53 protein-coding genes and 3 tRNA genes (2 of these 56 cut by a window edge) are annotated in these 55,164 nt (G+C 65.1%); 44 read left to right on the top strand and 12 right to left on the bottom strand.

Annotated elements, in window-relative coordinates; all coding sequences use genetic code 11:
• From folC to ACPT9U_RS07145, 6 genes are all read left to right on the top strand, one after another.
• Nucleotides 1–964, top strand: the 3' portion of a protein-coding gene (gene folC, locus ACPT9U_RS07170; RefSeq protein ID WP_435750363.1) for a bifunctional tetrahydrofolate synthase/dihydrofolate synthase. 359 nt of this gene lie to the left of the window's left edge; the window shows 964 of its 1,323 coding nt (coding positions 360–1,323); its start codon lies off the left edge, out of view; the stop codon is at nucleotides 962–964.
• A gap of 8 nt (nucleotides 965–972) precedes the next feature.
• A complete protein-coding gene (locus ACPT9U_RS07165; RefSeq protein WP_435750362.1) occupies nucleotides 973–1,650 on the top strand; it encodes an SPOR domain-containing protein in 678 nt (225 codons plus the stop codon).
• Between the two features lie 10 nt (nucleotides 1,651–1,660).
• Nucleotides 1,661–2,152, top strand: a complete 492-nt coding sequence (locus tag ACPT9U_RS07160) for a CvpA family protein (RefSeq protein ID WP_418363039.1) — start codon at nucleotides 1,661–1,663, stop codon at nucleotides 2,150–2,152.
• An 11-nt stretch (nucleotides 2,153–2,163) separates the two neighbouring features.
• Nucleotides 2,164–3,702 (top strand): amidophosphoribosyltransferase, encoded by a 1,539-nt coding sequence (purF, locus tag ACPT9U_RS07155; RefSeq protein ID WP_435750361.1) that lies wholly within the window; start codon nucleotides 2,164–2,166, stop codon nucleotides 3,700–3,702.
• 29 nt (nucleotides 3,703–3,731) lie between these two features.
• Nucleotides 3,732–4,916: an O-succinylhomoserine sulfhydrylase gene (locus tag ACPT9U_RS07150; protein WP_435750360.1), complete on the top strand. Its 1,185-nt coding sequence runs from the start codon at nucleotides 3,732–3,734 to the stop codon at nucleotides 4,914–4,916.
• 185 nt (nucleotides 4,917–5,101) lie between these two features.
• Entirely contained in the window at nucleotides 5,102–6,640 is a 1,539-nt protein-coding gene (locus ACPT9U_RS07145; protein WP_435750359.1) for a sulfatase-like hydrolase/transferase, read from the top strand.
• On the opposite strand, the gene ACPT9U_RS07140 is transcribed toward ACPT9U_RS07145, so the two are convergent.
• The 3 genes from ACPT9U_RS07140 to ACPT9U_RS07130 all read right to left on the bottom strand — a co-directional run bounded on the left by ACPT9U_RS07140 (nucleotide 6,595) and on the right by ACPT9U_RS07130 (nucleotide 8,576).
• Nucleotides 6,595–7,359, bottom strand: coding sequence for a UDP-2,3-diacylglucosamine diphosphatase (locus ACPT9U_RS07140; protein ID WP_435750358.1), 765 nt, complete (start codon nucleotides 7,357–7,359; stop codon nucleotides 6,595–6,597). The two genes, ACPT9U_RS07145 and ACPT9U_RS07140, sit on opposite strands and share 46 nt — an antisense overlap.
• Before the next feature lie 62 nt (nucleotides 7,360–7,421).
• Nucleotides 7,422–7,916: a peptidylprolyl isomerase gene (locus ACPT9U_RS07135; protein WP_418363034.1), complete on the bottom strand. Its 495-nt coding sequence runs from the start codon at nucleotides 7,914–7,916 to the stop codon at nucleotides 7,422–7,424.
• 72 nt (nucleotides 7,917–7,988) lie between these two features.
• Entirely contained in the window at nucleotides 7,989–8,576 is a 588-nt protein-coding gene (locus ACPT9U_RS07130) for a peptidylprolyl isomerase (protein WP_418363033.1), read from the bottom strand.
• Nucleotides 8,577–8,811: 235 nt separating this feature from the next.
• On the opposite strand from ACPT9U_RS07130, the gene cysS reads away from it, so the two are divergent.
• Both cysS and ACPT9U_RS07120 read left to right on the top strand, forming a co-directional pair.
• On the top strand, nucleotides 8,812–10,197 hold the full coding sequence (cysS, locus tag ACPT9U_RS07125; protein WP_418363032.1) for a cysteine--tRNA ligase: 1,386 nt from the start codon (nucleotides 8,812–8,814) through the stop codon (nucleotides 10,195–10,197).
• A 70-nt stretch (nucleotides 10,198–10,267) separates the two neighbouring features.
• Complete coding sequence (locus ACPT9U_RS07120; RefSeq protein ID WP_418363031.1) at nucleotides 10,268–10,693, top strand: ribonucleotide reductase subunit alpha; 426 nt, start codon at nucleotides 10,268–10,270, stop codon at nucleotides 10,691–10,693.
• 123 nt (nucleotides 10,694–10,816) lie between these two features.
• Here the strand turns inward: ACPT9U_RS07120 and dnaJ are convergent, their stop codons facing one another.
• From dnaJ to grpE, 3 genes are all read right to left on the bottom strand, one after another.
• Nucleotides 10,817–11,944 carry a molecular chaperone DnaJ gene (dnaJ, locus tag ACPT9U_RS07115; RefSeq protein ID WP_418363030.1) on the bottom strand — a complete coding sequence of 376 codons (1,128 nt, stop codon included), beginning with the start codon at nucleotides 11,942–11,944 and terminating at the stop codon, nucleotides 10,817–10,819.
• Nucleotides 11,945–12,040: 96 nt separating this feature from the next.
• Complete coding sequence (dnaK, locus tag ACPT9U_RS07110; RefSeq protein ID WP_435750357.1) at nucleotides 12,041–13,969, bottom strand: molecular chaperone DnaK; 1,929 nt, start codon at nucleotides 13,967–13,969, stop codon at nucleotides 12,041–12,043.
• Nucleotides 13,970–14,094: 125 nt separating this feature from the next.
• The gene (gene grpE, locus ACPT9U_RS07105) at nucleotides 14,095–14,694 is read right to left on the bottom strand and encodes a nucleotide exchange factor GrpE (protein ID WP_418363028.1); all 600 of its coding nucleotides are present in this window, start codon (nucleotides 14,692–14,694) and stop codon (nucleotides 14,095–14,097) included.
• Nucleotides 14,695–14,908: 214 nt separating this feature from the next.
• On the opposite strand from grpE, the gene gyrA reads away from it, so the two are divergent.
• The 30 genes from gyrA (at nucleotide 14,909) to rpoS (ending at nucleotide 43,559) form a co-directional block, all read left to right on the top strand.
• Nucleotides 14,909–17,569, top strand: a complete 2,661-nt coding sequence (gene gyrA, locus ACPT9U_RS07100) for a DNA gyrase subunit A (RefSeq protein ID WP_418363027.1) — start codon at nucleotides 14,909–14,911, stop codon at nucleotides 17,567–17,569.
• On the top strand, nucleotides 17,569–18,666 hold the full coding sequence (gene serC / locus ACPT9U_RS07095) for a 3-phosphoserine/phosphohydroxythreonine transaminase (RefSeq protein ID WP_418363026.1): 1,098 nt from the start codon (nucleotides 17,569–17,571) through the stop codon (nucleotides 18,664–18,666). The genes gyrA and serC overlap by 1 nt, the downstream gene beginning before the upstream one ends.
• Nucleotides 18,667–18,745: 79 nt before the next feature.
• Nucleotides 18,746–19,813, top strand: coding sequence for a prephenate dehydratase (gene pheA, locus ACPT9U_RS07090; RefSeq protein WP_435750356.1), 1,068 nt, complete (start codon nucleotides 18,746–18,748; stop codon nucleotides 19,811–19,813).
• A gap of 99 nt (nucleotides 19,814–19,912) precedes the next feature.
• A complete protein-coding gene (gene hisC, locus ACPT9U_RS07085; RefSeq protein WP_418363024.1) occupies nucleotides 19,913–21,010 on the top strand; it encodes a histidinol-phosphate transaminase in 1,098 nt (365 codons plus the stop codon).
• Nucleotides 21,011–21,021: 11 nt separating this feature from the next.
• Nucleotides 21,022–21,909 carry a prephenate dehydrogenase gene (locus tag ACPT9U_RS07080; protein WP_418363023.1) on the top strand — a complete coding sequence of 296 codons (888 nt, stop codon included), beginning with the start codon at nucleotides 21,022–21,024 and terminating at the stop codon, nucleotides 21,907–21,909.
• A 52-nt stretch (nucleotides 21,910–21,961) separates the two neighbouring features.
• Nucleotides 21,962–23,911, top strand: a complete 1,950-nt coding sequence (locus ACPT9U_RS07075) for a bifunctional 3-phosphoshikimate 1-carboxyvinyltransferase/cytidylate kinase (RefSeq protein ID WP_435750355.1) — start codon at nucleotides 21,962–21,964, stop codon at nucleotides 23,909–23,911.
• 103 nt (nucleotides 23,912–24,014) lie between these two features.
• On the top strand, nucleotides 24,015–25,718 hold the full coding sequence (rpsA, locus tag ACPT9U_RS07070) for a 30S ribosomal protein S1 (protein ID WP_418363021.1): 1,704 nt from the start codon (nucleotides 24,015–24,017) through the stop codon (nucleotides 25,716–25,718).
• 11 nt (nucleotides 25,719–25,729) lie between these two features.
• Complete coding sequence (locus ACPT9U_RS07065) at nucleotides 25,730–26,017, top strand: integration host factor subunit beta (RefSeq protein ID WP_418363020.1); 288 nt, start codon at nucleotides 25,730–25,732, stop codon at nucleotides 26,015–26,017.
• Between the two features lie 87 nt (nucleotides 26,018–26,104).
• On the top strand, nucleotides 26,105–26,413 hold the full coding sequence (locus tag ACPT9U_RS07060; RefSeq protein WP_418363019.1) for a LapA family protein: 309 nt from the start codon (nucleotides 26,105–26,107) through the stop codon (nucleotides 26,411–26,413).
• Nucleotides 26,414–26,420: 7 nt separating this feature from the next.
• Nucleotides 26,421–27,596, top strand: coding sequence for a lipopolysaccharide assembly protein LapB (gene lapB / locus ACPT9U_RS07055; RefSeq protein ID WP_435750353.1), 1,176 nt, complete (start codon nucleotides 26,421–26,423; stop codon nucleotides 27,594–27,596).
• Between the two features lie 67 nt (nucleotides 27,597–27,663).
• Complete coding sequence (cysM, locus tag ACPT9U_RS07050) at nucleotides 27,664–28,554, top strand: cysteine synthase CysM (protein ID WP_418363017.1); 891 nt, start codon at nucleotides 27,664–27,666, stop codon at nucleotides 28,552–28,554.
• A gap of 19 nt (nucleotides 28,555–28,573) precedes the next feature.
• A complete protein-coding gene (locus tag ACPT9U_RS07045; protein ID WP_435750350.1) occupies nucleotides 28,574–30,595 on the top strand; it encodes a hypothetical protein in 2,022 nt (673 codons plus the stop codon).
• A gap of 23 nt (nucleotides 30,596–30,618) precedes the next feature.
• Nucleotides 30,619–30,822 (top strand): hypothetical protein, encoded by a 204-nt coding sequence (locus ACPT9U_RS07040; protein ID WP_435750349.1) that lies wholly within the window; start codon nucleotides 30,619–30,621, stop codon nucleotides 30,820–30,822.
• Between the two features lie 17 nt (nucleotides 30,823–30,839).
• A complete protein-coding gene (locus ACPT9U_RS07035) occupies nucleotides 30,840–31,247 on the top strand; it encodes a YdbL family protein (protein WP_435750348.1) in 408 nt (135 codons plus the stop codon).
• On the top strand, nucleotides 31,247–32,053 hold the full coding sequence (locus ACPT9U_RS07030; RefSeq protein WP_435750347.1) for a 3'-5' exonuclease: 807 nt from the start codon (nucleotides 31,247–31,249) through the stop codon (nucleotides 32,051–32,053). The genes ACPT9U_RS07035 and ACPT9U_RS07030 overlap by 1 nt, the downstream gene beginning before the upstream one ends.
• A gap of 25 nt (nucleotides 32,054–32,078) precedes the next feature.
• Nucleotides 32,079–32,321: a GlsB/YeaQ/YmgE family stress response membrane protein gene (locus ACPT9U_RS07025; protein ID WP_418363012.1), complete on the top strand. Its 243-nt coding sequence runs from the start codon at nucleotides 32,079–32,081 to the stop codon at nucleotides 32,319–32,321.
• Between the two features lie 67 nt (nucleotides 32,322–32,388).
• A tRNA-Val gene (locus ACPT9U_RS07020) sits at nucleotides 32,389–32,465 on the top strand.
• 183 nt (nucleotides 32,466–32,648) lie between these two features.
• Entirely contained in the window at nucleotides 32,649–34,568 is a 1,920-nt protein-coding gene (thrS, locus tag ACPT9U_RS07015) for a threonine--tRNA ligase (protein WP_418363011.1), read from the top strand.
• Between the two features lie 28 nt (nucleotides 34,569–34,596).
• Nucleotides 34,597–35,118 carry a translation initiation factor IF-3 gene (infC, locus tag ACPT9U_RS07010; protein ID WP_418363350.1) on the top strand — a complete coding sequence of 174 codons (522 nt, stop codon included), beginning with the start codon at nucleotides 34,597–34,599 and terminating at the stop codon, nucleotides 35,116–35,118.
• A 140-nt stretch (nucleotides 35,119–35,258) separates the two neighbouring features.
• On the top strand, nucleotides 35,259–35,456 hold the full coding sequence (gene rpmI / locus ACPT9U_RS07005) for a 50S ribosomal protein L35 (RefSeq protein ID WP_004299086.1): 198 nt from the start codon (nucleotides 35,259–35,261) through the stop codon (nucleotides 35,454–35,456).
• A 12-nt stretch (nucleotides 35,457–35,468) separates the two neighbouring features.
• Complete coding sequence (rplT, locus tag ACPT9U_RS07000; protein WP_320364630.1) at nucleotides 35,469–35,828, top strand: 50S ribosomal protein L20; 360 nt, start codon at nucleotides 35,469–35,471, stop codon at nucleotides 35,826–35,828.
• A 134-nt stretch (nucleotides 35,829–35,962) separates the two neighbouring features.
• Nucleotides 35,963–36,994: a phenylalanine--tRNA ligase subunit alpha gene (gene pheS, locus ACPT9U_RS06995; protein ID WP_435750346.1), complete on the top strand. Its 1,032-nt coding sequence runs from the start codon at nucleotides 35,963–35,965 to the stop codon at nucleotides 36,992–36,994.
• Nucleotides 36,995–37,043: 49 nt separating this feature from the next.
• A complete protein-coding gene (pheT, locus tag ACPT9U_RS06990; RefSeq protein ID WP_435750344.1) occupies nucleotides 37,044–39,440 on the top strand; it encodes a phenylalanine--tRNA ligase subunit beta in 2,397 nt (798 codons plus the stop codon).
• Nucleotides 39,437–39,742 (top strand): integration host factor subunit alpha, encoded by a 306-nt coding sequence (locus ACPT9U_RS06985; protein WP_418363008.1) that lies wholly within the window; start codon nucleotides 39,437–39,439, stop codon nucleotides 39,740–39,742. Before pheT ends, ACPT9U_RS06985 begins: the two co-directional genes overlap by 4 nt.
• Nucleotides 39,723–40,103 carry a MerR family transcriptional regulator gene (locus ACPT9U_RS06980; RefSeq protein ID WP_435750343.1) on the top strand — a complete coding sequence of 127 codons (381 nt, stop codon included), beginning with the start codon at nucleotides 39,723–39,725 and terminating at the stop codon, nucleotides 40,101–40,103. The genes ACPT9U_RS06985 and ACPT9U_RS06980 overlap by 20 nt, the downstream gene beginning before the upstream one ends.
• Before the next feature lie 60 nt (nucleotides 40,104–40,163).
• Nucleotides 40,164–40,240, top strand: a tRNA-Pro gene (locus ACPT9U_RS06975).
• 118 nt (nucleotides 40,241–40,358) lie between these two features.
• The gene (gene surE, locus ACPT9U_RS06970) at nucleotides 40,359–41,102 is read left to right on the top strand and encodes a 5'/3'-nucleotidase SurE (RefSeq protein WP_418363006.1); all 744 of its coding nucleotides are present in this window, start codon (nucleotides 40,359–40,361) and stop codon (nucleotides 41,100–41,102) included.
• Nucleotides 41,102–41,752: a protein-L-isoaspartate(D-aspartate) O-methyltransferase gene (locus ACPT9U_RS06965; protein WP_435750342.1), complete on the top strand. Its 651-nt coding sequence runs from the start codon at nucleotides 41,102–41,104 to the stop codon at nucleotides 41,750–41,752. The genes surE and ACPT9U_RS06965 overlap by 1 nt, the downstream gene beginning before the upstream one ends.
• Before the next feature lie 16 nt (nucleotides 41,753–41,768).
• Entirely contained in the window at nucleotides 41,769–42,611 is an 843-nt protein-coding gene (locus ACPT9U_RS06960) for a peptidoglycan DD-metalloendopeptidase family protein (protein ID WP_435750341.1), read from the top strand.
• Nucleotides 42,612–42,623: 12 nt separating this feature from the next.
• A complete protein-coding gene (rpoS, locus tag ACPT9U_RS06955; protein WP_418363003.1) occupies nucleotides 42,624–43,559 on the top strand; it encodes an RNA polymerase sigma factor RpoS in 936 nt (311 codons plus the stop codon).
• 46 nt (nucleotides 43,560–43,605) lie between these two features.
• On the opposite strand, the gene ACPT9U_RS06950 is transcribed toward rpoS, so the two are convergent.
• From ACPT9U_RS06950 to ACPT9U_RS06930, 5 genes are all read right to left on the bottom strand, one after another.
• Nucleotides 43,606–44,385: a DUF2189 domain-containing protein gene (locus tag ACPT9U_RS06950; RefSeq protein ID WP_435750340.1), complete on the bottom strand. Its 780-nt coding sequence runs from the start codon at nucleotides 44,383–44,385 to the stop codon at nucleotides 43,606–43,608.
• A 15-nt stretch (nucleotides 44,386–44,400) separates the two neighbouring features.
• A complete protein-coding gene (mltB, locus tag ACPT9U_RS06945) occupies nucleotides 44,401–45,411 on the bottom strand; it encodes a lytic murein transglycosylase B (RefSeq protein ID WP_435750339.1) in 1,011 nt (336 codons plus the stop codon).
• An 80-nt stretch (nucleotides 45,412–45,491) separates the two neighbouring features.
• Entirely contained in the window at nucleotides 45,492–47,489 is a 1,998-nt protein-coding gene (locus tag ACPT9U_RS06940) for a transglutaminase TgpA family protein (protein WP_435750338.1), read from the bottom strand.
• A complete protein-coding gene (locus tag ACPT9U_RS06935; RefSeq protein WP_435750337.1) occupies nucleotides 47,486–48,469 on the bottom strand; it encodes a DUF58 domain-containing protein in 984 nt (327 codons plus the stop codon). Before ACPT9U_RS06935 ends, ACPT9U_RS06940 begins: the two co-directional genes overlap by 4 nt.
• Complete coding sequence (locus ACPT9U_RS06930; protein ID WP_435750336.1) at nucleotides 48,469–49,386, bottom strand: AAA family ATPase; 918 nt, start codon at nucleotides 49,384–49,386, stop codon at nucleotides 48,469–48,471. Before ACPT9U_RS06930 ends, ACPT9U_RS06935 begins: the two co-directional genes overlap by 1 nt.
• Nucleotides 49,387–49,541: 155 nt before the next feature.
• Between ACPT9U_RS06930 and ACPT9U_RS06925 the strand changes: the two genes are divergently transcribed.
• The 3 genes from ACPT9U_RS06925 (at nucleotide 49,542) to bamC (ending at nucleotide 52,643) form a co-directional block, all read left to right on the top strand.
• Nucleotides 49,542–50,468: a histone deacetylase family protein gene (locus tag ACPT9U_RS06925; protein ID WP_418362997.1), complete on the top strand. Its 927-nt coding sequence runs from the start codon at nucleotides 49,542–49,544 to the stop codon at nucleotides 50,466–50,468.
• Between the two features lie 127 nt (nucleotides 50,469–50,595).
• Entirely contained in the window at nucleotides 50,596–51,474 is an 879-nt protein-coding gene (gene dapA, locus ACPT9U_RS06920; RefSeq protein WP_435750335.1) for a 4-hydroxy-tetrahydrodipicolinate synthase, read from the top strand.
• A gap of 26 nt (nucleotides 51,475–51,500) precedes the next feature.
• Nucleotides 51,501–52,643, top strand: a complete 1,143-nt coding sequence (gene bamC, locus ACPT9U_RS06915) for an outer membrane protein assembly factor BamC (RefSeq protein ID WP_435750333.1) — start codon at nucleotides 51,501–51,503, stop codon at nucleotides 52,641–52,643.
• Between the two features lie 61 nt (nucleotides 52,644–52,704).
• On the opposite strand, the gene ACPT9U_RS06910 is transcribed toward bamC, so the two are convergent.
• On the bottom strand, nucleotides 52,705–53,145 hold the full coding sequence (locus ACPT9U_RS06910) for a hypothetical protein (RefSeq protein WP_435750332.1): 441 nt from the start codon (nucleotides 53,143–53,145) through the stop codon (nucleotides 52,705–52,707).
• A gap of 273 nt (nucleotides 53,146–53,418) precedes the next feature.
• On the opposite strand from ACPT9U_RS06910, the gene rlmD reads away from it, so the two are divergent.
• The 3 genes from rlmD to ACPT9U_RS06895 all read left to right on the top strand — a co-directional run.
• Nucleotides 53,419–54,720 (top strand): 23S rRNA (uracil(1939)-C(5))-methyltransferase RlmD, encoded by a 1,302-nt coding sequence (rlmD, locus tag ACPT9U_RS06905; RefSeq protein WP_435750331.1) that lies wholly within the window; start codon nucleotides 53,419–53,421, stop codon nucleotides 54,718–54,720.
• A 65-nt stretch (nucleotides 54,721–54,785) separates the two neighbouring features.
• Nucleotides 54,786–54,875 (top strand) — tRNA-Ser (locus tag ACPT9U_RS06900).
• Nucleotides 54,876–54,930: 55 nt separating this feature from the next.
• Nucleotides 54,931–55,164: the 5' portion of a pseudouridine synthase gene (locus tag ACPT9U_RS06895; protein WP_435750330.1), read on the top strand. The gene runs 444 nt beyond the window's last position; 234 of the gene's 678 nt are visible here — the first part of the coding sequence; its start codon is at nucleotides 54,931–54,933; its stop codon lies beyond the right edge, outside the window.

Raw genomic sequence — 55,164 nt, 5'->3', positions numbered from 1 at the left:
GCTGACCTATTTCGAGCACGGTACGCTTGCGGCCTGGCAGGTCTTTGCGGACGCTGCACTGGACGTGGTGATCCTTGAGGTGGGCCTCGGGGGGCGTCTGGACGCGGTCAATGTGTTCGAGCCCGACTGTGCGCTCGTCACCAGCATCGCCATGGACCACATGGACTATCTTGGCGACACGCGCGAGGCGATCGGTTTCGAGAAGGCTGGGATCTTCCGCGCCGGCCGTCCTGCGGTGTGTGGTGATCCCCAGCCCCCGGTCACGCTGGTCGAGCACGCCGCAGCGATCGGTGCGGCGCTGTGGATCAGTGGACGCGATTTCGGTTTCGGTGGCGACCGCCAGCAGTGGGGGTATTGGCGCTATGCCGAACCGCCGGCGCAAGGTGCGCTCGTCAAACGGGGTGGTATGGCCTATCCGGCCTTGCGGGGGGCCAACCAGTTGCTCAACGCCGCGGCGGTGATGACCGTGCTCGAGACCCTGCGCGACCGGCTGCCGGTGTCCATGCAACATGTTCGTCAGGGGCTGATGCTGGTCGACGTTCCGGGGCGCTTCCAGGTACTCGCGGGTCGGCCCGCCATTGTGCTCGATGTCGCACACAACCCGCAGGCGGCGGGCGTGCTCGCCGACAATCTCGGCAACATGGGCTTCTATCCCGAGACCTGGGCGGTGCTCGGGATGCTCAACGACAAGGACATCGAAGGCGTCGTGTCGCTGATGGCCGGGCGTGTGGACCACTGGCGGCTGGCGTCCTTGCCCGGGGGGCGCGGGCTGTCGGCCGAAGCGCTCGCCGCGCGTGTGCGTGCAGCGGGTGGCAAGGGCGATATCGCCTGTTATGGTTCGCCCATCGAAGCGCTCGCGGCGGCACAGGGAGAGGTTGCCGACGATGATAGAATCGTGGTCTTTGGATCCTTCCTGACGGTAGCGGATGCGCTCGCGGCCCTGAAGGCTGCAAGGCGCGCGTGAGGGCTGGCGTGAGCGACGCAGAAAACCTGGAGATCAAGAAGCGGGCGAGGCGCAGGCTGGTGGGTGCAATCGCGCTCGCCTTGCTTGCTGCCGTGGTGCTGCCGGTGATGATGGATCAGGAGCCGCATCCGTCGATGCAGGACATCCAGATCACCATCCCCGACCGGGACAAGGTCGCCGCGTTGCCGTCGCCGGCACCGCAGCCCGCACCGGGAAATGACGGAGGCGTGGCGACGGTCGTGCCGGTGCCCGAGGATGATGGCGTCGCCACCGCCGAATCTGCACCGCCGCCCGTTGCGGCACCGGCGCCCGAGGCGCCCGCGCCTGCGAAGCCTCCTGCCGCAGGGCCGACGCCGCCGAAGGCTGTGGTCGTTCCCGAGGCACCACGACTGGCTGCGCCCGCGCGCTCGGCAGAGGAAGAGGCACGTGTGCGGGCGATCCTGGCGGGCGAGCCGGTACCCCCGCGCAGCGAATCCTTTGTGGTCCAGGTCGGGGCCTTCAGTGATGCGGCCAAGGCTGCGAAGCTCGTAGACGAACTCAAGGCAAAGGGCTTCTCGGCCTACACCGAGCCGGCGGGCCAGGTGACGCGCGTGCGCGTGGGGCCGATCGCAGGCCGTGAAGCCGCGGACAAGGTGGTCGGACGCCTCAAGGCTGCAGGGCACCAGGCCGTGCTGCAGGCGCGCTGAACGGGACCCGATGACGGCATTCGATTACGTCTTCCTGGGCATGCTCGCGTTCTCCGCTGCGATCGGAATGTGGCGCGGGCTGGTCAGCGAGGTCATGGCGGTGCTGGCCTGGGTTGCTGCATTGTTTGCCGCCTGGCGCTATAACGAACAGGCCGCCAGCGTTTTCGAGGGTCTCATCCTCGAGCCGATGTGGCGTCAGGTCGCCGGGGGGGCGCTGGTCGTGGTCGGCGTGCTGATTCTGGTGGCGCTGCTGCGTTACCTGTTGCGCGAGCTATTGCGGGCCGCCGGGCTGGGGCCCACCGACCGCTTCTTCGGCGCATTGTTCGGCATCGCGCGCGGACTCGCGATCGCCCTCGTTGTGGTCCTGATCGGCGGTCTTGCCGGGGTGTCGCGCGAGCCCTGGTGGGCACAGTCGCTTTTTGCGCCGCCGCTGGAGTCAGTGGTGATCGCTACCAAACCCTGGCTACCCGATGTGGTGGCCGAAAAAATTCGATTCAGATAGGCGTTACTTCCATGTGCGGAATTCTCGGTGTCGTTGCCACCTCCCCCGTCAACCAACTGCTCTACGATGGCCTGCAGGTTCTCCAGCACCGCGGTCAGGACGCGGCCGGCATCGCTACCTCGGAGGGCGGGCGCTTCCACATGCACAAGGGGTCCGGACTGGTGCGCGACGTGTTCCGCACGCGCAACATGCGCAACCTGATGGGCAACTGGGGTATCGGCCATGTGCGCTACCCGACCGCCGGCTCGGCCTACAACGCAGCAGAAGCCCAGCCCTTCTACGTGAATTCGCCCTTCGGCCTGTTACTCGCGCACAACGGCAATCTCACCAATTCGGAATCGCTCAAGCGCGAGATGTTCCTGTCGGACCTGCGACACATCAACACCAGCAGCGATTCCGAGGTTCTGCTCAACGTGCTTGCCCATGAGCTTCAGGCAGCCTGCAACGGCCTCAAGCTCGACGAGGACGCAATCTTCCGCGCGGTGGCGGGCGTGCATCGCCGCTGCCGCGGTGCCTATGCGGTGGTCGTGATGATCGCTGGCTACGGGCTGCTCGCCTTCCGCGACCCCTTCGGCATCCGTCCGCTCGTAGTGGGGCGCAACGACACCGGGGCGCGGGCGGAATGGCTGGTGGCATCCGAGTCGGTCGCCCTCGACGTCCTCGGGTTCAAGCTGCTGCGCGACGTGGAGCCGGGGGAGGCGGTGCTGGTGGATGTGGATGGCAATTTCCACAGCCGGCAGTGCGCGAGCAAGACGGTGCACGCCCCGTGCATGTTCGAATACGTTTATCTGGCGCGTCCGGACTCCATCATCGATGGCGTCTCGGTGTATGAATCGCGCATGAAGATGGGCGAGTTTCTTGCCGATCGCATGAAGCGCACGATGCCGAATGTGCACATCGACGTGGTCATCCCGATTCCGGACTCCAGCCGCCCCTCTGCCATGCAGATGGCGCACCGGCTCGGCCTGCCGTTCCGCGAGGGCTTCGTCAAGAACCGCTATATCGGGCGGACCTTCATCATGCCCGGCCAATCCACGCGCAAGAAATCGGTGCGGCAGAAGCTCAACACCATCCATCAGGAATTCCGGGGCAAGAGCGTGCTGCTGGTGGACGACTCGATCGTGCGTGGCACCACGAGCAAGGAAATCGTGAATATGGCGCGCGAAGCCGGTGCGACGAAGGTATACCTCGCCTCCGCCGCGCCCCCGGTGCGGCACGCGAACGTCTATGGCATTGATATGCCGACGCGGGGCGAGTTGATTGCCAGTGATCGCAGCGAGGACGAGATCTGCCGCGAGATCGGTGCGGACGGGCTGATCTACCAGGATCTGGACGATCTGAAGGCTTCAGTGCGTGCGCTGAACCCCTCGCTCAGCTTCTTCGAGACTTCGTGCTTCGATGGCCAGTACGTCACGGGCGACATTACCGCGGAGTACCTGAACGGGGTGGAGAACCAGCGTGGCGAGCTCAAGCCCGCCAAGCAAGACGGCCACGACGAAGCGGACGATGGCCAGCTTGACCTGAACCTCGCTGGCGAGAATGAGGGCTGAGCCTGCCCCCCATGGTACGGAAGACCTTGATGAGCAATTTCGATCCCGCATCCCTTCGCCCCGACACCCTGGCTGTCCGTGCCGGCATCGAACGCACGCAGTTCCGCGAGCATGGCGAGGCGATGTACCTGACCTCCAGCTTCGTGTTCGAGAGCGCGGAGCAGGCGGCAGCCTGCTTCTCCGGCGCGGAGGAGGGCTACGTCTATGCGCGCTTCTCCAACCCGACCGTCACTGCGATGCAGACGCGGCTCGCCGCGCTCGAAGGTGCGGAAGCCTGCGTCGCCACCGCGTCGGGCATGTCGGCGATCATGTCGCTGGTGATGGCGCTGTTGCAGGCGGGTGACCACATCGTGGCGTCGAATGGACTCTTCGGCGCCACGCAGCAGCTGTTCGGCAACATCCTGTCCAGGTTCGGCATCGAAACCACCTTCGTGCCGGCCACGGACCTGCAGGCCTATCGGGATGCGGTGCGCCCGCGGACGAAGCTGTTCTTCGTCGAAACCCCCTCGAATCCGCTTACCGAAGTGGTGGACATCGCTGCGGTGGCGGGCGTGGCGCATGAGGCGGGGGCGCTGCTCGCCGTGGATAACTGCTTCTGCACGCCGGTGCTGCAGCGTCCGCTGGCGCTGGGCGCCGATGTCGTCGTGCACTCGGCCACGAAGTACCTGGACGGGCAGGGCAGGGTGCTGGGCGGGGCGGTCGCGGGACGCAAGACGGTCACTGACGAAGTGTTCAAGTTTCTGCGCACCGCCGGGCCGACGCTGTCCCCGTTCAATGCCTGGGTGATTCTGAAAGGACTGGAGACGCTGCGCATCCGCATGCAGGCGCAGTGCGCGAGCGCGCTGGAGCTTGCAGGCTGGCTCGAGGCGCAGCCCGGCGTGACCCGCGTCTTCTATCCGGGCCTGCCGTCCCATCCGCAGCATGCACTCGCGATGCGACAGCAGAAGGCGGGCGGGGCGGTCGTCAGTTTCGAGGTGGCGGGTGGGCGTGAAGCCGCCTGGCGCGTCATCGACAACACCCGTTTGATCTCCATTACGGCCAACCTCGGCGACACCAAGACCACGATCACCCATCCCGCGACGACCACGCATGGGCGGATCTCGCCCGAGGCACGCGCCGCGTCGGGGATTGGCGACGGGCTGCTGCGGGTGGCGGTCGGTCTCGAGGACGTGGACGACCTGAAGGAAGACCTCGCGCGCGGCCTGAAGCGTTGAGAGCGCCCTGCATGCAACAAACGGAGACGCTTCAGCGAAAGGTTACTGTTTTGTTGCGGTGAAGTTGCATTACCATTGCGTCCCCGTGACGAGCGTACCGTTCCGTGTACGCCGGGATTCGCAATGGCGGTGTCGGCATGCGCGTTGGAAGACTGCTCAGGTTTCTGGCCATTCTGGCTGGATGTATGCTCTATGCGGTGCCGAGATGGCTGACGGACGAGTTCGGTCGCGTCAGCATCGACCAGATCCTGTATCACCTCCGCTTCGGCTCCGAAGGCGTGCTGAGCAGCGATCCCGAGCTCATTCGCCGCTTCCTGTGGCGGGCGTTGGCCTTGCCGGCCGCGCTCGCAGTGCTGCTGTGGGGCGTGGACGGTTGGCTGCGTCATCTGCGCGGGCATCCCGATGCCTGGCCGCGGCCCTGGCTGCGTCGTGCCGGCCGGGCGCTTGCGGTGGCCTTGAGGTGGGCAGCGCACCACACCGTGCCGCGCATCGTCCCGCTGATGGTGCTGGGTGCGGGGGTTGCCTTCTTCGTGGACAGTTTCTCGGTAGCGCGCTATGTGCGCGGCTACTTCGGGGATGATTACTTCGCCGAAGCCTATGTGGATCCTGGCCGTGCAACGCTGCAGCGGGTGGGCAAGCAGCCCAAGAGCCTGGTGCTGATCTATGTCGAAAGCCTGGAGACGAGCTATTCCGATCCGGCCCTGTTCGGCCACGACCTGCTGCACCGACTGAACGCGCTGAAGTCCCGACCGGGCGTGGTCTCCTTCGACAGCTATCGCGAGTTGATGGGAGCGCACTTCACGATCGCCAGCCTCGTCTCGACCCAGTGCGGCGTTCCCCTGAAATCGATCGCGATGTTCGGCGGCAACGTTCAGGGCGAGAAGGTTGAGCGCTACCTGCCGCGTGCGCGCTGCCTGGGCGATCTCCTTGCCGCAGAGGGCTACCGCAACGTGTTCCTGAATGGCTCTAGCCTAGCCTTCGCGGGGGTCGGCAAGTTTTTTCACGACCATCGCTACCACCGCGTGATGGGACGGGAGGAGTGGATCGAGGCGGGCGAGCCGCCGGCCGGGATGAGCGGCTGGGGGCTGCGGGACGATGCGTTGTTCCGCCGCGCCCGCGCGGAGCTCGGGCTGCTGATGAAGTCGAAGCAGCCCTTCAATCTCACCGTGCTGACCATCGATACTCATCACCCCTATGGTCACCTGTCGCCGGAATGCGCGCGCCGCGGCCACGAGGGCTTCGAAGGGGTCGTTGAGTGCACCGCGGATCTGGTGGCCGAGTTCGTGGAGTACATCATTGCCCGTGGCTGGCTTGATCGCGTCGCGATCGTGGTGCAGGGCGACCACCTGGCGATGGGCAATTCCTCTTATCAGAAGCTGGTGCGCAATCCCGAACGCCGTGTGTTCAACCTGCTGATCTCGAACGATGCCAAGCTTGCGGCGAATACCCGGGAAGTCACCCACTTCGACATGCTGCCGACCATCCTGTATCTGGTAGGGTTGCAGGTGAAAGACGGGCGTGCCGGGCTGGGCTACTCGGCGATCGGGCCGGTGCGGGCGCCACGGCCACCCAACCACGTTGCCAGCATGTCCGAGAAAGTGCTCGATTACAGTGCCACCTACCGCTCGCTGTGGGAGCCGCCCGAGCATCTGGCCGAACAGCCTCTCCCGGCGCCGCCTCAGCCGGCAGCGGTCGATGCTGCGGTGAACGAACTGCCGTCGTAGTGCAGCCAGCAGGCCTCGCCGCGCCAGTCGGGGAGCACCCGCCGCTCGCAGGGATGGCCGTCGAGCGTGAAGCGGTGAGTGTCGGGGCGGTGGGTATGGCCGTGCACCAGCACCGGGAACCCGTGTTGGCGCAGCAAGGCCGCGACGGCGTCCGCATTGACGTCCATGATCTCCAAGGACTTGTCAGCCTTCGCCGCCTCGCTCTTCTGCCGCAGACCGGCGATGAAGGTCTTGCGCGCAGCCAGCGGCTGAGCGAGAAAGCCAGCTTGCCACCCAGGGTCGCGCACCTGCCTGCGGAAGGCCTGGTAGGCTAGATCGTCCGTGCACAGCGCGTCGCCGTGGGCGAGCAGCAGCGTCGGGGCTTGCGCTCCGGTCCCGAAGCGCACACGGGCAGGGTCGTTGAGCAGAGTGGCGCCGATCGCGGCGGCGAACCTCGGGCCTGCGAGGAGATCGCGATTGCCGGTCATGAAGAAGACCGCAGTTCCCCGGTCGACGAGTGCCCGGACCGCTGCGGCGATGCGGGCGTTGAAAGGGGTCTCCAGGTCGTCGTCGCCCGCCCAGTATTCGAACAGGTCGCCGAGGATGAAGAGGCTAGCGGCCTCGCGCGCTGGCCCCCGCAGGAAAGAGAGGAAGGCGGAGACGTTGGCCGGTTCGTCCTCGTTCAGGTGCAGGTCGGAAATGAACAATGCCGGAAGTGCCGCGCGGGCGGCTTCCGGCATTGCTGCGGTACCCCCGTCCTTTTGGGCGGGGGTACCGGGTGCGCGTTCGCGGGTGGGCACGATCAGACGACTTCGGCGCGCTCGATGACCACGTCCTCTTTCGGCACGTCCTGGTGGAAGCCGCTCGAGCCGGTCTTGACCTTGCGGATGGCGTCCACCACGTCCAGCCCTTCGGTGACACGGCCGAACACGCAGTAACCCCAGCCTTGCAGGTCGGGCGAGCGGTAGTTGAGGAATTCGTTGTCGGCGACGTTGATGAAGAACTGTGCCGTGGCCGAGTGCGGGGCCTGTGTGCGCGCCATCGCGATCGTGCCGCGCTCGTTCTTGAGGCCGTTGTCGGCTTCATTCTTGATCTGTTCGCCGGTGGGCTTCTGGGTCATGCCCGGCTCGAAGCCGCCGCCCTGGATCATGAAGCCGTCGATGACGCGGTGGAAGATCGTGTTGTCGTAGTGGCCGGATTCGACGTAGGCGAGGAAGTTGGCCACGGTAGCCGGGGCTTTCTCGGCGTCGAGTTCGAGGGTGATGACGCCATGGTTGGTGTGCAGTTTGACTGCCATGTGATGCTCTCCTGGGGTGATTCGCGTGTCGTCCCGGCACCCAGGGTGCCGGGCGTCGGGGCAGGTCGATGCCTACTTGCTGGCCTTGCTGGCCGGGGCGGGGGTTTCGAGCAGGCGGGCGCTCTCCACGACTACCGGCTCGAGTGGCACGTTCTGGTGCATGCCGAGGTTGCCGGTGGCCAGTTTGCCGATCTTCTCCACCACGTCCATGCCGCGGACGACCTTGCCAAACACGGCATATCCCCAGCCGTCTCGGGACGGGTAGTCGAGGAAGGTGTTGGGCTTGAGGTTGATGAAGAACTGCGCGGTGGCCGAGTGCGGGTCGGAGGTGCGCGCCATCGCCAGCGTGCCGGGTTCGTTGCGCAGGCCGTTCTTCGCCTCGTTCTCGATCGGAGCGCGGGTGGCCTTCTGGTTCATCTGTGCGTCGAACCCGCCGCCCTGGATCATGAAGCCGTCGATCACGCGGTGGAAGACGGTGCCGTCGTAGAAGCCGTCCTTCACGTACTGCACGAAGTTCTCGGCGGATTTCGGCGCCTTGTCCGCGTAGAGTTCGACGACGATTTCGCCCTGATTGGTCTTCATCTCGACCATCGGGTTGGCCGCAAGGGCGGGCATGGTCAGGGTGGCGGAAGCGGCGAGGGCGAACAGGTATTTCTTCATGGAACCTCCGGGGGCTGGAGGGCGCATGCACCGGATGCTGCGCCCTTGCGGCGTGAGGAGAAGGCTTTTGCGCGCGTGCTATACTCGCGCGCTTGCCAGGGTGGGGCCGCGTTCGGGAACGAGGCGGAATTCTAGCAACAAGCCCACACCCCCACAATCGCGCGCCCCTCACGCAGCGGGGCGCCGCGCTGGTACCCGACCTTCCGACCACCGTACTCTTCTGTCGTCCGGACCGATGCTCTCGATCTACAACACGCTCTCGCGCAGTAAGGAAGTCTTCAAGCCCATCGAACCCGGAAAGGTCCGCATGTACGTGTGCGGCATGACGGTGTATGACTTCTGTCACCTCGGCCATGCGCGGGTGATGGTGGTGTTCGACATGGTGGCACGCTGGCTGCGGGCAAGTGGCCTGGACGTCACTTACGTGCGCAACATCACCGACATCGACGACAAGATCATCCGCCGCGCGCAGGAGAACGGCGAGAGCATCCGCCAGCTCACCGACCGCTTCATCGCCGCAATGCATGAGGATGCAGACGCGCTCGGCGTTCTGCGCCCCGAGCACGAGCCGCGCGCCACGGACTACGTTGCGCAGATGCAGTCGCTGATCTCGCGCCTGGAGCAGAAGGGCCTCGCCTACGTCGCGGCGAACCGCGACGTGTGCTACGCGGTGCGCAAATTCGACGGCTACGGCAAGCTGTCGGGCAAGTCGCTCGACGAACTGCGCGCCGGCGAGCGCGTGGACGTGGCGCAGGACAAGAATGATCCACTCGATTTCGTGTTGTGGAAGCATGCCAAGACCGAGGAGCCTGGGGAGGTAAAGTGGGCTTCGCCCTGGGGCGAGGGGCGTCCCGGCTGGCACATCGAGTGCTCGGCGATGAGCTCGGACCTGCTCGGCGACCACTTCGACATCCACGGTGGCGGCATGGACCTGCAGTTTCCCCACCATGAGAACGAAATCGCACAGTCGGAAGGCGCGCATGGTCACGCCTTCGTCAATTACTGGATGCACAACGGCTTCGTACGCGTCGACGACGAGAAGATGTCGAAGTCGCTCGGCAACTTCTTCACCATCCGCGAGGTGCTGCAGAAGTACGACCCCGAGGTGGTGCGCTTCTTCATCCTGCGGGCGCACTATCGCAGTGCGCTCAACTATTCCGACGCCCACCTGGAAGACGCCCGCAACGCGCTCACCCGCCTGTACACCGCCTTGAAGAACGTGCCGGCGCACGGTGATGCCGTGGTCGACTGGAACGAGCCGCACGCCAAGCGCTTCCGCGCTGCGATGGACGACGATTTCAACACTGCCGAGGCGGTGGCCGTGTTGTTCGAGCTTGCCAACGAGCTCAACCGTGGCGCCTCGCCGGCGCTTGCGGTGCAGCTGAAGGCGCTTGCGGGCGTGCTCGGCCTGCTCGGCCGCGCGCCGCAGGCTTTCCTTCAGGCGGGGGCGCCGGACGCGGGCGGGCTGGATGCCGAAGTGATCGAGGTCAGGATCGCCGAGCGCACCGCCGCCAAGAAGGCGAAGAACTTTGCCGAGGCCGACCGCATCCGTGCTGCGCTGACCGAGGCGGGCGTCATCCTCGAGGATGGCCCCGGCGGAACCACCTGGCGCCGCGCCTGAGGCGGCGTTCCAGCGCCGCAACGCATCTGCACAAACCGCACCGCACACGCACTGCATAAGGAACCTGCACATGATCATCACCGGCTTCCAGAGCCTGCTCGACGCCGCCCGCAAGCAACCCGAGCCGCAGCGCCTGCTGCTGGTGTTCACGCGCGCCGAACTCCCCGAGAACGCCACGCCCGAGCAGCGCGCCAGCTTTGAGCAGGGCGAGGGTGGTGCGCTGGTGCCGGTGATGTATGTCGACAAGCGTCCGGAAGAACTGCAGAGCTTCGAGGAGCTGGTCGAGGAGTCGCGCCACACCGGTCAGAGCTGGGACATGATGTTCGTCGGCTGCCTGAGCGGCCAGGCGGGGCGCGAGCCGAGCGACGACACGGTGCAAAAGGCGCTCGAAACCATGCTCATGTCGATCCAGGGTGGCATCGTCGCCCACCTGCTGGCCTACCGCCCGAACGGTGAACAGGTTTGGCTGCCCGACCAGGCGGAAGGCCTGGCCTGATCGTCTTCCTGCGGCCGGAGCGTTCCGCCGGCCACGCGCAATGAAAGCGGCCCGCGATTCGGTGTGAATCGCGGGCCGCTTTCATCCGCCCCGGTGGACAGGGGCGGTTTTACGTGCCGACGCTCAGGTGCCGAAGAAGTCGCGCACCTTGTCCATCCAACCCTTGGCCTTCGGGTTGTGGCGGTCGGCATTGCCGCTGGAGATCTCTTCGAACTCCCGCAGCAACTCCTTCTGGCGTTCGGTCAGGTTCACCGGGGTCTCGACCACGACATGGCACATCAGGTCGCCATGCACGTGGCTACGCACGTTCTTGATGCCCTTGCCGCGCAGGCGGAATACTTTGCCGCTCTGCGTCTCGGCCGGAATCTTGAGCCGTGCCATGCCGTCCAGCGTGGGGATCTCGATCTCGCCGCCGAGCGCCGCAGTGCTGATGCTGATCGGCATCTCGCAGTGCAGATCGTCATGGTCGCGCTCGAAAACGGCATGCTTGCGGATGTGAATCTCGACGTAGAGATCGCCCGGTGGTCCACCATTGACGCCCGGCTCGCCATGCCCGGCGTGTCGCAGGCGCATGCCTTCGTCGATGCCTGCGGGGATCTTCACCTCTAGCGTCTTCTGCTTCTTCACTCGGCCGGCGCCGCCGCAGTCGCGGCAGGGGTCAGGGATGATCTTGCCGCTGCCGTGGCACTTCGGACAGGTTTGCTGGATCGAGAAGAAGCCCTGCTGCACGCGAACCTGGCCGTGGCCGTTGCAGGTGGGGCAGGGCTTGGGCTGGGTGCCGGGCTTGGCGCCGCTGCCGTGGCAGGTGCCGCACTCCTCGACGGTGGGGATGCGGATCGTCTTCTCGGCGCCGCGCGCGGCTTCTTCGAGCGTGATCTCAAGGTTGTAGCGCAGGTCGGCGCCGCGATAGACGTTCGAGCGCCCGCCGCGTCCGCCGCCACCGAACAGGTCGCCGAAGATGTCGCCGAAGGCGTCGGCAAACCCACCCTCGAAGCCCTGTGCGCCGGGGCCCGCGCCCATGGACGGATCCACGCCGGCGTGGCCGTAGCGGTCGTAGGCGGCCTTCTTCTGCGGGTCGGAGAGCATCTCGTAGGCCTCCTTGGCCTCCTTGAACTTCTCCTCCGCCTCCTTGTTGTCCGGATTGCGGTCCGGGTGGTACTTCATGGCCAGCTTGCGGTAGGCCTTCTTGATCTCGTCGTCGCCCGCGTCGCGGTTGACGCCGAGGACTTCGTAGTAATCCCTTTTGGACATGGTGCTTCGCTCAGTCTGGTCTCAAGCAAAGGCCGAGCCGGCACCGGAGCAGGGCTCCGGCGGGGCTCGGCCGCGAAGGATTCGCCAGAGTGACGATTACTTCCTGTCCTTCACTTCGGTGAATTCGGCATCCACTACATCGGCATCGTCGGCCTTGCCGCCGGCCTGCTGGCCGCCTGCGCCGGCACCCGGCTGGGCGCCGCCTTCGGCCTGGGCGTACATCTGCTCGCCGAGCTTCTGCGCGGCCATCGCCAAGGCCTGGCTCTTGGCCTCGATGCTGTCCTTGTCACCGCTCTTGATCGCCTCTTCGGCGTCCTTCATCGCGGCCTCGATCTTGGACTTCTCGTCCTCGGAGAGCTTGTCGCCGTACTCGGTCAGCGCCTTGCGGGTCGAGTGCACCAGCGCGTCGCACTGGTTGCGAGCGTCGACCAACTCGTGCGCCTTCTTGTCTTCCTCGGCGTGCGCTTCGGCGTCGCGTACCATGCGCTCGACCTCGTCGTCCGACAGGCCGGAGTTGGCCTGGATCTTGATCTTGTTCTCCTTGCCGGTGGCCTTGTCCTTTGCCGACACGTGCAGGATGCCGTTGGCGTCGATGTCGAAGGTGACCTCGATCTGCGGCATGCCGCGCGGCGCCGGCGGGATGTCCGACAGGTTGAACTGGCCCAGGCTCTTGTTGCCCGAGGCCATCTCGCGCTCGCCCTGCAGCACGTGGATGGTCACGGCCGACTGGTTGTCGTCGGCGGTCGAGAACACCTGCGAGGCCTTGGTCGGAATCGTGGTGTTCTTCTGGATCAGCTTGGTCATCACGCCGCCCAGGGTTTCGATGCCGAGCGACAGCGGGGTCACGTCTAGCAGCAGCACATCCTTGACTTCGCCCTGCAGCACGCCGCCCTGGATGGAGGCGCCCACTGCCACGGCTTCGTCCGGGTTCACGTCACGGCGCGGCTCCTTGCCGAAGAATTCCTTCACCTTGTCGATGACCTTGGGCATGCGGGTCTGGCCACCGACGAGGATCACGTCGTCGATGTCGGACACCTTGAGGCCGGCGTCCTTCAGCGCGATGCGGCAGGGCTCGATCGAGCGCTCGATCAGCTCTTCCACCAGCGACTCGAACTTGGCGCGGGTGATCTTGATCGCGAGGTGCTTGGGGCCCGAGGCGTCGGCGGTGATGTACGGCAGGTTGATCTCGGTCTGCTGGCCCGAGGACAGCTCGATCTTGGCCTTCTCGGCGGCTTCCTTCAGGCGCTGCAGCGCGAGCACGTCGTTCTTGAGATCGACGCCCTGTTCCTTTTTGAACTCGGTGACGATGTAGTCGATGATGCGCTGGTCGAAGTCCTCGCCACCCAGGAAGGTGTCGCCGTTGGTGGCCAGCACTTCGAACTGGTGCTCGCCGTCGAGATCGGCGATCTCGATGATCGAGATGTCGAAGGTGCCGCCGCCGAGGTCATACACTGCGATCTTGGAGTCGCCCGGCTTCTTGTCCATGCCGAAGGCGAGCGCGGCGGCGGTGGGCTCGTTGATGATGCGTTTGACTTCCAGACCGGCGATGCGGCCGGCGTCCTTGGTGGCCTGGCGCTGGCTGTCGTTGAAGTAGGCCGGCACGGTGATGACCGCCTCGGTGACTTCCTCGCCGAGGTAGTCCTCGGCGGTCTTCTTCATCTTGCGCAGGATCTCGGCGGACACCTGCGGCGGCGCGATCTTCTTGCCGCGCACTTCCACCCAGGCGTCGCCGTTGTCGGCCTTGGAGATCGTGAAGGGCATCATCGCGATGTCCTTCTGCACTTCCTTCTCCTCGAAGCGACGGCCGATGAGGCGCTTGATCGCGAACAGGGTGTTCTTGGCGTTGGTGACTGCCTGGCGCTTGGCCGGCGCGCCCACCAGGATCTCGCCGTCTTCTGCGTAGGCGACGATGGAAGGCGTGGTGCGTGCGCCTTCGGAGTTCTCGATGACCTTCGGCTTGCCGCCTTCCATCACGGAGACGCAGCTGTTGGTGGTGCCGAGGTCGATGCCGATGATCTTGCCCATGAGTGTTCCTCTTTAGTCTGTTCAGTCTGTATCTGGGGCGCGCAGCGGTGGGTGCGCCAGTCTGCTTCGAATATGGGGCGGCTTGCCCGGCTTTCAAGCGCGCCGCACGAAAAACCTGACGAGGCCTACTGGCTCTTGCCCTTCGAGACCATCACCATGGCGGGACGGATCACGCGCTCGCTGAGTAGATAGCCCTTCTGCAGCACAGTCACCACCGTGTTGGCCTCGGCGTCGGCCTCGACCATGCTGATTGCCTGGTGCTTGTTCGGGTCGAACCTCTGGCCGAGGGGGTTCTCCTCGGCAAGGCTGGCGCTCTCGAATGCCGCGACCAGTTGCTTCAGGGTGAGCTCGACGCCTTCACGCAGGGTTTCGACGGTCTGGTTCTCCGTGGCGAGCGCAGCCTCCAGGCTATCCTTGACCGGCAGCATCGCGGTGGCGAACTTCTCGGCTGCGAACTTGCCCGCCTTGACGATGTCCTCCTGCGCGCGGCGGCGCACGTTCTCGGTCTCGGCCTTGGCGCGCAGCCAGGCGTCGTGGTGCTCCGCAGCCTTCAGTTCAGCTTGGCGCAGCGCTTCCTCGATGCCGGGCATGCTGTCGATGCCGCGTTCCGGGGAAGCGTCCTGTGTGGCATGGCCAGCTTCCACTCCTGACTGGGCATGGGTGTCCTGGGTCTGGGCGAGCTCGTGCTCGGTCGTGTTCGGGCTGGCCTGATTGGGGTCCTGCATGTCGGTCGTGCTCCCTGTTGATCCGAAACAGTCCGGTAGCTGGGGATGACGCGCTGGATTTCAAGAGCTGCCAGCAAGAAATCGGTGGCCGAAGCTTTGGGCTGCCGTGTGCCATCCGGAGGGCGCTTCTGCCGCGCCAGGGCAGGGCGGCTGATGCCCTCCGTGCGTGGTAAGATCACGTGTTTTGGTTTTCGCGGCTCGTCCGCCTGCAAGCATGACCCAGTTCGCCAAGGAAACCCTGCCGATCAGCCTCGAAGAGGAGATGCGCCACTCCTATCTCGATTACGCGATGAGCGTGATCGTGGGGCGTGCGCTGCCCGATGCGCGCGATGGCCTCAAGCCGGTGCATCGGCGCGTGCTGTTCGCAATGCACGAGTTGTCCAACGACTGGAATCGCGCGTACAAGAAGTCTGCGCGTATCGTCGGCGACGTCATCGGTAAGTACCACCCGCACGGCGACACCGCGGTGTACGACACCATCGTGCGCATGGCGCAGGACTTTTCGCTGCGCTACATGCTGGTCGATGGTCAGGGCAACTTCGGCTCCGTCGATGGCGACAACGCGGCGGCGATGCGTTACACCGAAATCCGCATGGCGCGCATCGGTCACGAGCTGCTGGCCGACATCGAAAAGGAAACGGTCGACTTCGGCCCGAACTACGATGGTTCCGAGAGGGAGCCGCTGGTTCTGCCCACCCGCATCCCCAATCTGCTCATCAATGGTTCGAGCGGAATCGCGGTGGGCATGGCGACCAACATTCCGCCGCACAACCTGGGCGAGGTGGTCGAGGCCTGCCTGAAGCTGCTCGCCGAGCCCGACACAGACATCGAGGCGCTGATCGACATCATCCAGGCGCCGGACTTTCCGACCGCCGGTCTGATCTATGGCCTGCATGGCGTGCGCGAGGGCTACCGCACTGGCCGTGGGCGCGTGATCATGCGCGCCCGTACCCACTTCGAGCCGATCGGCAAAACCGATCGCCAGGCGATCATCGTCGACGAGCTGCCTTACCAGGTGAACAAGCGCACCCTGCAGGAGCGCATGGCCGAGCTGGTCAACGAGAAGAAGATCGAGGGCATCAGCGAGATCCGCGACGAGTCCGACAAGTCGGGCATGCGCCTCGTCATCGAGTTGAAGCGCGGCGAGATGCCCGAGGTGGTGCTCAATAAGCTCTTCAAGCACACCCAGCTGCAGGACAGCTTCGGCATGAACATGGTGGCGCTGGTGGACGGCAAGCCGCGCCTGCTGAACCTCAAGCAGATGCTGGTGTGCTTCCTCGAGCACCGGCGCGAGGTCGTCACCCGCCGCACCATCTTCGAGCTGAAGAAGGCGCGCGACCGGGGTCACGTCCTCGAAGGCCTTGCGGTGGCGCTGTCCAACGTCGACGAGATCATCGCTCTCATCAAGGCCGCACCCACGCCCGCGGACGCCAAGCGCGGGCTGATGGCGCGCGAGTGGCGCTCGGCGCTGGTCGAAGAGATGCTGTCGCGCGCGCTCGCCGACAGCTACCGCCCGGAAGGGCTCGATCCGCAATACGGGCTGCAGGCACAGGGCTATCGCCTGTCCGAGACCCAGGCCCAGGCCATCCTCGAGCTGCGCCTGCAGCGCCTCACCGGCCTCGAGCAGGACAAGATCGTCGGCGAATACCGCGAGGTCATGGACGTCATCACCGACCTGCTCGATATCCTCGCCCGCCCTGAGCGCATCACCGCGATCATCGTCGAGGAGCTCACCGCGGTGCGCAACCAGTTTGGCGATCCTCGCCGCTCCGAGCTGGTGATGAACACCGCCGAGATCAACATCGAGGATCTGATCACGCCGGAAGACATGGTCGTCACCCTGTCGCACACCGGGTACTTCAAGCGCCAGCCGCTCGCCGACTACCGCGCCCAGCGCCGTGGCGGCCGCGGCAAGCAGGCCACCTCGATGAAGGACGAGGACTTCATCGACCACCTCTTCGTCGCCAACACGCACGACACCGTGCTTTGCTTCTCCAGCCGCGGCCGTTGCTACTGGCTCAAGGTATACGAGGTGCCCGAGGGCACGCGCAACTCGCGTGGCAAGCCCATCGTGAACCTCTTCCCGCTGCTCGAAGGTGAGAAGATCACCGCGGTGCTGCCGATCAAGGAGTTCGACGAAGAGCACTTCGTGTTCATGGCGACTTCGGAAGGTACGGTCAAGAAAACCGCACTGACCGCGTTCTCCAACCCGCGCAAGGCCGGAATCATCGCGGTCAACCTGGATGACGGCGACCACCTGATTGGCGTGGCCATCACCGACGGCCAGTGCGACGTGATGCTCTTCTCCGACGCCGGCAAGGCCGTGCGCTTCGCAGAGACCGACGTGCGCCCGATGGGACGCGAGGCACGCGGCGTACGCGGCATGATGCTCGAGGACGGCCAGGCCGTGATCGCCATGCTGGTGGCCAAGGATGAGTCGCAGTCGGTGCTGACCGCGACCGAGAACGGTTTCGGCAAGCGCACGCCGGTCGCCGAGTATACCCGCCACGGCCGTGGCACCAAGGGCATGATCGCGATCCAGACCAGTGATCGCAATGGCAAGCTGGTCGCTGCGGTGCTGGTCGAGCCAAGCGACGAGATCATGCTGATCTCCACCGGTGGAGTGCTGATTCGCACAGGCGTGGAGAGCATCCGTGAGATGGGGCGCTCGACCCAGGGCGTGACGCTGATCAACCTCGACGACGGCACGTACCTCGCGAGCGTGGAGAAGGTGGCCGAGTCGGAGTCCGACGAGAGCATGCGTGTCAACGGTGACGGCGCCGAAGAGGATGACGAGGCTGCAGGTGACGCGGGTTCGAACCCCGCGTCGGGCGAGGGTGGATCCCCGGCGGCCGGAGACGAAGGAGAGGCCTGATGAGCCGCGTGTGGAACTTCAGCGCCGGCCCTGCGGCGCTGCCTGAAGAAGTGTTGCGTCAGGCCGCCGCAGAGATGCTGGACTGGCATGGCGCCGGCATGGGCGTGATGGAGATGAGCCATCGCGGCAAGGAGTTCACCGCCATTGCTGCGCAGGCGGAGGCCGACCTGCGCGAGCTGCTTGCGGTGCCGGCCAACTACCGTGTCCTCTTCATGCAGGGCGGGGCGATCGCGGAGAACGCGATCATCCCGATGAACCTGATGGGCGACAAGCGCGTGGCCGATTACGTGGTCACCGGCGCGTGGTCGCAGAAGTCGCAGAAGGAGGCGCGCAAGTACGCAGAGGTGAACATCGCCGCGTCGTCTGAGGCGGGTGGCTTCACGACCGTGCCCGCGATAGCGGAGTGGAAGCTTTCCGCCGATCCCGCCTACGTGTTCACTTGCACCAACGAGACCATCGGTGGCCTCGAGTATCCCTTCGAGCCCGACCTCGCACAGGTCGGCCGCGGCGAGGTGCCGGTGGTGGCGGACATGTCCTCGCACATCCTGTCGCGCGTGATCGACGTGTCGAAGTACGGCCTAATCTTCGGTGGGGCGCAGAAGAACATCGGCCCCGCGGGGCTGACCATCGTGATCGTGCGCGAGGACCTGCTCGGGCGGGCGATGCCGCACTGTCCCACCGCCTTCGACTTCAAGACCGTGGCGGACAACGGCTCGATGTACAACACTCCACCCACCTACGGTATCTACATCGCCGGCCTTGTCTTCCAGTGGCTCAAGCGCCAGGGCGGGGTGGCTGCGATCGAGGCACAGAACGTCGCCAAGGCAAGGCTGCTGTACGACTTCCTCGACGCCAGCGATTTCTACGAGAATCGCATCGACCCGGCCTGCCGCTCGCGCATGAACGTGCCCTTCTTCCTGAAGGACGAGGCGCTCAACGAAGCCTTCCTCGCCGAATCGAAGGCCGCCGGGCTGGTGCAGCTGAAGGGACACAAGTCGGTCGGCGGCATGCGCGCGTCGATCTACAACGCGATGCCGCTCGAGGGCGTGCAGGCCCTGGTGCGCTTCATGCACGATTTCGCCGCCCGCCGCGGTTGAAGTCGGGTGGGCACAGGCAGGGCCGCACGGAAATACGGAACGAAAACAGGATGCAAGCCGGAGGGGCCACGGGCCGAGCATGAGCGACGAACTGCTGAAACTGCGCAACGAGATCGACCGCATCGACGAGGAGATCCTCGCCCGCCTCGCCGAGCGCGCGCGCTGCGCGCAGCGCGTGGGCGAGATCAAGCGCGGGGTGATGTACTACCGCCCCGAGCGCGAGGCCCAGGTGTTGCGCCGCCTGGCCGAGCTCAACCCCGGTCCGCTGTCCGCGGATGCGGTGAAGACCATCTTCCGCGAGGTGATGTCGGCGTGCCTCGGGCTCGAGCAGCCGCTGCGCGTGGCCTACCTTGGCCCCGCCGGCACGTTCTCGGAGAGCGCGAGCCGCAAGCATTTCGGCTCCGCACCCAACTTCATGCCGATGGCGGCGATTGATGATGTCTTCCGCGCGGTCGAGGCCGGCAATGCCGACTACGGGGTGGTGCCGGTGGAGAATTCCACCGAGGGCGCCGTCGGTGGCACGCTCGACCTGCTGCTTGCCAATCCGCTCAAGGTCTGCGGCGAGGTGCGCCTGCGCATCCACCAGCAGCTGATGTCGCGCGCGGACGGCATCGGCGCCGCGCGGCGCATCTATTCGCACGCGCAGTCGCTGGCGCAGTGCCATGAGTGGCTCAACCGCAACCTGCCGCACCTCCCGCGCATTCCTGTTGCGAGCAACGCCGAGGCGGCGCGCATGGCCGCCGAGGACTCCGAGTCCTGCGCCATCGCCGGCGAAGCGGCGGCACAGCTGTATGGGCTCAACATTCTCGCGCCCAATATCGAGGATGACCCCAACAACACCACGCGTTTCCTGGTCATCGCAGATCACGATGCAGGGCCTTCGGGTCATGACCGGACATCGCTGGTGTTCTCGTCGCCCAATCGCCCCGGGGCCATTCACGGCTTGCTCGAGCCGATGGCACGTCACGGAGTGGACATGACCAAGCTGCAGTCGCGCCCGGCGCGCTCCGGGCTGTGGGAGTACGTGTTCTACGCCGACATCAACGGCCACCGCGAGGATCCTGCGGTCGCTGCAGCACTGAGTGAACTCGGTGAACGCGCCGCGTTCGTGAAGGTCATCGGTTCCTACCCGGTCGCGGCGATCTGAACCTGCCCGGGGGCGTCGTCGTCCCCGGCGCTGCAGTCGACCCGGATCCGGACACCACCCGGTTCGCGACCAGCGCGCGAACCTCAGCAGGAGAAGACAATGAGCGTTGCCAGCCTTGCCCCCGACTATGTCCGTGCAATCATGGCCTATCAACCCGGCAAGCCGATCTCGGAGCTTGCCCGTGAGATGGGCATCGCCGAGTCGGACATCGTCAAGCTCGCCTCCAACGAGAACCCGCTCGGCATGAGCCCGAGGGCGCGCGAAGCCGCGATTGCCGCCGTATCCGATGTGGCACGCTACCCGGACGGGGGCGCCTTCGCACTCAAGAATGCGCTGTGCCGCACGCTCGGTGTGCAGCCCGAGCAACTGGTGGTCGGCAACGGTTCGAACGACATTCTCGAGCTCGTTTCGCAGGCCTTTCTCGCGCCGGGGCTGTCGGCGGTCTATTCGCGTCATGCCTTCGCCGTGTATCCGCTTGCCACGAATGCGCGCGGTGCGCGCGGCATCGAGGTGGCGGCGAAGAATTTCGGTCATGACCTCGACGCCATGGCCGCAGCGATCCGCCCCGAGACCCGGGTGGTCTTCGTCGCCAACCCGAACAACCCCACCGGCACCTTCCTCGGCGGCGCTGAACTCGAGGCCTTCCTCGAGGGCGTCCCGCGTCACGTGCTCGTCGTGCTGGATGAGGCCTACACCGAATATCTTGCGCCCGAACAGCGCTACGACTCGATCGCCTGGCTGGCGCGCTTCCCCAATCTGCTCGTGTCGCGCACCTTCTCCAAGGCATACGGGCTGGCGGGCCTGCGTGTCGGTTATGGCGTGACGCATCCCGCGGTGGCCGATCTGATGAACCGGGTGCGCCAGCCTTTCAACGTGTCGTCGGTGGGCCTGGCGGCGGCCGAGGCGGCGCTTGGCGATGAGGAGTTCATCGCCCGCACGGCCGAGGTCAATCGCCGCGGCATGACGCAACTCACCGCGGCGTTCGGCGAGTTGGGGCTCGAGTGGATCCCCTCGGCGGGCAACTTCGTCACCTTCAAGGTCGGCGACGCGGTGGGCGTCAATCAGGCGTTGCTGCGTCAGGGCGTGATCGTGCGGCCGATCGCCGCCTATGGCATGCCGCAGTGGCTGCGTGTTTCGGTCGGCCTGGCTGAAGAGAACGCCCGCTTCATCGCGGCGCTCAAGCAGGCGCTCGCCTGACCGGAGGCGGAATGGCTCTGATCGGCAAGCTCGTCGTCTGCGGCGTCGGCCTCATTGGCGGATCTTTTGCGCTTGCATTGAGGCGGGCGCAGGCGGTCGAGCGCATCGTCGGCATCGGTCGACGGCGTGAGCCTCTGGAGCGTGCGCGGGCGCTGGGCGTGATCGACGAAATCGCCGACGACTGGGCGAGCGCGCTCGATGGTGCGGACATCGTGCTGCTGGCTGCGCCGGTCGGCCAGATGGATGGTGTGATGGCGGCGATGGCACCGCATCTGCAACCCGGCACCATCGTCACTGACGCCGGCAGCACCAAGCGTGACGTCGTCGCTGCAATCGAGCGCCATCTGGGCGATGCCTTGCCCGACGTGGTGCCGGCACACCCGATCGCAGGGGCGGAAAAGAGCGGTGTCGAAGCGGCCTTTGCAGAACTCTACATGGGGCGCAAGGTCGTGCTGACGCCGCTGCCCGAGAGCCGGCCCGCCGCGGTGGAGAAGGTCCGCGCGGCCTGGGAGGCGTGTGGCGCGATGGTCGTCGGCATGACGCCGCAGGAGCACGATCGCGTTTTTGCCGCGGTCAGCCATCTGCCACACCTGCTGGCCTTCGGGCTGGTCGATGATCTCGCGGGGCGTAGCAACGCGCCGCTGCTGTTCTCGCATGCGGCCAGCGGTTTTCGCGATTTCACCCGTATAGCCGGCAGTCATCCGGAGATGTGGCGGGACATCTGCATCGCCAACCGTGTTGCACTGCTGGGGGAACTCGATGCCTACCTGGCCGAGCTTGGGCGCCTGCGCATGATGCTGGTCGAGTCCGATGGCGACGCGCTGGAGGCGGTATTCGAGCGGGCACGCACGGCTCGCAATGCCTGGGCCGAAGGTCTACCGGTGCGCAACGCCGAATGAGGGTGTGAGTGCTCCGAATTGCAGGCACGCAGGATTTCTTGTTGAGGTAAAGATGGAATTTCTCGATCTGCCCCCGATGCTGGGTGCCGCAGGCACGGTTCGCCTGCCCGGCTCGAAGAGTATCTCCAACCGTGTGCTGCTGCTCGCTGCGCTCGCCGAAGGTGAGACGGACATTCGCGATCTGCTGCTGTCCGATGACGTGGAGCGCATGCTTGAAGCGCTGCGCGCCCTTGGGGTCGAATGGCAGCGCGACGGTGACAGCCTGAACTATCGCGTACGCGGGGTGGGCGGGGCTTTTCCGGCCAAGCGTTGCGACCTCTTTCTCGGCAATGCGGGCACGGCCTTCCGGCCGCTGACGGCCGCGCTGGCGCTCTCCGGTGGCGAGTACCGCCTGTCCGGGGTGCCGCGCATGCACGAACGGCCGATCGGCGACCTGGTCGATGCGCTGCGTCAACTTGGCGCCGACATCGAGTGCACTGCGAATGAAGGCTATCCACCTCTGCATCTGAAGCCGGCGGAGATCCGCCCCGGCGGCGTGGTGAAGGTGCGGGGCGATGTGTCCAGCCAGTTCCTGACCGCCCTGCTGATGGCGCTGCCGCTCACGGGTGTCGAGACCACGATCGAGGTGGTCGGGGAGTTGATCTCGAAACCCTATATCCGTATCACGCTGGAGCTGATGGCGCGCTTCGGTGTGCAGGTGGAGCAGCAAGGCTGGGTACGCTTCATGGTGCCGGGCGGAGCGCGCTACCGCAGTCCGGGTACGGTGTTCGTGGAAGGCGATGCCTCGTCTGCGTCCTACTTCCTCGCCGCGGGTGCCATCGGTGGCGGGCCGGTGCGGGTCGAGGGCGTGGGCCGGTCCAGCATCCAGGGCGACGTGCGTTTTGCCGAGGCGCTGGAGCAACTCGGCGCGCGCATCACCCTTGGCGAGAACTGGATCGAGGCCGCGGCTCCCGAGGGAGGCGTGCTGAAGGCCTTCGACCTGGACCTCAACCATATCCCCGACGCAGCGATGACGCTGGCGGTTGCTGCGCTGTTTGCCGACGGGCCTTGCCGGCTGCGCAACATCGCGAGCTGGCGGGTCAAGGAGACCGACCGTATCGCCGCGATGGCGACCGAGCTGCGCAAGCTGGGTGCGGAGGTGGAGGAGGGCGCTGACCATCTGGTGGTGAAACGCCCGCAGCGCGTGCGGCCGGCAGCGATCGACACCTATGACGACCACCGCATGGCGATGTGCTTCTCGCTGGTGAGCCTGGGCGGGTGCCGCGTGCGGATCAACGACCCGAAGTGCGTGAACAAGACCTTTCCGGGCTATTTCGACGCCTTCGCGCAGGTCGCCCGGCCGGTGCCGGTGCTGGCCATCGACGGCCCTTCGGCATCGGGCAAGGGGACGGTCGCGGAACGGGTGGCGGAAGCGCTCGGCTGGCACTACCTCGACAGTGGCTCGCTCTACCGCCTCGTTGCGCTGGCCGCGCTGCGCGCAGGCGTTGCGCTGGAGGACGAAGCCGCAGTGGCCTCGATTGCGGCGCGACTGCCCGCGCGCTTCGAAGGAGGGCGGGTGTTGCTCGGCGAGGGGACGGACTGCGATGTCACCGATGCGATCCGCTCCGAAACCTGCTCGGTCGGGGCCTCCCGGGTGGCTGCGTTACCCGCCGTGCGTGCAGCCCTCTTCGACCGCCAGCGGGACTACCGCGTGGCCCCTGGCCTGGTCGCCGAAGGGCGCGACATGGGCTCGGTGATCTTCCCCGATGCCGGTCTCAAGGTCTTCCTGACGGCTTCTGCCGAGGCACGCGCCGAACGTCGTTATAAGCAGTTGATCGAAAAGGGATTGCCTGCTAATATGCAAAGTCTTCTGAAGGACCTGCAGGAACGGGACGCTCGTGACGCCACCCGGCCTGTCGCGCCCCTGATGAAGCTGCCGGATGCCGTGCTGCTTGACACCACCGAACGGAATGTCGAGCAAGCGGTCGGTTTCGTGCTCGATCTCGTCGCCGAGAAAGCATAGGCCGCCGGTTGAACGAAAACGCGCGGGAGCGTGGGCTCCGGCGCTTTTTTTCTTGAACCAACCATGTTTGCCGTCCCACGGCGGTGCCGGAAATCATCCCTTTATGTCCAACGCCACCCCCGCCTTCGAAGAAAGTTTTGCCGCCCTCTTCGAGGAAAGCCTTGCCACCCAGGAAATGCGCGCCGGTGAAGTCATCACCGCCGAAGTCGTGCGCATCGATCAGAACTTCGTCGTCGTCAACGCCGGTCTGAAGTCCGAAAGCTACGTGCCCATCGAGGAGTTCCGCAACGACCGCGGCGAACTCGAGGCCAACGTCGGTGATTTCGTCCACGTCGCCATCGATGCCCTGGAAGATGGTTTCGGTGAAACCCGTCTGTCGCGTGACAAGGCCAAGCGCATCGCCGCCTGGAACGATCTCGAGAAGGCGCTCAACGACGGCACCCTGGTCAAGGGCGTCATCACCGGTCGCGTCAAGGGTGGCCTGACCGTCATGACCAACAGCATCCGCGCCTTCCTGCCGGGTTCGCTGGTCGACATGCGTCCGGTCAAGGACACCACGCCGTACGAAGGCAAGGAATACGAATTCAAGGTCATCAAGCTCGACCGCAAGCGCAACAACGTGGTTGTGTCGCGCCGCGCCGTGCTGGAAGAGTCGATGGGCGAAGAGCGCGAGAAGCTGCTCTCCACCCTCAAGGAAGGCACCGTCATCAAGGGCATCGTCAAGAACATCACCGACTACGGTGCGTTCGTCGACCTGGGCGGCATCGATGGTCTGCTGCACATCACCGACCTGGCCTGGCGCCGTGTCCGTCACCCGTCCGAAGTGCTGTCGGTCGGCGATGAGATCGAAGCCAAGGTGCTCAAGTTCGACCAGGAGAAGAACCGCGTCTCGCTGGGTCTCAAGCAGCTGGGCGAAGACCCGTGGGTCGGCATCTCGCGTCGTTACCCGCAGGGCACCCGCCTGTTCGGCAAGGTCACGAACATCACCGACTACGGCGCGTTCGTTGAAGTCGAGCAGGGCATCGAGGGCTTGGTCCACGTGTCCGAAATGGACTGGACCAACAAGAACATCCACCCGACCAAGGTCGTCCAGCTGGGCGACGAAGTCGAGGTGATGATCCTCGAGATCGACGAGGACCGCCGCCGCATCTCGCTGGGCATGAAGCAGTGCATGTCCAACCCGTGGGACGATTTCGCCATCAACCACAAGAAGGGCGACAAGGTCCGCGGCCAGATCAAGTCGATCACCGACTTCGGCGTGTTCATCGGCCTGGAAGGCGGCATCGATGGTCTGGTGCACCTGTCCGACCTGTCCTGGAGCGAGTCCGGCGAAGACGCCGTGCGCAGGTTCAAGAAGGGCGACGAGGTCGAGGCCGTGGTGCTGGCGATCGACGTCGAGCGCGAGCGCATCTCGCTTGGCATCAAGCAGCTCGAGGGTGACCCCTACACCAACTTCATCGCCACCCACGAGAAGAACAGCCTCGTGCGCGGCACGGTGAAGTCGGTCGAGGCGCGTGGTGCAGTGATCTCGCTGGGCGACGAAGTCGAGGGCTATCTGCGCGCTTCGGAAGCCGCTCCGCACCGCGTCGATGACCTGACCACCATGCTTAAGGAAGGTGACGAGGTCGAGGCCCTTGTGATCAACGTCGATCGCAAGAGCCGCTCGATCAGCCTGTCGATCCGCGCCAAGGATCAGGCGGAGCAGTCCGAGGCCATGAACAAGCTTGCTTCGGAGAGTGCTGCTTCGGCGGGTACGACCAACCTGGGCGCTCTGCTCAAGGCCAAGCTGAACGAGCAGAAGCAGTAATCCGACCGGTCATGACCAAATCGGAGCTGATCGTCCGGCTGGCGGAGCGTTTTCCCCAGCTGGTCGCCAAGGACGCCGATTACGCGGTCAAGATGATTCTCGATGCGATGACCGATGCGCTTGCGCGCGGTGATCGCATCGAAATCCGCGGGTTTGGTAGCTTTGCGCTGAACTATCGTCCGCCCCGTACGGGGCGCAATCCGAAATCCGGCGAGAAGGTCCATGTGCCGGAAAAATACGTTCCGCACTTCAAGGCGGGCAAGGAATTGCGCGAAAGGGTGGACGTCGGCGGAAATTGACCGCGCGGCGATCGGTTTTACAGGCAATAATGAGGGGCGACCGAGGTCGCCTTCTTTTTTGTTCATCGCTCGGGGATAATGCCGGCCATGCGCGCAATCATCTGGTTCATCCGCCTGCTGCTGTTCTTTCTGCTGTTCGGGTTCGCGATCAAGAACGACCATCTGGTCACGCTGAACTTCTTCTTCGGCAACCAGTGGCAGCTGCCTCTCGTATTCGTGATTCTGGTGAGCTTTGCGGCCGGCGCCTTGATGGGTGTGACGGCAACGCTTGCATCGCTCGTGCGCCAGCGCCGCGAGATTTCCCGGCTGCGCCGCCAACTCGAACTGGCGGAGCGCTCGAAGGCTTCCACCGAGGTTGTCGTCTCCGGCGCACAAGCCCAGACACCGGTGCCCTGATCGCAGCATGGAAATCGAACTCTGGTGGTTGCTTGCGCTGCCGCTGTTCTTCGGTCTCGGCTGGCTCGCGGCACGGATCGACATCCGCCAGGTGGTGCAGGAGTCCCGAGCGCTACCGCGCTCCTATCTAAGCGGGCTGAACTTCCTGCTCAACGAGCAGCCGGACAAGGCGATCGACGCCTTCGTCGAGGCGGTTCGCATCGACCCGCAGACGGTCGAGCTTCACTTCGCTCTCGGCAGCCTCTTTCGCCGCCGAGGTGAGACCGACCGCGCGATACGCATCCATCAGTTGCTTGTGGATCGCGAGGACATCAGCGAGGAGCACCGCCTGCAGGCGCTTGGCGAACTCGGCCAGGACTTCCTCAAGGCCGGTCTGCTCGATCGTGCGGAAGCGGCCTTTCTGCGCCTGCGCGAGACGCGCGCAAACGACGTCGCCCTGCGCTACCTGCTCGAGATCTACCAGCAGGAGAAGGACTGGGCAAAAGCGATCGAAGTCGCGCGGGCCCTGCCCGAGCATGAAGGCGTGATGTGGCGCAGCGAAATGGCGAACTTCCACTGCGAGCTCGCCGCAAACGCCATGGCGAATTCGCGTTTCGAGGACGCTCGGCGCCACCTCGAGGACGCCTTCGCCGTCAATCGACAGAGCGTGCGCGCGAGCATTCTGCTCGGCGACCTCCACGCCGCGCAGGGGCGGGATGCGGAGGCACTCGAGGCCTGGAAGCGTATCGAGAATCAGAGCCCCGTCTACCTCTCGCTGGTTGCCGAGCGCATCATGGACGCCTACGGCAGGCTGGGGCGGTTAGGCGAGGGTCATCAGCTTCTGCGCGCCTGGCTTGCCGCGCACCCCTCGCTCGATCTGCTCGACGAGCTTTTCCATTGGGAACTGGAGCGTGAAGGGCCCAGGGCGGCGTATGAACTCGTGCGCGAGGAATTGCGCCGCAACCCGACCCTGCTTGGGCTCGACAAGCTGCTTGAGGCGGCGGTCCTTGCGGCACCTGCTGAGCAGCGCAGCGACATCGAACTCGTCAAGCAACTCATCCATGGCCACACCCGCCGGGTCGCACGCTATTGCTGCGACGCTTGCGGTTTCAAGGCGCGCCAGTTCCATTGGCGATGCCCAGCCTGCGGTGGCTGGGAAACCTATCCACCCCGGCGCACCGAAGAGTTCGACCTGACGCCTTGAAGCGCGGCGAACCCGGTGGGCCTGTCGGGCGATCTCGCGCCGACGAACTCCACTCGACAGGGCAAAAATGGAATTCAGGACGCTGGAAGATTACGTCGGGCACACGCCGCTGGTGCGTCTCAAGCGCATCAACGCGGGACGCAACAATGTGATCCTGGCCAAGCTGGAAGGAAACAACCCTGCCGGCTCGGTCAAGGATCGCCCCGCACTTTCGATGGTGATGCGTGCGGAAGCGCGCGGGGTGATCAAGCCCGGCGATACCCTGATCGAAGCGACGAGCGGCAACACCGGCATCGCCCTCGCGATGGCAGCGGCCATGCGGGGCTATCGCATGATTCTGGTCATGCCGGAGAATCAGAGCATTGAGCGCCGCCAGACGATGCGCGCCTTTGGTGCGGAACTCGTGCTGGTTCCGGCCTCGGGTGGCATGGAAATGGCGCGCGACATCGCCGAGAGGATGCGTGACGAGGGGCGTGGCATCATCCTCGATCAGTTCGCCAATGCGGACAACCCAATCGCGCATTACGAAGGCACCGGCCCCGAGATATGGGAGCAGACGGGTGGGCGGATCACGCACTTCATCAGCTCCATGGGGACGACGGGCACCATCATGGGGACTTCGCGTTTCCTGAAGGAACGGAATCCGGAGATCTGCATCGTGGGCTGCGAGCCTGAGCCAGGCTCGCAGATACCGGGCATCCGGAAGTGGCCCGAGGCCTACTTGCCGAAGATCTTCGAGCGTCCGCGGGTCGATCGCTTCGAGCCGGTGAGTCAGGCCGATGCGGAGGATATGACGCGGCGACTCGCGCGTGAGGAAGGCATCTTTGCCGGCATTTCTTCCGGTGGTGCGATGCATGTCGCGCTTCGCCTTGCCGCCGAGGTCGAGAACGCGGTGATCGTGTCCATAGTGTGCGACCGCGGCGACCGCTATCTGTCCACAGGTGTCTTTCCGGCCTGAGCGAGCGCAGAGCGGGCGCGTGCCTGTGCGCGGCGCGTGGGGTTGGCTCGCGCTGCTCGCCTGCGTGTTGTGGGCCGGCGGCGTTTGGGGTGTGCAGCGCATTGCGCTGGAGATCGGTGAGATCCGGCATCCGGTCGCCACGATGGGTGGTCTGCAACTGCGCTTCGAGGCCGATGGCACGCTGCTGCTGAGGGCCCGCAGCGCGCGGTTTGCGGGCCGTGAGTGGTCGGCGCCAACGTTGCGCTGCGCCAGCGCCCGCCTGGATGTGCAGGGTTTTCGCTGCGACGAGGGACGACTTGAGCTCGATGGAAAGGTGCTACCGCTCCGGTTTGCGGTCGAGGCAGCCTTCGAGCGTGGTGATGTCCGTGTGGTCGCCCGGCTCGGTGACGGCCTGATCGAAGCAGCGCTCGACCGCACGGGTGCGACAAGCGTGCTTTTCTCTGGTGTGGAGTTGGAGGCACTGCTTGCAGTGGCTGCACCTTTCGCTGGAGCACTCCCGGTGCAGCTGAAGGGACTGAATCCGGTTGCGAAGCTGAATGGCGCGGTGGCCTGGGGTCCCGCACGAAGGCGGCTGACGATGAATGCACAGCTGGAGGAGGGCGGCTTCGCCTCCGCGGATGGGCTCCTTGCCGCGGAGGCGCTCGCGTTTGCGGTGCACCTGGATGCAACGGAGCAGGGCAGCGGCTGGTCCTGGTCGGTCGGTGCGCGCTGGGTGGCTGGCGCAGCCTACGTGCATCCTCTGTACCTGGAGTCCGGCCCCGCACTGGAGGCTCGCGGCACGCTGCACGCAGGGAGATTGCGGGTCCATGAGGCGGTGCTCGCGGTCGACGGCGTGGAGCGTGTGCGTGCAGAGTCCGCATTTGTGTTGGATCCACCTGGGCTTGAGCGACTGGAGTTTTCCTTGCAGGGCATCGACCTCGACCGGGCGGGGAAGCGCTGGCTGGCGCCCCTGCTGTTTCCCGCGCAGGTGGACAGGTTGCGCTTCAGTGGGCGTGCAGATGTCAGACTCGAGATGCGCGCCGGTGTTGTGGAGGGGCTGACGCTGCAGCTCGATGAGGCGGTGCTCGGGCTTCGCGGCGCCGCAGGCGGCGAAGGTGTGGGGCTTGGGCCGCTGGTGGGCGGTGGCTCCTGGTCGCGAACGCAGCCCACGGAGATGCGGGTGGCGGTCGGCGGCGGGTATTGGGAGAAGCTCGCACTCGGCGCCTTCTCTATCGAGGCGCATCTGGCGCCCGAACACGCATCCTTCGCTCGCATGGAGATCCCCCTCCTGGATGGCGCGCTGGTCATCGACGAGTTCGGGCTCAAGCGCGGGCCCGGGCACTGGGAAGGTCGCGCGAGCGTCGTCATCGAGCCGGTTTCGATGCGCGCGCTTACCGCAGCGCTCGACCTGCCGGAAATGTCGGGCGTGCTCTCGGCATCGCTGCCGGGGGTGCGGGCGAATCCCGGGGAGATCGCGCTCGATGGGGCATTGGTGGTTTCCGTGTTCGATGGCTACCTGCAGGCGACCGGTCTGCGTCTGCTCGAGCCCTTTGGTGTGGCTTCGCACCTGAGCGCAGACATCGAGGTCCGCCATCTGGATCTGCATCAGCTCACCGAAACCTTCAGCTTCGGCAACATCACAGGCTTCATTGACGCGGATGTGCGCGGGCTCGAGTTGGCGCGTTGGCGTCCGGTGGCCTTCGACGCGCGCATTGCCAGCAGCCCGGGCGAGTATCGGCGCCGCATCAGCCAGCGTGCGGTCGAGAATATCAGCGCGCTGGGCGGTGCTGGAGCGCTGGCTGCGCTGCAGCGGGGACTGATCGGATTCTTCGAGAGCTTCGGTTACCGCGAACTCGGTCTGCGCTGTGTGCTGCGCGATGGGGTTTGCGCCATGGACGGCGTGGAGGGCGTGCAGCGCAGCGACGGTGGTTTTGCGATCGTGCGCGGGGGGGGCGTCCCGGCGCTGGATGTCATCGGCTACAATCGGCGCGTGGACTGGAACGAACTGGTCGATCGTCTGCAGCGGGTGATCGACGAGAACGTTTCGCCCGAGCTGCACTGACCCGCAACCTGCAGGACGAGCACATGAACCCCGCATCGCGCTACCTTGTTGCCGCAGCCGTCGCCTTGTCGGCGTCCGCCTGCGTCACGATCAACATCTATTTTCCGGCGGCCGCCGCTGAGAAGGCTGCCGACCGAATCATCGACGAGGTGTGGCAATTGCGTGAAGCTGCGCCCGAGGCGACCGGGGCGCCTGCAGCACCGGACACCCAGGGAGGAACGAAATGAAACCCGCATCCGTGCTCATGCGTTGGCTGTTCGCCGTGATGGCAGTGTTGTCGTTCGCCGGCGCCGCGCATGCCCAGGGCAATCTGGAAATCAACACCCCCGCCATCGCGGCGCTCAAGCAGTCGATGCAGCAGCGCCATGTGGGCCTTGCGCCGCTGTATGCCTCGGGAGCGGTTGGTCTCGCGGCAGACGGCAGCGTGGCGCTCCGCGACGCGGGCGGCGTTCCGCTGGCGCAGCGTGGTCAGGTGAATGCACTGATCGCCGCGGAGAATGCGGACCGGTCCGCCCTGTACCGGGAAATCGCGCGCGCCAACGGCCATCCGGAGTGGGAAGCCGATGTGCGTCGAACCTTCGCCCAGCGCTGGATCGACCGCGCCCAGGCGGGCTGGTGGGTGCAGACCGGCGGCGGGTGGGCACGCAAGTAATGCCCGTCCTGATCTTCGACATCGAGACCATTCCCGATGTGGCCGGTATCCGGGCGCTGGAGGATCTGCCGGCCGAACTGTCCGACTACGAGGTCGCCGAATGGGCGTTCCAGCAGCGGCGCGCCAGCCATGGCAACGACTTCCTGCCGCACCACTTGCAACGGGTGGTGACGATCTCGTGTGTGCTGCGTGATGCCCAGCACTTTCGTGTGTTCTCGCTCTCCGAGCCGGATGCCAGCGAAGGCGAGATCATCCAGCGCTTTTTCGACGGCATCGAGCGATACTCGCCGCAGATCGTTTCCTGGAACGGTGGCGGCTTCGACCTGCCGGTGCTGCATTACCGCGGCATGATGCATGGTGTGTCCGCGCCGCGATACTGGGACCAGGGTGAGGGCGACTATCACGACTCACGCGATTTCAAGTGGAACAACTACATCAGCCGCTATCACAGCCGTCATCTCGACCTGATGGACCTGCTGGCGATGTATCAGCCGCGCGCGAACGCGCCCCTCGACGACCTCGCCAAGCTCATGGGCTACCCTGGCAAGCTCGGCATGGACGGCTCAGCGGTTTGGCAGGCGTGGCAGGAGGGGCGAATCGCGGAGATCCGCGACTACTGTGAAACCGACGTGGTCAATACTTATCTGGTATACCTGCGCTTCGAGCGCATGCGCGGGCACCTCGATGCCCCATCCTGGGCGGCGGAAAAGCGGGTTGTGCGAGAGGCGTTGAGCCGGCTGGAAGCGCCCCACTGGAAGGCGTTCCTGGAAGCCTGGCCGGCCGAAGATGCGGCCGGCGCAGCGTAGATCGAGTCAAGAAGGAGAAAATCTCATGGGCATCCTCTACACCATCCTCATCGGTCTCATCGTTGGCTTGGTCGCACGCCTGCTGCATCCGGGCAAGGATGGGCTGGGGCTCATCATGACCGCCTTGCTCGGCATCGCCGGTTCGCTCGTGGCGACCTATGGCGGTCAGGCCCTGGGCATCTACCATGCCGGCGAAGGTGCAGGCTTCATTGGTGCTGTCGTCGGCGCATTCGTGATTCTGTTTGCGGTGACGCGCTTGAAAAAGTGAAATGTGCGGTGCACTGCAAAAAGTCTTTGACAAGATTTTTGCAGTGCCTATAATGCGGGACTTCAGCAGGCGCGTAGCTCAGTTGGTTAGAGCACCACCTTGACATGGTGGGGGTCGTTGGTTCGAATCCAATCGCGCCTACCAAGATTCAGGAGTTGATCAATATGTTCCGAACTACCACTTCGGCGGGATACTGAACAGGTCGGCTCCGCTTGTCTGCTAAAAGAGAAAAAAAGCGCGCCAGACCGCGCTTTTTTTTCGTCCACGTTTTTCATGCCCGTCCTGCGCGCCGCGCGCGCAGGAAGTCATCAGCCCGAGGCCATAGTCATGCCCAACATCACGCTCCCCGACGGTTCCGTGCGTAGCTTCGATCATGCGGTTACCGTGGCCGAGGTCGCGGCCTCGATCGGTGCCGGCCTGGCCAAGGCCGCCCTGGCTGGTCGCGTTGGCGACCGGCTCGTCGATCTTTCCCATCGGCTCGAGACCGATGCAGATCTCGCCATCGTTACCGACAAGACACCCGAGGGGCTCGAGATCATCCGTCACTCGACGGCGCATCTGCTCGCGCATGCGGTCAAGGAACTGTTCCCCGATGCACAGGTGACGATCGGGCCAGTGATCGAGAACGGCTTCTACTACGATTTTTCCTACAAACGCCCCTTCACGCCCGACGACCTCGCAGCAATCGAGGCACGCATGGCTGAGATTGCGAAGCGCGAGATCACGGTGCATCGCGAGGTCTGGCCGCGCGACAAGGCGGTCGCATTCTTCAAGGACATCGGTGAGCATTACAAGGCCGAGATCATCGCGTCGATCCCGGCTGGCGAAGACGTTTCGCTCTACCGTCAGGGGGACTTCATCGACCTTTGTCGCGGTCCGCACGTACCCTCGACCGGCAAGCTCAAGGTGTTCAAGCTCACCAAGCTCGCCGGCGCCTACTGGCGTGGTGACTCCAAGAACGAGATGCTGCAGCGCATCTATGGCACGGCGTGGGCGAAGAAGGACGAGCTCGACGGCTACCTTCACATGCTCGAGGAAGCCGAGAAGCGTGACCACCGCAAGCTGGGTCAGCAGCTCGACTTCTTCCACTTCCAGGACGAGGCGCCGGGCGCAGTGTTCTGGCATCCGAAGGGCTGGCGCCTGTTCAATACGCTGATCGACTACATGCGGGACCGTCAGGAAGAGGCGGGCTACGTCGAGGTCAATACGCCGGACGTGATGGACCGTGCGCTGTGGGAAACCTCCGGCCACTGGCAGAACTACCGCCAGAACATGTTCACCACCACGACCGAGGACGAGCGGGTCTTCGCGCTGAAACCGATGAACTGTCCCGGTGCGGTGTCGATGTTCGCTCAGGGACTGAAGAGCTACCGCGACCTGCCGTTGCGCATGGCCGAATTCGGCAAGGTGCACCGCTACGAGCCTTCGGGCGCGCTGCACGGCCTGCTGCGCGTGCGCCACTTCACTCAGGACGACGCGCACATCTTCTGCACCGAGGCGCAGATGGAGCAGGAGTGCAAGGATGTCGTGCGCCTGATCCTCGACATCTACAAGGACTTCGGCTTCGACAACGTGCGCATCAAGCTGTCTACACGTCCGGAGAACCGGATCGGCACGGACGAGACCTGGGACAAGCTCGAAGGTGCGCTGGCATCGGCGCTCGAGCACATGGACATGGCCTACGAGCTGTTCCCGGGCGAGGGCGCCTTCTATGGTCCGAAGCTCGAGTTCGTGCTGCGCGACACGATCGGCCGTGACTGGCAGTGCGGCACGCTGCAGGTCGACATGAATCTGCCCGAGCGCTTCGACATCTCTTACGTGGCCGAGGATAACGCGCGCAAGCGCCCGGTCATGCTGCATCGCGCCTTGTTCGGTTCGCTGGAGCGCTTCACCGGCATTTTGATCGAACATTACGCGGGCGCGATGCCGATGTGGCTCGCGCCGCAGCATGCTGCGGTGATGAACATCTCGGAGGGGCAGGCGGACTATGCTGCAGAAGTGGCGACCAAGCTGAAGAAGGCGGGTTTTCGTGTCGAGGCTGATTTGCGCAACGAGAAGATTAACTATAAAATCCGCGAACATAGCGTGCAGAAGCTGCCTTACCTGCTCGTGATTGGTGAGAAGGAAAAGGCGGCGGGCCTGGTGGCCGTGCGTGCCCGAGGTGGCCAGGATCTTGGCCAAATGTCCCTCGATTCGCTGATCGAACGCTGGCGTCGCGAAGAAGAAGCGAAGGCCGGTTCGGTCTGATTTTGTGGTTTTCGTGGAGAGTTGAACCATCGCTCAAGAAAAAAAACAGCGCGTAAATAGGGAGATCAACGCGCCCGAGCTCCGGCTGGTTGGCGAAGAAGGCGAGCAGCTCGGAATCGTGTCCCTGAACGCAGCCCTGAACATGGCCGAAGAGGCTGGGCTGGATCTGGTCGAAATCGCTCCGATGGCTGCACCGCCGGTCGCCAAGCTGATGGATTTCGGCAAGTTCAAGTATCAGGAACAGAAGAAGGCCCACGAAGCCCGACTCAAGCAGAAACAGGTACAGGTGAAGGAGGTCAAGCTCCGCCCGGGTACCGACGAGAACGACTACCAGATCAAGCTGCGCAACCTCAAGCGCTTCCTGGAAGAAGGCGACAAGTGCAAGGTGACCTTGCGCTTCCGCGGACGTGAGATGGCGCACCAGGAGTTCGGTCTGCGTCAGCTGGAGCGTGTGAAGGCCGACCTGGAAGAACTCGGTCAGGTCGAACAGATGCCCAAGATGGAAGGGCGTCAGATGATCATGGTCATCGCGCCGAAGAAGAAGATCTGAGCTGTACAGAATTTGCCTCGAAAGGGGCAAGACCGTCGGGTGGCGTGAGCTGCCGGGCGGAAAACAAGTGGTGCCGGGTAACAAAATGCGCCGGATGTCGGCGCTACCTGGTGTCATCCAAAAACATTGGAGTATCCGTAATGCCCAAGATGAAGACCAAGAGCGGAGCGAAGAAGCGCTTCAAGGTCCGCTCCAGCGGCGGGATCAAGCGGTCCCAGGCGTTCAAGCGCCACATCCTGACCAAGAAGACGACGAAGGTGAAGCGTCACCTGCGCGGCATGACCGAAGTGCATGCGGCAGATGAAAAGCTGATCCGCGCCATGCTTCCGTACGCTTGATAGGAGACCGCAATGCCTCGCGTTAAACGTGGTGTAACCGCCCGCGCTCGTCACAAGAAAGTCCTTTCCCAGGCCAAGGGGTATCGCGGCCGTCGCAAGAACGTCTATCGCATCGCCAAGCAGGCGGTGATGAAGGCGGGTCAATATGCCTACCGCGACCGCCGTCAGCGCAAGCGCCAGTTCCGTACCCTGTGGATTGCGCGTATCAACGCCGCCGCGCGCGAACTGGGGCTGACCTATAGCACCTTCATGAACGGTCTGAAGAAGGCTGCGATCGAGATCGACCGCAAGGTGCTGGCCGACCTGGCCGTGTTCGACAAGCCGGCTTTTGCCGCAATTGCCGAGCAGGCCCGGGCCAAACTCGCTGCGTAAGTCTTCGCAGCTCGAAAAAAGGAGGCCTGGCCTCCTTTTTTTTTCTGAGCCGTTGTCTTTCGAACCACCGAATTCCCGATGCGTGGCCGCAGCTTGGCCCCATCCGCAACACCGTACTCCGCCAGGGCAGGGACATGGAACAGCTCGATCAACTGGTACGACAGGCCGCAGCCGATTTTGCCGCTGCCGCCGACAGCGCGCAGCTCGAACAGGCGAAGGCGCGCTACCTGGGCAAGGCCGGGGCGCTCACCGAACGCCTGAAATCGCTCGGCAAACTCGAGCCGGACGCGCGCCGTGAAGCCGGTGCCGCCATCAATGCCGCCAAGACGGCGGTGGAGGCCGAACTGGAGGCGCGGCGAAATGCCCTGCGTGAGGCGTCGCTGCATGCGCAGCTCGCCGCCGAGGCGCTCGACGTCACGCTTCCCGGACGAGGCGGGGTACAGGGCGGCCTGCATCCGGTCAGCCGCACGCTGGAGCGGATCGAGCAGCTTTTCGGCTCGATTGGCTTCGTCGTTGCGGATGGCCCCGAGATCGAAACCGACTGGCACAACTTCACCGCACTCAATACGCCGGAGAATCACCCCGCGCGCTCGATGCACGACACCTTCTACCTCGAAGGGCGTGAGGATGTGCTGCTGCGCACCCACACCAGCCCCGTGCAGGTGCGCGCGATGCTGGCCCATGTCGAGCGCCATCGGGAGGCTGCGGTCATGCCCGATCTGCGCATCATTGCTCCGGGGCGCGTGTTCCGCGTGGACTCCGATGCCACCCATTCGCCGATGTTCCATCAGGTTGAAGGCCTGTGGGTTGGCGAGACGGTCAGCTTTGCAGACCTAAAGGGGGTGATCGCCGATTTCCTGCGTCGTTTCTTCGAGACGGATGACCTGCAGGTCCGCTTCCGCCCCTCCTTCTTCCCGTTCACGGAGCCTTCGGCCGAGATCGACGTGGCCTTCATGAGCGGCGCGCTCAAGGGGCGCTGGCTCGAGATTGCCGGCTGTGGCGTCGTTCATCCGAACGTGCTGCGTTTCGGTGGCATCGACCCCGAGCGCTATACCGGCTTCGCTTTCGGCATGGGGCCGGACCGCCTCACCATGCTGCGGTATGGCGTGAACGACCTGCGCCTGTTCTTTGAAGGTGATCTGCGCTTCCTGAGCCAGTTCCGCTGAGCACGGGTGCTCGCACCTCGCCCTCCCACGCAATCCGGGTAATCGAATCATGCAATTCTCAGAACAGTGGCTGCGGACTTTCGTCGATCCGCAACTGGACAGTGCCGGACTCGGCCATCTGCTGACCATGGCTGGTCTCGAGGTGGAAGAAGCCGACCCTGCCGCACCTGCCTTCAGCGGGGTGGTGGTCGCGCAGATCGTCGAAGCGGACAAGCACCCCAACGCCGACAAGCTCAAGCTCTGCAAGGTGGATGCGGGCAGCGGCGAGTTGCTGCAGATCGTCTGCGGCGCACCCAATGCCGCGGTCGGAATGAAGGTGCCTTGCGCCGTGGTCGGCGCGACGCTCCCCGGCGATTTCGAGATCAAGAAGGCCAAGCTGCGCGGCGTCGAGTCCTTCGGCATGCTGTGCTCCGCACGCGAACTCGGCCTTTCGGAAGATCACGGCGGCTTGCACGTCTTGCCCGAAGATGCGCCGATCGGTACCGACATTCGCGAATACCTCGGCTTGAACGACACCCTGTTCACGATCAAGCTCACGCCCAACCGTGCGGATTGCCTGAGTCTCACCGGGGTCGCGCGCGAAGTCGCGGCGATCACCGGCAGCGCGCTCCGGCTGGAGCCGGTCGAGGCAGTTCCGGCGCGCAGCGAAGCGACGCGCGCCATCGTGCTCGACGCCCCGCAGGCCTGCCCGCGTTATTGCGGCCGTGTGCTGTCCGGGGTGAACGCCAAGGCGCCCACGCCCGAATGGATGGTGCGCCGGCTGGTACGCAGCGGCATCCGCTCGATCAGCGCGCTGGTCGACATCACCAACTACGTCATGCTCGAACTTGGCCAGCCCCTGCACGCCTTCGACAACACGAAACTGCACGGCGCCATCCACGTCCGCCTGCCGCGAAGCGGAGAAAAGGTGCTGCTGCTCAACGAGCAGAGCGTGACCCCGACCGCCGACACGCTGCTGATCGCTGACGAGGCGCGCGCCCTGGCGCTTGCCGGGATCATGGGTGGTGAAGACAGTGGGGTGACGCTGGAAACCACAGAGATTTTCCTGGAGAGCGCCTTCTTCGCGCCCGACGCGATCGCCGGTCGTGCGCGCAGCTACGGCTTTTCCTCTGATGCTTCTCACCGTTTCGAGCGCGGGGTGGACCCTGACCTCGCCCGCACCGCGCTTGAGCGCGCCACGCGCCTGGTGCTCGACATCTGCGGGGGGGACGCCGGGCCGGTGGTGGAGGCGCTCGCCGCGCAGGATCTGCCGCAGCGCAGGCCGGTGCGGCTGCGCCCGGCGCGCGCGCGACGCGTGCTCGGCATTGGGCTCGAGGATGACGCGATGCTTGCGCTGCTGCAGCGCGTGCACCTGCGGGTCGAGCGCGAAGGCGACGATTTCGTGGTGACTCCGCCGTCGTGGCGCTTCGACATCGAGATCGAGGAAGACCTGGTCGAGGAGATCGCCCGCCTCTACGGCTATGACAACATCCCGGCGGTGGCGCCCCAGGGCAGCCTGATGATGCTGCCCAGCACCGAGCGCGCCCGCCCGGTGTGGGCGGTGCGGCGCTTGCTTGCCGCGCGAGGCTATCAGGAGGTCGTCAACTTCGCCTTCGTCGAGGAGGCCTGGGAGCGCGACTTCTGCGCCAACCAGGACCCCATCCGCCTTGCAAACCCGATCGCAAGCCAGCTCAGTGTGATGCGTTCGAGCCTGATCCCCGGGCTGGTGGGAAGCCTTGTGACCAACCGCAAGCGCCAGATCGACCGTGTACGTGTGTTCGAGGTGGCGCGCGTGTTCGAGCGCAAGGCCGATGGCGAGCCCGTGAGCGGTTTCCAGCAGCGGATGAAGGTTTCCGCGCTGGCTGCCGGTCCGGCGTTGCCCGAACAGTGGGGCGAGCGTGCCCGCAGCGTTGATTTCTATGACATCAAGGGCGACCTCGAGGCTTTGCTTGCGCCGCGCGTGCCGAGCTTCACGCCTGTCTCGCATCCCGCTCTTCACCCCGGGCGTGCAGCCACGGTGTGGCTCGATGGTCATGTGGCCGGTGTGGTTGGTGAAATCCACCCGGTGTGGGTGCAGCGCTACGAACTGGGCAGTGCGCCAGTGGTGTTCGAGATCGAACTGGATGCCGTGCTCGCCGGCCGTGTGCCGGCGTATGCAGAGGTTTCCCGCATGCCTGCAGTACGCAGGGATATCGCCCTCGTGATCGGGGTCGAGGTTCCGGTCGAGCGGGTGCTCGAGGTGTTGCGTGCCGCGGCGCCCGAGCAGGTCCGCGAGATCGCTCTGTTCGACGTCTATCATGGCAAGGGCATCGATCCGGACAAGAAGAGCCTTGCCTTCCGGATATCGATGCAAGATACTCGTCGCACGCTCGAAGACGCCGAAGTGGATTCGGCCATCGATTCGCTCGTCAGGCAGGCCGAGGCACAGCTTGGCGCCCGCCTGCGTGGCACGGGGGGGGTGACATGACCCTGACCAAGGCGGAACTCGCCGATCTGCTGTTCGAGCAGGTCGGCCTGAACAAGCGTGAGGCCAAGGACATGGTCGAGGGCTTCTTCGAGGAAATCCGGACTGCTCTGGAGCGCGGCGACAGCGTCAAGCTGTCGGGCTTCGGCAACTTCCAGTTGCGCGACAAGCCTCAGCGCCCCGGGCGCAATCCCAAGACGGGCGAGGAAATTCCGATCACCGCGCGGCGTGTGGTCACTTTCCATGCCAGCCAGAAACTCAAGGCCGCGGTGGAGCGACTCAGCGATGCAAGCAAGCAGCCCTGAAATTCAGGATCAGGAACTGCCGCCGATTCCGGCAAAGCGCTATTTCACGATCGGAGAGGTGAGCGATCTGTGCTGCGTGAAGCCCCATGTGCTGCGTTACTGGGAGCAGGAATTCACCCAGCTCAAGCCCGTCAAGCGCGGTGGCAACCGGCGCTACTACCAGCATCACGAGGTGCTGCTGATCCGGCGTATCCGCCACTTGCTGTACCAGGAAGGCTTCACGATCTCTGGTGCACGCAACCGCCTCGGCGAATCGGCGATTCACGCTCAGGAAAGCGAGCTTGAGCTCGAGCGTTACAAGGCTTTGGTGCGGGATTTGCGGGTTGAAATCGTGCAGACGCTCGACCGCTTGCGTAGCTGAAGCGTTTTTTCACGTAGAACTGGTAAATCTGGAAACCGCTGCTATAATGGCGGCTTGTGTCGGGGCGTAGCGCAGCCTGGTAGCGCACTTGCATGGGGTGCAAGGGGTCGCGAGTTCGAATCCCGCCGCCCCGACCAATCGACAAAAGAACCGGCTCCGGCCGGTTTTTTGTTTTCTGCTGCGTATCAGGCACCCTCAAGACGGTGTGCTAACATCCCGCTTCCGGCCGTGTAACGGCCCCCGCATGGATCTCGAATGCGTATCCTGGTCAGCAACGACGACGGCTATTTCGCACCGGGGATCGCGGCGCTCGCCGAAGCGCTGTCGACGCTGGGTGAGGTGACCGTGGTCGCCCCCGAGCGCGATCGCAGCGGCGCGAGCAATTCGCTCACGCTCGATCGTCCGCTGTCGCTCAAGCGAACGTCCAACGGTTTCTATCATGTGAACGGCACGCCCACCGACTGCGTGCATCTCGCCGTCACCGGTATGCTCGACCACCTGCCCGACATGGTGGTTTCGGGAATCAATCACGGCGCGAACATGGGTGACGACACCGTCTATTCGGGCACTGTGGCAGCGGCCACGGAGGGCTTTCTGCTCGGAGTGCCTTCGATCGCGGTTTCCCTGGTGAGCAAGTCGGCAACCGATTTCACGGCCGCCGCACGCGTGGCACGCGACCTTGCCGAACGCTTCATGCGCAATCCCTTTCCGCAGCCGGTTCTGCTGAATGTGAACGTGCCCGATGTGGCGTACGAGCGCCTGCGTGGTGTGCGGGTGACGCGCCTGGGCAAACGGCACAAGGCCGAGCCCGTAGTGCGTAGCCAGACCCCGCGCGGCGAGACGGTTTACTGGATCGGCGCTGCGGGTGAGGCCGCCGATGCGGGAGAGGGCACCGACTTTCACGCGGTCGCCAACGGCGCTGTTTCGGTGACGCCGCTGCAGATCGATCTCACCCATACCGGCCTGGTCGCGCCGGTCTTCGACTGGCTCAAGCTCTGATGAACAGGACTGCAGACGCCGGTCAGGCCTCGCGCGCCCGCGCACGCATGGTCGAGCGCTTGCGCACTCAGGGCATCCGCGACGAGCGGGTGCTGGCCGCCATGCAGGCGGTGCCCCGGCACGCCTTCGTCGACGAGGGGCTGGGTTTCAGCGCTTATGACGATACGCCCTTGCCGATCGGATTCCAGCAGACGATCTCTCAGCCCTATGTTGTGGCCCGCATGATCGAGTTGCTGCGTGCGGGCCGTGAGCTGGGCCGCACGCTGGAGGTCGGCGCGGGCTGCGGCTACCAAGCTGCCGTGCTGTCGCTGCTGGCGACCGAAGTCTATGCCGTCGAACGTATTCGCGGGCTGCTCGACCGGGCGCGTTCGAACCTACGTCCATTGCGCTTGCCCAATGTACGGCTGAAACTTGCCGACGGTAACCTCGGTCTTCCGGAAGCGGCTCCGTTCGACAGCATCATTGTGGCCGCTGGTGCGGCGGGCCTGCCGCCCGCGCTCAAGCAACAGCTTGCGCCTGGCGGACGGCTGATCGTTCCGGTCGGCGGCGCCGATCAGCGCTTGCTGCTGGTCGAAAGACAGGGGAATGTGTTCCGGGAAAGCTGGTTCGAAGCGGTCCGCTTCGTGCCGCTGCTCGGTGGTACGGAATGAACGACGGTATTAACTGATGCAGATACGTGCAAGCTACTTGATTCTCTCTATGGTCACACTGCTCGGTGCGGGGTGCGCCTCGCAGGTGACCGCGCCGGTGCGCGACAGCAGTGGCCTGCCTTCCGCAACGGGGCCTGCCTCTTCGCCGGTGCCTGTGACCGGCTATCATGCGGTCCGCCAGGGTGACACCCTGCTCGGCATCGCCCGGCAGTACGGCGTGACCCTGCCCGACCTGGTCGCCTGGAACGGCGTTACCGATCCGAACCAGATCCAGGTTGGCCAGATGATCCGCGTCGCGCCCCCGGGAACTGCGACGGTCGCAATTGCTGCGCCGGGCGGCGCGGTGCAAACCACGCCCGTTCCTGTGCCCGGCGGTGAGTCGGCAGCGGTGCCGATCGTGCGCGAGCCTTTGGGAGGGCGCGCGCCGCTGACCGAGCCGATGGCCCCGGTGCCTGTGCCCACAGCGCCTGCAACGCCGCAGACGGCCGCACCCAGCGGGCAGTGGAAGTGGCCTGCGGGGGGCGTCGTAATCGCCGGATTCAACGAAGCCTCGAACAAGGGGCTGGACATCGGTGGGCAGGTCGGGGATCCGGTCTATGCAGCTGCGCCCGGCAAGGTCGTCTATGCAGGCAGCGGACTTCGCGGCTACGGAAAGCTGATTGTGATCAAGCATAATCAGGAGTACAACTCCGTTTACGCGCACAATGACAAATTGCTCGTGAAGGAAGACGACCAGGTCGAGCAGGGGCAGAAGATCGCAGAGCTTGGCAGTTCGGAAGCGGACCGTCCCAAGCTGCATTTCGAGATCCGCAAGCAAGGCAAGGCGGTCGACCCGTCGGGGTACTTGCCGGCACGATGACGGAGCAGGGGCATGGAAGAAGCGGGAAATCTCGATGAACTTGAGATACAGGAACCGGACCTTCCTCCTGAAGTCGAGGTTTTCGCCGCGCAGCCCCAGCCGGTCGTCGAGAATGATTTCTTCAGTGACGTCACCCAGCTCTACCTCAACGAGATCGGTGCAAACCCGCTGCTGACTGCAGAGGAAGAGCTTGCCATCGCCCGCCGTGTAAGTGCGGGCGACTTCGAGGCCCGGCAGACGATGATCGAGCGCAACCTGCGCCTGGTCGTCAATATCGCCAAGCACTACCTCAATCGCGGCATACCGCTTCTCGATCTGGTCGAGGAGGGTAATCTTGGCCTGATGCATGCGCTGGAGAAGTTCGACCCCGAGCGCGGCTTCCGTTTCTCCACCTATGCCACGTGGTGGATCCGCCAGAACATCGAGCGCGCGATCATGAACCAGTCGCGCACGATCCGGCTTCCGGTGCATGTGGTGAAGGAGCTCAACCAGGTACTGCGGGCACAGCGCAACCTCGAGGCCTGCGTGGGGAGCGATTCGACGCTCGAGACTGTCGCGAGGGAGCTCGGTCGTCCGGTCGAGGATGTGCGCAGGCTTCTCGCGCTGAGCGAACACACGGCCTCGCTCGATGCGCCACTGGATATCGACCCGAGCCTTTCCATCGGCGAGTCGCTCGCCGACGACCATCAGCTCCCGGCCGATACCCAGATCCAGAACGCGGAGCTCGGCAAGCTCGTGCGCGAATGGCTCGGCATGCTGAGCGAGAAGCAGCGCATGGTCATTCGTCACCGCTACGGGATCGACGAGTGCGAGTTGCTGACACTGGAGGAGCTCGCCTCGCGCCTGGAGCTCACGCGCGAGCGCGTGCGACAGATCCAGCTCGAGGCGCTTGGTCAGTTACGGCGCATCCTCAAGCGCCACGGCATCTCACGTGACGCGCTGCTGTAGGGTGCAGGGTGGCGCCGACGGTGTCGCCCAGTTGCCACGTTAGCGCTCAGCTGCGCTCCAGCGGGAACACGCGGAAGTAGAATTCCCTGCTCGCGTAGGCCATCACAGGCAGGGTCGCCAGCAGCAGCGGTAACACCATCACGCTGAGCATGATCACCCCGGCGAGCACAAGCGCCCAGCACATGACGACCCCGAAACGCCCGAACACCGCGCGTGCGCTTGCCACCACGCCCGAAACCAGTTGCGCCCGGCCATCGTAGATCAGCGGGATCGAGAATGCCGAAACCGTGAACAGGATGAACGCGAGCACCGCACCCATGATCGCACTCCAGGCAGCGTAATTGACCACCATGGCTTCGATGTTCAGCAGGCGCAGAAAACCGATCGGCTCGCTCCCCACCATGAAGCCGTACAGGATGCCTGCGTCGGTGATCCAGATCAGGAATAGCAGCCCGCACACGAAGGACACGACCCAGCCCCCCCGTGGCATGCGCCGAAAACCCTCCCAGATGTCGCTGAACACCGCGTGCCTGCCGTGGCGCAACTTGTCCGAAACCGCGAAGAAGCCGGCGAGCAGGATCGGTCCGACGAGCATGAAGCCGCCTGCGAGCGAGAGGCTCATCGGCGCGATCTCTCCGAACTCGAGAGCCGTGAACAGCGCAAGACCAATGGCGACGAAGAGCAGGGCGAAGCCCATGCTCAGCAAGGGAATGCTGCGGAACTGATCGAAGCCGAAGCGTAACGCGGCACCGATGTCGGAGAGCGAGATCGGGGCAGGGCGCAGGTCGGCGTCGCGCAGTTCGGAGGTGTGTTGGGGGCCGGACATGGCTGGGATCGTCCTTCAGCGGCGTTCGGCGCGTATGGCCTCGACCCGCTTGCGCAGGCGCAGTGCTTCCGCAAGCTCGAACACCGACATGGCGTAGAAACTGCTGCGATTGTAGCGTGTGATGACGTAAAAGTTGCGGTAGCCGAGCCAGTACTCCGTATCCTCGCCCGGCGTCGCGAGGTCGACCAGCGTGGCGACTGCGGCGGGCGCCTCGCCGCTCAGGGCGCGGATGCCTTGCCCGAGAAGGACGTCCGGTGCGAGCGCAGGTTCGATTCCGGCAGCCACCAGCGTGGCGGCATCGGCTGCGGCAGGTACCTCAGCGCGCTCGGCTACAGGGGCGCCCGCTTGCCAGCCGTGAACATGCAGGTAATGGGCGACGCTGCCGATCGCGTCGATCGCATCGGACTCGAAGTCGATGCGCCCGTTGGCGTCGAAGTCCACCGCATACGCCCGTATGCTGCTGGGCAAAAACTGTGGGAAACCGAGTGCGCCCGCGAAGGATCCGGTGTAGCTCGACGGGTCGCGACCCTGCTCGCGGGCGAGCAGGAAAAGCGCCTCGAGCTCGCGGCGGAAAAGCTCGGCGCGGGGCGGGTAGTCGAACGCGAGCGTTGCAAGTGCGGACAGGGTTTCGAAATTGCCGGTATTGCGGCCGTAGAGGGTCTCCACACCGATGATTGCCACGATCACTTCGGCTGGAACGCCATACGCCCGCTCGGCGCGTTCGAGTTCGACCGCATGTTCGTGCCAGAAGCGCATGCCACCGTCGATGCGCGTCGGGTCCAGAAAGCGGGCGCGATAGTTCTGCCAGGAGCGCGCGCCCTTGCGTGTGGGCGGGGTGATGAGTCGGATCACGGTCGCGTCGTGCCGCGCTTTCTGGAGGCTGCGCAGGAGCTCTGCCGGATCGAAGGCGTGACGCTCGGCCATGTCTGCGATGAAGGCGCGGGCATCGTCATGGTCTGCGTAGGAGGCATGGGCGGGTGTTGCAAGGACCGTGAGCGTCAGCCCCGCGCAGATCCTCGCTAGCACCCTGCAGAGTCGCCCGGACCAGGATGCGCGTGTGGCAGCAGAGCGCAGTGCGCAAGAGGCGGCGTGAGCGGGATGAGCGTTCATTGGATCTGTATTCCGTCGATACGTTTGTTCAGGGCCCGGATCTCCGCATCCGGACGGCGCCGCCCGTAGCGCAGTTCCGCATAGCTGCTGCAGATGGCCAGAAGCGCCGGGGCCTGATCTGGCAAGGCCTCGGCCAGCCGCCTGCCGTACGCCTCCGGGCCTTCCCAGGGGTGGCGAGCCAGATCAGCGCGCGCGAGTCGTGCGCTGAAGCGGTCCCAGGCGATGAGCAGAGGGTCCTTGGGCTGGTTCGACCGTTTCGCCCAGAGATAGAGCCCGATGAAGATGGCGAGGCCGGCGCCGGCAAGCAGGGCGATGAGGCTGGCTATACCGTTTCCCGCGAGCCCGAGCCGTTCCAGGAGCGCACGCTGGCGTTCCGGATTGTATCCAAGAACGCGCTGGTTCCACGCATTCGAGAGCGCCTCCCACTGATGGCGCAGGTCGCGCAGCCAGTGCATGTTGGCCCGCATCAGCAGGGGCAGGTCCGCGTCCTGGGCGAGGGCCTCCGCCAGTCCGTCCTCAATCCGCTCCGGGGCGGCGAGGGCCGTGGGGTCGACCCGTAGCCAGCCTCGGTCAGCGAGCCAGACCTCGGCCCAGGCATGTGCGTCGGACTGGCGTACGACCAGATAGCCGTCGATCGGGTTGAGCTCTCCCCCTTGGTAGCCGGTGACGACGCGGGCAGGAACGCCGGCGGCACGCATCATCACCACGAAGGCGGAGGCGAAGTGTTCGCAGAAGCCGCGCCGGGTGTCGAACAGGAATTCGTCGTTGGGGTGCTCTCCGAGAGGTGGCGGGCGTAGGGTGTAGCGGTACTGTTGCGCGCGCAGGTATGCGGTGACGCGATCGAGGATCTCTGCGTGCGATCGGGCACCGTCGGCCAATTCGCGTGCCAGCCTCGTTGTGCGCGGGTTGCTTGCGGGGGGGAGCTGGATTGCGGCAGCGAGGGTGTTGGCGTTCTCGTCAAGCCCGATCTTCGATTCCGGCCAAGCGCTCAGGTTGAAGCGACTGCGGGTCTGTATGGGCCGCAGCGCCAAGGCGTGATGGTCGCTCGCATGTCGGATCGCGGGGCTTGCCGGTCCCGGGTAGTCGAGTGCGAGCAGCCAGCGCCGGTTGTGCGCTTCGAGCGTGAGTTCGTAGTCGATGCGCGGTCCGGTCACCGTGTAGAAAGGGGTATCGGATTCACGGAATGGACGGGCACGCCAGGTACGTCCGTCGAAGTCCGTGAGTACCGGACCGCGCCAGTAGCGCTGCCCTTGCAGTGGAGCGTCCCCCTCGAACCGGGCGCGAAACGCAATTGCCGATGACAGCCCCAGTTCGCTGATCGAGCCTGGCGTCATGGTGTCCGAAAGCCCGGTGCGCGCACTGAACGCGTCGGCCGGCAGGCCCCACAGCGGCCCCTGAATGCGAGGAAAGAGCAGGAACAGCGCCAGCATGAACGGGATGCCCTGCATCAGCAGGGTGGCTGCCGTGCGCAGCTGGCTGCCGAAGCGCCCGGCCGGGTCGCTCAGTGCCACCAGGGCGCCGAGGGTGAGCAGTGTTCCGCATAGCGCCAGCGTCGCGATGGGAAGGGACTGGTCCTCGAGGAAGATCGAAAGCTGAAGAAAGAGGCAGAGCAGAACCGCGGAGCGGATATCGCGCACCGCTCGTGTTTCGAGCAGTTTGAGGCCGAGGAGCAGGGCGAGCAGGGCGACGCCTGGGTCTTTGCCGAAGAACTGTCCGAACTCGGTGCGCACGCCCACCGCTACGGCGAGGGTGATGCACAGCAGCAGCAGACGGTGAGGGGGGCGGCTGCCCCGCCACAACAGCAGGCCGCGCCAGGCCAGCAGCAGCATGCACAGCGCACTGATCCAGCCGGGCAGCCACATCGCGTGCGGGGCGGCGGTGAGTGCGGCTGCAGCCAGCAGCCAGGTGCCCTGGCGGCGGTCCAGTGCCGGCAGCTGGCGTCCGTCATCATTGCCGGCCTGTTTCCGGCCCTTGCGCCATGGCAGGCTGATCATGCACCACCTCCTTCATGGCCGAACGTGGCGAGTTGTTCGAGGCAACGGTCCCGATGCGCACGTCCCCGCTCGCATCCGGTACGCAAGCCGGGCAGCACGAGTGCGTAACGCCGTCCGTCCGCTTCAGCCTGCAGGATCCAGGCGCATAGGCGCGACAAGCGCTGCTCGACATCGAGCCCGGTGCCGGTGGCATCCCAGTCGAGCACGAGGTCGCGACCCGAGGCGGCTGCGTACTGCTTGGTGAGCATCGGCCCGCCGCGTGCGAGCACCTTCCAGGCAACGTGCCTTGGCGAGTCCGCGCTGCGGTGGGCACGCAGGCCGGCGAAATCGTCGTCACCTTCGGCAATGGAAGGGCGGCCGCCGTCGAGTGCTTCTCCGGATCCGGGAAGTTCCGGCGGATCGGGCTCGGGGGCGGGGAACACCAGGCAGCGGGCCTCGGGGACGAACACGCTCCAGGCCCGGATCAGACCGAGCGGCCAGTGAGTGTCGAGTACGGTGCGCCCGATCGCCAGCCAGCCCCGGTGCGTGGTCGGGCAGGGCAGGTCGACTCTGTCCTCGGTCTCCGCACCGAGCGCGAACTGCGTTGCCTGACCCCGAGCAAGCAGTCGTAGTGCGGGGCGTCGGCGGGGCCGCTCATTGGTCACCAGCAGGCGGAACACCGCTGTGTCGCCGCAGAACACCGGTTCGTTTCGGGCGGGGCGTATCGAGAGGCCGAACAGATTCCGGAACGCATGCAGGATGCTCGCTGCCGCTGCGCCGCCGAGCAGGAACACGAGTCCGTAGCCGAGGCTGAGGTTGTAGTTGATCGATGCGATGAGCATCACCAGCAGTGCTGCAGCGAACGCGAACCCGGCACGCGCCGGGAAGACGAAGATGCGCCGCTGCACAAGCCGGATCGGCGCAGGCTCCGGGCCGTCGATGCGGAACAGCCAGCGCTCGATCGCCTTGCGCAGACGGTGCCAGAGTGCAGCGGGATTCATCAGCGCAGGGTTACGGATTGCATCAGCCTGGCGAGGGCGGCGGGCGGAATGGGGCGGCCGTCGGCGGCGAGATGCAGACGGTGCGCGGCGACATGCGGGAACAGGGTCTGCACGTCCTCGGGCAGGACATGGTCGCGCCCATCCAGCAGCGCCCAGGCTCGTGCGGCGGCGAGCAGTCCGAGCCCGGCGCGGGGACTCAGTCCGGCAGCAAGTTCGGGGTTGCTTCGGGTGGCGCCGAGCAGGGCCTGGAGATAGTCGATCAGTGCGTCGGCGACGTGGACCTCCTGCGCTGCCATCTGAAGTTCGAGGATTTCCTCGGGTCGGGACACGGGCGCTTGGCGCTCGAGCAGGATGCGGCGGTCCTCGCCCTGCAGCAACGCACGCTCTGCCTTGCGGTCGGGGTAGCCGAGGTGCATGCGCAGCAGGAAACGGTCGAGCTGGCTCTCGGGAAGCGGGAAAGTGCCGATCTGGTGAGCGGGGTTCTGTGTCGCAATGACGAAGAAGGGTTCGGCGAGCGGGAATGTCTCGCCGTCGGCGGTCACCTGGCGCTCCTCCATTGCCTCCAGCAGTGCGCTCTGGGTCTTGGGGGTGGCGCGGTTGATCTCGTCGGCGAGGATCAGTTGGGCGAACACCGGGCCGGGGTGAAAGCGGAACGCGCTCGTTTCGCGATCGAAGATGGATACGCCGAGGATGTCCGCCGGCAGCAGGTCGCTGGTGAACTGGATGCGCTGGAACTGCAGCCCCATCAGGCGCGCGAGCACCTGGGCGAGGGTGGTCTTGCCGACGCCCGGGACGTCCTCGATCAGCAGGTGTCCGCGTGCGATCAGGCAGGTGAGGGCAAGGCGCAGTTCGCGCTGCTTGCCGAGAATGATCCTTCCTGCAGCTTCCAGGAGGCGGTTTGCATGATGAACGGGCATCTCGGGCGCACTGTGAAATTGGCTTGGAAGCGGTGATAATAGACCACAAAGGTTGCCGGGCCGGATGATGCACGTCACGCCGACCGGTTCGGAAAAGGTCGCAGGCACGCCCGCAAGAGGCGATGTCGACCATTTGCGAGGGGAGAGGGAGAAGTATGACCACGACGGCATTCATCACGCACCGCGATTGCTGGCTGCACGACATGGGATCGATGCACCCGGAGTGCCCAGACCGGCTTTCGGCGATCAATGATCGCCTCATCGCCTCCGGGCTGGACATGTACATCTCCTTCTATGACGCGCCCGAAGCGCAGCGCGAACACATCGAGCGCGTTCACCCGAAGGACTATGTCGACAACCTTTTCGACAACGTGCCCGAGCACGGTATCCGCCATCTGGACCCCGATACGGCGATGAGCCCCGGCACCATGAAGGCCGCGCTGCGTTCAGCGGGCGCGGGAGTTCATGCCACCGACCTCGTCATGAAGGGCGAGATCGAGAACGCTTTCTGCGCGGTGCGTCCTCCCGGTCACCATGCCGAGCGTTCGAAGGCGATGGGTTTCTGTTTCATGAACAACGTCGCCATCGCGGCGCGCCACGCCCTCGAGGCCCATGGGCTGGAACGCGTGGCGGTCGTCGATTTCGACGTTCACCATGGCAATGGAACCGAAGACATCTTCCGCGACGATCCGCGCGTGATGATGGCCGGCATCTTCCAGCACCCGTTCTATCCATACTGCGGAACGGACAACCCGCCGCCGCACATGTGCAACGTGCCCTTGCCCGCGGGCACACGGGGTGACGCCTTCCGGCAGGTCTTCGGAGACATCGTCATCCCGGCGCTACGCGCGCACAACCCGCAGATGATCTTCATCTCCGCGGGGTTCGATGCACATTACGAGGACGACATGGGCTCGCTTGGCCTGCTCGAGGCCGACTACGTCTGGGCCACCGAGCAGATCAAGGACGTGGCCGCCGACTGCAGCCACAAGCGCATCGTGTCGATCCTGGAGGGCGGCTACTCCCTGTCCTCGCTCGCGCGCTCGGTCGTGGCGCACGTCAAGGCGCTTGCAGACCTTTGAGGCGCCTCATCCGGCGAACTGTTTGCCTGCCTGTGCGGGCGCGAGAAATCGCGCCCGCACAGGCCTCACTACTGGCCGCGCGTACGCGATCGGTTAGAATCCGAACTTTACCCAACAGCCCGACGCCATGATTACCGGATCGCTTGTCGCCATCGTCACCCCCATGCAGGACGACGGCAGCCTGGATTTTCCCCGCTTGCGCAGCCTCATCGACTGGCACGTCGCCGAAGGGACGGACGGCATCGTCATCGTCGGCACCACCGGCGAGTCACCCACCGTCGATGTCGATGAGCACTGCGAGCTCATCCGCGTCGCCGTCGAGCATGTCGCCGGCCGCGTGCCGGTGATCGCCGGGACTGGCGCCAACTCCACTGCGGAGGCGGTCGAACTGGCCCGCTTCGCAAGTCAGGCCGGTGCCGACGCACACCTGTCGGTCGTGCCGTATTACAACAAGCCGACGCAGGAAGGCCTGTATCGTCACTACCGTACGATCGCAGAGGCGGTGGAGCTGCCGCTCATCCTCTACAACGTGCCTGGCCGCACCGTTGCCGATCTTGGCAACGACACCGTGCTGCGCCTGGCGGAGATCCCCAACATCGTTGGCTTGAAGGATGCTACGGGCAGCCTGGACCGCGCATGCGATCTGGTCGAGCGTGTTCCCGCGGGCTTCGGACTGTACAGTGGCGACGACATGAGCTCGGCGGCCTTCCTGATGCTCGGCGGGCATGGCGTGATCTCGGTGACGGCCAACGTCGCCCCGCGCGCAATGCATGCGCTGTGCGCCGCAGCGGCCGCCGGGGACATGCGTACCCTGCGTGAAACCAACGCCACGCTGACCGGTCTGCATCGGGACCTTTTCTGCGAGGCCAACCCGATCCCGGTCAAGTGGGCCGTGGCCCGCATGGGCCTGATCGGCGACGGCATCCGGTTGCCGCTCACCCAGCTCTCCGACGCGTACCACGAGCGCGTGCTCAAGGCCATGCGCAAGGCTGGCATCCAGGTCTGACCCGAAACTCTTCGCCCAGGTATTCCATGAACCGTTCCACGCGCACCTCCCTGTCACTGATCGCGTTGTCCCTGGCGCTCGGTGGTTGTTCCGGCTCACTGCTCGAGTCCAAGCGTATCGATTACAAGAGCGCCCGGAAGCTTGAGCGTCCGCTCGAGATCCCGCCCGACCTCACCGCGCCGCGCCGGGATGACCGCTTTGCCGTCCCCGACGTGGCGCCGCGCGGCGTTGCCACCTATTCGGCCTATGCAGCCGATCGCGCTGGTCAGCCTGCGGTGAGCAGCGGCGGTGGTGATGTCCTGGTCGCCTCCGAAACGATGCGCATCGAGCGCGCAGGCAGCCAGCGCTGGCTCGTTGTGAGCGGCACTCCAGACGATCTGTGGCCGCAGATCAAGGACTTCTGGCTGGAGCTTGGCTTCATCCTCAACGTCGACAGTCCCGAGATCGGAGTCATGGAGACGGACTGGGCGGAGGACCGCGCGAAGATCCCGCAGGATTTCGTCCGCTCAACGCTCGGCAAGGTGCTTGACGGCCTGTTCTCCACGCCCGAGCGCGACAAGTTCCGCACCCGCCTCGAGCAGGGCAAGGAGCCCGGAACGGTCGAGGTGTACATCAGCCACCGCGGCATGATGGAGATCTACCCGACCGAGGCCAAGGACAGCACGATTTGGCAACCCCGTCCGGCCGATCCCGAGCTTGAAGCCGAGATGCTGCGTCGGTTGATGGTCCGCCTCGGCGCAGAAGAGGCGCGTGCGGTCGCAGAGCTTTCTGCTCCGCAGACGGCCGAACGCGCGCAAATCGTGACTGCTCCGGATGGTCGTGCGGCGCTTTTGATTGAAGAGCCCTTCGATCGTGCCTGGCGTCGTGTCGGATTGGCGCTGGATCGGATCGGCTTCACGGTCGAGGACCGTGATCGCACCGAGGGTCTGTATTTCGTCCGCTATGTCGACCCCGAAGCTGACAACCGCAATCCGGAGAAGGGTTTCCTGTCTCGCCTCGCGTTCTGGCGCAGCGACGACAAGCCTGCAGTCGGGGGCAGTGAATACCGCCTGCAGGTTCAAGGGCAGGGCGATACCGCGCGCGTCAAGGTGCTCACGCGCGAGGGGGGTGAAGACGACTCCGAAACGGCGCGGCGCATGCTCCGCTTGTTGCACGAGCAGTTGCGCTGATCGGCAGGATCCAGACACAAAAAAGCCGGCATTCGCCGGCTTTTTGGTTCGCGCCGAAACTTTACTGCTGCTTTTCCGCAGACTCCTTGGCGGCGCCAACGGCGGCCTCGGCTGCAGCCTTGGCGGCTGCCGCGGCGTCGGCGGCTTCGTCCTTGAGCGCTTCCGCGCCTTCCTTCACGGCTTCGACGGCTGCGGCGGTCTCTTCCTTGACCGCATCCACCACGGCAGCGCCGTTTTCCTTGGCGGCCTCGACCGCGGCATCTGCCTTGGCCGCGGCGTCACTGGCGGCTTCGCGGCTGGCTTCGGCAGCCGCGGCGGCCTCTTCCTTCACCGCCTGTGTGCCGGCAGCGGCTGCATCCTTGGCGGCTTCGACGGCTTGCGCTGCAGACTCCTTGGCCTGTTCCTGTGCGCTCGGCGCTTGCGCGGCGGGCTTCTCTTCCTGCTTGCTGCACGCCGAAACGGCAATGGCGACGAGTGTGGCGACGAGGAGGGGGTGTTTCATGAGGATGTCCTTTCTTCTGTTTCGGGGTTTGCTCGGCATTCCGAGCGCGCCGCACGGCAATGGACACGCGACGCGACAGCGGAGCTTGCGAAAAGCATGTTAACACGCGCGCTGGGCGCCCCCCGCCCAGCAAGGCCTGCCTCGGGCATTCAGCGCATGGATGAATGGTAAGAAAGCGTTGCACCGGGCTTTAGCAGGGTTTGCAGCGATCTCTTCAGGGGCGGCAGCGCGCGCGTTAGAATCGCGCTCCTCCCTCCAAGTCCCAGCAAGATCATGCCTATCGCCACGACACAATCCCTGGATCACGAAGGCCGTGGCATCGCGCGGGTCGATGGCAAGGCGGTGTTCATCGAGGGCGCGCTGCCGGGCGAGCGCGTCGAGTACACGGTGCGTCGTGCGCGGCCGAACTACGAGCAGGGCGATACGGTCCGGGTGCTCAAGGCCAGCGCCCAGCGTGTCGCCCCCCGGTGTCCGCACTACGGAGTCTGCGGCGGATGTTCGATGCAGCATCTGGATGAGGATGCCCAGGCTGCGGTCAAGCAGCGCATTCTCGAAGACGCGCTGTGGCACCTCGGCAAGCTGCGCCCGGGCGTGATCCTGCCTGCCATCCACGGACCCGCCTGGGGCTATCGTTATCGCGCGCGCCTGGGCATTCGTGTCGTCCCCAGCAAGGGCGGGCTGCGCATCGGCTTCCACGAGCGTCGTTCGAGCTACATCGTGGATATGCGCGAGTGTCCGGTGCTGCCTGCACGTGTTTCGGCGATGCTGCCCCGGCTGCGCGACATGCTTGCCGGCCTGTCGATCGCCGACCGCCTGCCGCAGGTAGAGATTGCGATCGGCGATGGCGACGTGGCCGTGTTCGTGTTCCGTAACCTGCAGCCGTTCTCGCGCGCGGATGAGAAGCGCATCTCAGCCTTTGCCGATGCGGAGGATATCCAGGCCTGGTTTCAGCCGGGGGGGCCGGAAACGGCTACGCCGCTACATCCCCTGGAAGCGCCGGCGCTTGCTTACACGCTGCCGGAGTTCAACGTTCGCATGGACTTCCGGCCGACGGATTTCACCCAGGTGAATGTGCATGTGAACCGGCTCCTGATCCGGCGTTCGATGCAACTGCTTGATCCCCGGCCGGGGGAGCGCATCGGGGACCTGTTCTGCGGCCTGGGCAATTTCAGCCTGCCGATCGCACGGCGCGGGGCGTATGTCGTGGGGGTGGAGGGTAGTGATGCCCTGGTTGCGCGCGCACTCGAGAACGCGCGCTGCAATGGACTGGAATCCCTGGCCGAGTTTCATGCGGCCAACCTCTTCGAGGCGACCGAGGACAGTCTCGCGGCCTTGGGGGCGCTGGATAAGCTGCTGATCGATCCACCCCGTGAGGGTGCAATTGCCGTAGTGAAGGCGATCGGCGTTCAGGTGCCGGCACGCATCGTTTACGTTTCCTGCAACCCGGCAACTCTCGCGCGCGATGCCGCCGTACTGGTGCACGAAAAGGGCTATGCCCTGCGTGCAGCGGGGATCGCGAACATGTTTCCGCAGACTTCGCACGTCGAGTCGGTGGCTCTGTTCGAGCGGATCTGAATGCAGACCCGAGCCGCTCCGGGCGTGGGCATCGCGGTTGCTGGTGCTATAATGCGCGCCCTTGCGGAGGCGTGGCAGAGCGGTTGAATGCAACGGTCTTGAAAACCGTCAGGGGTTTGCGCCCCTCGTGAGTTCGAATCTCACCGCCTCCGCCATCCTCGCGCCCGACCCGCCGCTCGGCGGCATTCTCCTCGAGAGGGGCCAGTCTCCGTGTCGCGCCTCATCCTGCTCAACAAGCCTTTCGGGGTGCTGTGCCAGTTCACCGATGGGGATGGCCGCCCGACGCTTGCGGACTGGGTCGATGTGCCCGGCGTCTATGCTGCGGGGCGCCTGGACACAGACAGTGAAGGGTTGTTGCTGCTCACCGACGATGGTGCGCTCCAGCATCGCATCACCGACCCGCGTCATAAACTGCCGAAGACCTACCTTGTTCAGGTGGAAGGC

This window comes from Thauera sp. AutoDN2, from assembly GCF_051280715.1.
Classification (GTDB): Bacteria; Pseudomonadota; Gammaproteobacteria; order Burkholderiales; family Rhodocyclaceae; genus Thauera.
Note: the sequence above shows the minus strand (reverse complement) of the source record. Positions and strands in the feature narration are given on the sequence as shown.

What these genes read in the sequence shown, in the direction of transcription:
- ACPT9U_RS07160 (WP_418363039.1), top strand. Translation starts at nt 1,661, where the DNA reads ATGACGGCATTCGATTACGTCTTCCTGGGCATGCTCGCGTTCTCCGCT.
- purF (WP_435750361.1), top strand. Translation starts at nt 2,164, where the DNA reads ATGTGCGGAATTCTCGGTGTCGTTGCCACCTCCCCCGTCAACCAACTG.
- ACPT9U_RS07150 (WP_435750360.1), top strand. Translation starts at nt 3,732, where the DNA reads ATGAGCAATTTCGATCCCGCATCCCTTCGCCCCGACACCCTGGCTGTC.
- ACPT9U_RS07145 (WP_435750359.1), top strand. Translation starts at nt 5,102, where the DNA reads ATGCTCTATGCGGTGCCGAGATGGCTGACGGACGAGTTCGGTCGCGTC.
- ACPT9U_RS07140 (WP_435750358.1), bottom strand. Translation starts at nt 7,359, where the DNA reads ATGCCGGAAGCCGCCCGCGCGGCACTTCCGGCATTGTTCATTTCCGAC.
- ACPT9U_RS07135 (WP_418363034.1), bottom strand. Translation starts at nt 7,916, where the DNA reads ATGGCAGTCAAACTGCACACCAACCATGGCGTCATCACCCTCGAACTC.
- ACPT9U_RS07130 (WP_418363033.1), bottom strand. Translation starts at nt 8,576, where the DNA reads ATGAAGAAATACCTGTTCGCCCTCGCCGCTTCCGCCACCCTGACCATG.
- cysS (WP_418363032.1), top strand. Translation starts at nt 8,812, where the DNA reads ATGCTCTCGATCTACAACACGCTCTCGCGCAGTAAGGAAGTCTTCAAG.
- ACPT9U_RS07120 (WP_418363031.1), top strand. Translation starts at nt 10,268, where the DNA reads ATGATCATCACCGGCTTCCAGAGCCTGCTCGACGCCGCCCGCAAGCAA.
- dnaJ (WP_418363030.1), bottom strand. Translation starts at nt 11,944, where the DNA reads ATGTCCAAAAGGGATTACTACGAAGTCCTCGGCGTCAACCGCGACGCG.
- dnaK (WP_435750357.1), bottom strand. Translation starts at nt 13,969, where the DNA reads ATGGGCAAGATCATCGGCATCGACCTCGGCACCACCAACAGCTGCGTC.
- grpE (WP_418363028.1), bottom strand. Translation starts at nt 14,694, where the DNA reads ATGCAGGACCCCAATCAGGCCAGCCCGAACACGACCGAGCACGAGCTC.
- gyrA (WP_418363027.1), top strand. Translation starts at nt 14,909, where the DNA reads ATGACCCAGTTCGCCAAGGAAACCCTGCCGATCAGCCTCGAAGAGGAG.
- serC (WP_418363026.1), top strand. Translation starts at nt 17,569, where the DNA reads ATGAGCCGCGTGTGGAACTTCAGCGCCGGCCCTGCGGCGCTGCCTGAA.
- pheA (WP_435750356.1), top strand. Translation starts at nt 18,746, where the DNA reads ATGAGCGACGAACTGCTGAAACTGCGCAACGAGATCGACCGCATCGAC.
- hisC (WP_418363024.1), top strand. Translation starts at nt 19,913, where the DNA reads ATGAGCGTTGCCAGCCTTGCCCCCGACTATGTCCGTGCAATCATGGCC.
- ACPT9U_RS07080 (WP_418363023.1), top strand. Translation starts at nt 21,022, where the DNA reads ATGGCTCTGATCGGCAAGCTCGTCGTCTGCGGCGTCGGCCTCATTGGC.
- ACPT9U_RS07075 (WP_435750355.1), top strand. Translation starts at nt 21,962, where the DNA reads ATGGAATTTCTCGATCTGCCCCCGATGCTGGGTGCCGCAGGCACGGTT.
- rpsA (WP_418363021.1), top strand. Translation starts at nt 24,015, where the DNA reads ATGTCCAACGCCACCCCCGCCTTCGAAGAAAGTTTTGCCGCCCTCTTC.
- ACPT9U_RS07065 (WP_418363020.1), top strand. Translation starts at nt 25,730, where the DNA reads ATGACCAAATCGGAGCTGATCGTCCGGCTGGCGGAGCGTTTTCCCCAG.
- ACPT9U_RS07060 (WP_418363019.1), top strand. Translation starts at nt 26,105, where the DNA reads ATGCGCGCAATCATCTGGTTCATCCGCCTGCTGCTGTTCTTTCTGCTG.
- lapB (WP_435750353.1), top strand. Translation starts at nt 26,421, where the DNA reads ATGGAAATCGAACTCTGGTGGTTGCTTGCGCTGCCGCTGTTCTTCGGT.
- cysM (WP_418363017.1), top strand. Translation starts at nt 27,664, where the DNA reads ATGGAATTCAGGACGCTGGAAGATTACGTCGGGCACACGCCGCTGGTG.
- ACPT9U_RS07040 (WP_435750349.1), top strand. Translation starts at nt 30,619, where the DNA reads ATGAACCCCGCATCGCGCTACCTTGTTGCCGCAGCCGTCGCCTTGTCG.
- ACPT9U_RS07035 (WP_435750348.1), top strand. Translation starts at nt 30,840, where the DNA reads ATGCGTTGGCTGTTCGCCGTGATGGCAGTGTTGTCGTTCGCCGGCGCC.
- ACPT9U_RS07030 (WP_435750347.1), top strand. Translation starts at nt 31,247, where the DNA reads ATGCCCGTCCTGATCTTCGACATCGAGACCATTCCCGATGTGGCCGGT.
- ACPT9U_RS07025 (WP_418363012.1), top strand. Translation starts at nt 32,079, where the DNA reads ATGGGCATCCTCTACACCATCCTCATCGGTCTCATCGTTGGCTTGGTC.
- thrS (WP_418363011.1), top strand. Translation starts at nt 32,649, where the DNA reads ATGCCCAACATCACGCTCCCCGACGGTTCCGTGCGTAGCTTCGATCAT.
- rpmI (WP_004299086.1), top strand. Translation starts at nt 35,259, where the DNA reads ATGCCCAAGATGAAGACCAAGAGCGGAGCGAAGAAGCGCTTCAAGGTC.
- rplT (WP_320364630.1), top strand. Translation starts at nt 35,469, where the DNA reads ATGCCTCGCGTTAAACGTGGTGTAACCGCCCGCGCTCGTCACAAGAAA.
- pheS (WP_435750346.1), top strand. Translation starts at nt 35,963, where the DNA reads ATGGAACAGCTCGATCAACTGGTACGACAGGCCGCAGCCGATTTTGCC.
- pheT (WP_435750344.1), top strand. Translation starts at nt 37,044, where the DNA reads ATGCAATTCTCAGAACAGTGGCTGCGGACTTTCGTCGATCCGCAACTG.
- ACPT9U_RS06985 (WP_418363008.1), top strand. Translation starts at nt 39,437, where the DNA reads ATGACCCTGACCAAGGCGGAACTCGCCGATCTGCTGTTCGAGCAGGTC.
- ACPT9U_RS06980 (WP_435750343.1), top strand. Translation starts at nt 39,723, where the DNA reads ATGCAAGCAAGCAGCCCTGAAATTCAGGATCAGGAACTGCCGCCGATT.
- surE (WP_418363006.1), top strand. Translation starts at nt 40,359, where the DNA reads ATGCGTATCCTGGTCAGCAACGACGACGGCTATTTCGCACCGGGGATC.
- ACPT9U_RS06965 (WP_435750342.1), top strand. Translation starts at nt 41,102, where the DNA reads ATGAACAGGACTGCAGACGCCGGTCAGGCCTCGCGCGCCCGCGCACGC.
- ACPT9U_RS06960 (WP_435750341.1), top strand. Translation starts at nt 41,769, where the DNA reads ATGCAGATACGTGCAAGCTACTTGATTCTCTCTATGGTCACACTGCTC.
- rpoS (WP_418363003.1), top strand. Translation starts at nt 42,624, where the DNA reads ATGGAAGAAGCGGGAAATCTCGATGAACTTGAGATACAGGAACCGGAC.
- ACPT9U_RS06950 (WP_435750340.1), bottom strand. Translation starts at nt 44,385, where the DNA reads ATGTCCGGCCCCCAACACACCTCCGAACTGCGCGACGCCGACCTGCGC.
- ACPT9U_RS06940 (WP_435750338.1), bottom strand. Translation starts at nt 47,489, where the DNA reads ATGATCAGCCTGCCATGGCGCAAGGGCCGGAAACAGGCCGGCAATGAT.
- ACPT9U_RS06935 (WP_435750337.1), bottom strand. Translation starts at nt 48,469, where the DNA reads ATGAATCCCGCTGCACTCTGGCACCGTCTGCGCAAGGCGATCGAGCGC.
- ACPT9U_RS06930 (WP_435750336.1), bottom strand. Translation starts at nt 49,386, where the DNA reads ATGCCCGTTCATCATGCAAACCGCCTCCTGGAAGCTGCAGGAAGGATC.
- ACPT9U_RS06925 (WP_418362997.1), top strand. Translation starts at nt 49,542, where the DNA reads ATGACCACGACGGCATTCATCACGCACCGCGATTGCTGGCTGCACGAC.
- dapA (WP_435750335.1), top strand. Translation starts at nt 50,596, where the DNA reads ATGATTACCGGATCGCTTGTCGCCATCGTCACCCCCATGCAGGACGAC.
- bamC (WP_435750333.1), top strand. Translation starts at nt 51,501, where the DNA reads ATGAACCGTTCCACGCGCACCTCCCTGTCACTGATCGCGTTGTCCCTG.
- ACPT9U_RS06910 (WP_435750332.1), bottom strand. Translation starts at nt 53,145, where the DNA reads ATGAAACACCCCCTCCTCGTCGCCACACTCGTCGCCATTGCCGTTTCG.
- rlmD (WP_435750331.1), top strand. Translation starts at nt 53,419, where the DNA reads ATGCCTATCGCCACGACACAATCCCTGGATCACGAAGGCCGTGGCATC.